Raw genomic sequence first — 57,671 nt, 5'->3', positions numbered from 1 at the left:
TATAATACATATATTGCCAACAGCACGGTTAAAAATGGCTTTGTAGCAAACCGGAACGTGTGCTTACCCATCGCAATGAATAACATATCTGCCAGTAATACAAGGAAGTATATGATAATAAGGATTCTAGGACGCAGCATAAGAAATGACTTGTGATCCTAATTTAGCGATTATTCTTTAAGTATTTAACAGGATATAAAACGTAGTGCCGTTTCCGTTAATGCCAGGGCTGATTACTTTCAGCTGTCCGCCATGCATTTGTATGATTTGTTGTGATAAGCTCAGGCCAATACCAGATCCTTTCTTTTTAGTGGTAAAGAAAGGGATGAATATTTTATTCATGGCGTCTGTATCAATACCAGGGCCGTTATCGGTCACTTCAATGGAGATCTGTTGTGCGTTGTTCAGGTATAGTTTCAGTTGAATGGTGGCATCGGGTGTTTGTTCCAGTGCATCCATGGCGTTTTTTACCAGGTTAATCAATACCATTTGCAGTTGCGACACATCAGCGTGGATCTCCATATTCTCGGCATCTATTTCAACTATAAACCGGATGCCTGCCTGTTTCATATCTGCCTGGAAAAGGCTGCTAACGGAAGTTACCAGTGTTTTAACATTTACGCTGGTGAATTGTGGTTGTGGCAGGGTGGTATAATCGCGGTAGGCGTTTACAAAGTTCATAATGCCTTTGCTGCGGCTTTCTACGGTTTGCAATGCTTCGCGTAGGTCGGAAATGCCTTCCTGGTGCTGGGCGCCGGGTGCAATGTCAAAATCAACAATTTCCTGCATGGTACCAATCAGTGATACAATGGGCGTAACAGAATTCATGATTTCATGGCGTAGAATCTTAGTCAGGTTCTGCCATGCTTCCAGTTCTTTTTTCTGTAGTTCGGAGTGAATATTTTGTATGGAGATAAGTTTGATCAGTCGCCCCTGTAAGCGCACTGTAGCCGCATGTATAGAGAGTTGTTGTTCCTGCCGGGTAGCATACAGTGTTTTGCTGCCGGAAGATAATTCCATCAACAGCTCTGCCAGTCCGGGATGTACGGTTTTTAGTTCGTGGATATTACGCAACCGGTAAATCCCCATGAGGCGAAATGCAGCGGGGTTGATCAGCTCTATTTTTCCTTCTGTATCAAACGACAACACGCCAATGCTGATGTGTTGTACAATGGTGTCAATGTATTTCAGGTTAGCTTCTTTCTCTGCCCGGGTTTGACGGAAGGCTTCCAGTACTTCATTGAACTGATGATTCAGCATACTGAAGCTTTTCCCCAGTTTATTATCTGCGCTGAAGCGGATGGAGAAATCTTCATACCGGATCGACTCCAGGAATAGGGTAAGTTTCCGGTTAATGCGATTTAGGTAATAGTAGATACCGTACAGTTGTAGCAATACCAGTGGCGATAACAGGAATGCCAACGGCTGCATGCTATGCATGTACAACCAGATGGCTGCTGTGAGTGTAATTGCCAGCAGGAGTACCCGCAGACCGATATTGATGCTGAAGCGGTTCATGATAGAAAAGCTGAAAGCAGAAGGCAGAAAGCAAAAAGCCATTGAAGCGAGTCAGAGGAGCGAGTCATATGCGTTCGCTTCAATGGCTTTTTGCTTTCTGCCTTCTGCTTTTAGCTTTATGCTAGATGTTATATTTTTCCAATCTTCTGTAAAGTGCGGCTCTGCTGAGGCCCAGTTCTTTCGCGGCTTCGGTGATGTTGCCGTTACATTTTTTCATGGCCTGTGAAATGATGTTGCGTTCCATTTCTTCCAGGTTGTAACCGGTGTCCATAGTCTGGTCCGTGTTATTGTTATTTTTTACAAACACATCTTTGGGCTGTAATGTTTTCCCTTGTGAAAGGATGACGGCTCTTTCAATAGCGTGTTGTAGTTCGCGGATATTGCCGGGCCATTCGTACCGTTGCAGTTGCGTGATCAATGACTCATGCATACTGTTTACCGGGCGTTTGTATTTATCGCGATACAATTGCATGAAATGTTCTGCGAGCGGAATGATATCTTCCACCCGGTCGCGTAGCGGAGGCAGTTGTATTTCGATGGTGTTGATGCGATAGAGCAAATCCTGTCTGAACAGGTGTTGTGCCGCCATGTGCTGGATGTTTCTGTTGGTGGCGCAGATGAGTCTTACATCAATGGGAATGCTTTTATTGGAACCTACTTTGGTGACCGATCTGTTTTGCAGTACGGTGAGTAGTTTGGCCTGAAAGGGGATAGAAATATTGCCTATTTCATCCAGGAAGATGGTGCCGCCATTGGCTTCTTCAAAGCGGCCGGCGCGATCTTCGCGGGCATCGGTGAAGGCGCCTTTTACGTGACCAAACAGTTCGCTTTCGAAGAGGGTTTCGCTGATAGCGCCCAGGTCCACACTTACAAAAGGCTTATTACTGCGATTCGATTGTGCATGTATTTGCCGGGCCAGCATATCTTTACCGGTACCATTTTCACCGAGGATGAGGATATTGGCATCTGTAGCAGCTACCCTGGATACGGTGTCAAATACGGATAACATGCCCGGGCTTTTGCCGATTACCTGGTTGCCGGGATGATGAATAGCGGCGGGTGGTTTATCTTGCTGGGCGGCCCGCTTGTTATAAGCTGTTTGAATGGTAGCCAACAGCTTTTCATTTTCCCAGGGTTTGAGTACAAAGTCTACCGCTCCTGCTTTGATGGCTCTTACCGCCATTTCCACATCGCCATAGGCCGTGAATAACACCACAGCCGTTTCCGGCTTAATATCGAGGATGCGATCCAGCCACTCAAATCCTTCTTTTCCGCTACTCAGGTCGCGGGTGAAGTTCATATCCAGCAGGATTACATCGTAATCAAAGTTGGATACGAGGTAGGGGATTTTTTGTGGATTCTTCTCAAAATCAACCTGTTCAAAATGGCGTTTTAACAACAGGCGTGCAGCACGTAAAACGTCCACATCATCATCAACAATTAAAATCTTAGCGGGTTGCATGTTAGTCATATGCGAATGGGTGAATAGGCAACAATATTAAACAAAGATTCTTTCAAACCCACAGCTAAATTCAGGAACTTTTAAAAGTGTCCGATTCTGGACACTCCATGTCCGGCAAAGGACGTTTTTTTTGTCGTAAATTCAATGAAATCAATGCTGGTAAAGCGTTTTGCGCTTTGGCATGTGGATTGACTTTCTACCGGCAGCAAACTTTTCGCTAATACACATGGACAGAAAAATAGAAAAGAAGTTTTGGAATAAGAAACGCATCATGATGATAGGTGGTGGCGCAGCAGTAGCCATGCTGTTGCTGTACACCCTGATCTTTGCGGACCACCGCGCTACCCTCAATGTAGAAAAAGATAAGATTACTATTTCTACCGTCAAGAAAGGTACCTTCGATGTATACATTGCTGTTACAGCTGTTGTAATGCCCCTGAAAACCATTCGCCTGGACGCCATTGAAGGCGGATATGTAAGCCGTAAATACCTGGAAGGAGGTAGCATGGTAAAAGCCGGCGACTCCATTCTCCGGCTGGATAACCAGCATATGATGATGGACTTCGTAAATCATGAAACAGAGATCTACCGGTTGCGCAACGAATTGCAGAACACCCGCCTGAATATCCGTCAGCAGGACTTTAATATGCAACAAACTATTTCTGATATAGATGCTAAAATTGAGGCCGCACAAGACCTGTACGACCGCAATAAGCAATTGGTAGAAGAAAAGATAGTGGCCCGCCAGGATTTCAATAAGAATAAATTTGAACTGGAAGGACTCCTGCGTCAGAAAGATATCCAGTTGCAATCTCAGCGCTACCAGCAGGAAAACGCCAAAACGCAGATTACACAACTGGAAGGAACGCTGGCCCGCACGCAGCATAACCTGGAACTGATGCGGGAAAACCTGAACAGTCTGATTGTACGGGCCCCGGTTTCCGGACAACTTTCGTCAATAGATGTGGAAGTTGGGTCCAGCATTACCGCCGGACAAAACATCGGCCAGATTGATGACCTGAATGGATTTAAATTGCGTGCTGATATTGATGAACATTACGTTTCCCAGGTATTCGCCGGATTGAAAGCATCCTTCGAATTTGACGGGAAAACCTATGATATGGTGGTCACCAAAGTGTATCCGGAAGTAAAAAGTGGTCGTTTCCAGGCCGACATGACCTTTGAGAAAAACACGCCCGAAGGTATCCGCCGTGGACAATCTTCTCCTATCCGCCTGGTGCTGGGTAAGTCTGCAGAAGCGATCCTTTTACCACTCGGCGGCTTTTTCTCAGATACCGGTGGTAACTGGGTATATGTAGTAGATAAAAACGGTAACCGTGCCGTAAAACGTAACATTTCGCTGGGCCGTAAAAATCCTTTATATTTTGAAGTACTGGAAGGCTTACAGCCAGGAGACCAGGTCATTACTTCTTCTTATGAGAACTTCGGTAACAAAGATGTTTTATCCTTTTAGTAATCATCCATTTTTTTATATAAACTAGCATTTTAAAATTATAAACACTTATGATACGCACTGTTAACTTACAGAAGCTGTTTACAACAGAAGAGGTGGAAACCACTGCTCTCAACGGTATTAACATGGAAGTGCAGGATGGTGAATTCGTGGCGATCATGGGTCCTTCCGGTTGCGGCAAATCTACTTTGCTAAACATTTTGGGGCTGCTTGATAATCCAAGCGATGGAGAGTATCACTTCTGGGATAAGGAAGTAGCGCGTATGAGTGAAAGACAAAGAGCGCAGCTTCGTAAAGGCTCTATCGGGTTTGTATTCCAGAGCTTTAACCTCATAGATGAGCTGACGGTTTTCGAAAACGTAGAATTGCCTTTACTGTACCTGAAAGTACCTGCTGCTGAAAGAAAAGTAAAGGTGGAAGAAGTGCTGGAACGCATGAATATTATGCATCGCCGGAATCACTTCCCGCAGCAGTTATCTGGTGGTCAGCAACAAAGGGTGGCTATTGCCCGTGCTGTAGTAGCTAAACCTAACCTGATACTGGCGGATGAGCCTACCGGTAACCTGGATTCCACCAATGGGGAAGAAGTAATGAAATTATTGCAGGAGCTTAACAATGCGGGTACTACCCTGATCATGGTAACCCACTCGCCCTATGATGCTGGTTTCGCCCACCGCATTATCAACCTGTTTGATGGACGGGTAGTAACTGAGAATATCAAGGAGCAATTCCATGTGTGATTTTTTTCCGCCATTCTAAAACCACATCATCATGCTTCGGAATTATTTCAAAATTGCTATCCGTCATCTGCAGCGGCATAAACTGATTACGGTCATTAATGTGGCCGGACTGGCAGTGGGTATGGCCTGCTGTATCCTGATTGTGCTGTATGTAAGTGATGAATTGAGTTTTGACAAATTCCACCGCGATACAGATAATATTTACCGGCTTACTACCATTACCCGGACGGCCGGAGGAGAAACAGAATATGGCGCCGGCACCCAGTTTGCCCTGGCCCCGAACCTGAAGAAGGAGATTAGCCACATTACTGACGCCGTACGTATCTGGGCGCCAGGTAAAACACTTTTTACTACAGGTGAAAAGAAAATATGGGAAGAAAATGTTGCTTTTGCAGATCAGTCCTTCTTTCAATTTTTCAGCTTCCCACTACTGGAAGGAAATCCGGCTTCCGTATTAAAAGACCCTTATTCTATTGTACTAACCGAAAGCGCTGCCAGGAAGTTTTTTGGCAGTGAATCAGCTATTGGTAAGCTGATAAAAGTAGGTAACGGTTTCAGCTGTACGGTAACAGGTATTGCAAAAGACCTCCCCGCTAATACAGATCTGCGTATGAGTATGGTCATGTCTTTTTCTACCATGATCCAACAATCCCTCAAAACAGATAATAAACTGGAAGAACAATGGTTCATGTTTGCCAACAATGTAACCTATGTACGACTGACGGATCATACTGATCCTGCTACGCTTACTAAAGAGTTACAGTCTTTTGTTACCACCCATATAGGGGGCATATTAAAGAAGCATAATATAACTTTCTCGCTGGAGTTGCAGCCTAACAGGAATGTGCATCTATACCCCCAGGGAGATAAGGGCGTTAATAATTCCGCTATGATCTGGATGTATATTGCCATTGCAGCCTTCCTGATCCTGATAGCCTGCATCAACTTTATGAATCTCACCACTGCACGGGCACATGAAAGAGCGAAAGAGGTAGGGTTACGTAAAGTGTTAGGTGCAGAAAGGAAAAGCCTGATTCTGCAGTTCCTGACAGAATCATTGGTGATTAGTATCCTATCATTTGTGTTGGCATTTGTATTGGCAATGGCGCTGATGCCTTCCTTTAATGCTATTACCGGGAAAGAGTTATCGCTGTTTGTGGCTAACAAATGGCCGTTATATGTGAGTGGCTTACTCCTGGTAGTAATCGTAGGATTGATTGCCGGCAGTTATCCTGCATTATACCTATCCGGATTGATACCTGTGCGGGTATTGAAGGGGAATTTTGTTACATCTGGTACCCGGGTGTTGGTGCGCCGTGGTTTGGTGGTAGCACAGTTTGCCGTGGCAGTAGCATTGATAATAGCCACTGTAGTGGTGTTTTCGCAATTACGCTATTGGCAGAAAAAGAACCTGGGTTTTGATAAAGAACACCTGGTAAATGTGTACTTGTCGGGCATAGACGGGAGCGCTAAAACAGCCTTGCTGAAAGCATCTTTCCAAAACCTGTCAGGTGTACAACGGGTTACCATGCACAATTTTTTAATGGGAAGTGGGGTATTCAATAACAACCCCATTGTACGCGAAGGCGGAGAGGATAAAGAGGGGTTTGTAGCCGGGATTATCCAATCGGACTTTGACCTGCTGAAAACGACGGGTATTAAGCTGGTGGCTGGCCGCGACTTTAACCCCGCGTTGTCAACAGATTCTTCCGATGCTTTCATTGTTAATCAAACGGCCGCCAGGCTATTAGGGTATAAAGACAATGCTGTAGGCAAACGTATTGAATGGCGCCCCGGATATATGAGCCGGCATGGTACCATTGTAGGTGTGATGGAGGATTTTAATCTCCAGTCATTACAACAACCCATAGCGCCGTTGATCTATATGGTGAAACAAGACGCGGCAGAGGTGCTGATGCTACGGTTGGCTGCCGGTGATCAAAAAGCCGTGCTAAAACGTGTAGAAGCAGCATGGAACAGCATCATACCCGATACGCCTTTTAATTATACGTTCGTAGAAAGCGATATCAGGGCTCAATACCTGGCTGAGCGCACACTTGGTAAGTTGTTCGGCGTTTTCTCCGGCCTGGCTATTTTTATTGCCTGCATTGGGTTGCTGGGCTTGTCTATGCTCATTTCCCGGCAGCGTACAAAAGAAATTGGCATCCGGAAAGTATTGGGCGCTTCTATCATCAGTATATCCTTATTGTTATCCAAAGACTTCCTCAAGCTGGTTTTGATTGGTATCTGCGTCGCCTCTCCGATAGCCTGGTATGGCATGGAAAAATGGTTGCAGCATTTTGCATTCAGGATACACATAGAATGGTGGGTGTTTGCACTCACCGCGGTGCTGGTAGTATTAATTGCGTTGTGTACCATCAGTCTGCAGTCTGTAAGATCGGCATTAATGAACCCGGTTAAGTCACTTAGATCTGAATAGACATGATTAAAAATTATTTTCGTATTGCCTGGAGGAATCTGCAAAGAAGCCGCTTCTTTGCTGCACTGAACATTGCCGGTCTTGCTTTCGGCATGGCAGTATGCTTGTTTATTCTATGCTGGGTGGCAGATGAATACAGCGTAGATAAATTTCATGCAAATGGTGCCAACATATACCGGTTGCATGTAAATGCCGACTGGGGCGGCTTGCGTACGTTGAGCGTTACGCCAGTAGTATTGGGAGACGAAGTGAAAAGAAGTTTTCCTGAAATAACCGCCAACGTACAGGTGCGCCCCCTGGAAAATAATATGTTGTTCAAAACTAACGGAAAAACATCCATTGAAAAGAAGGCAATTTATGTTTCGCCTAACTTCCTCGAAGAGATGGATTTTCCATTGGTAGCGGGCGACAAACGTACTGCGCTCACACAACTCAACTCCATTGTATTAACAGAAGCGTTGGCAAAAAAATATTACGGGGATAAAGATCCCATTGGGCAAATGGTGAAACTGGATGATGGAAACACTTTACAGGTAACAGGTGTAGTGAAGCAGTCACCGGCTAATTCATCCATTTCGTTTGATTTTATGATCCCCATTGCCGTGAGTATAAAGGAAGATCCATGGCTCCTGAAGCCCGGTAGTTATAGCGTGTTTAACTACATGGTGATCCGGCCCGGCACTGATATAAAACAGCTGACAGCCAAAATACAGCAGAATTATCAGCGGCTGAACCCTACCATGAAGAACGAATTATGGTTGCAACCTTTTGAAGACATCTACCTATATGAAAAATACGAGAATGGAAAAATTGCCGGAGGAAGGATAGAGTATGTACGTTTGTTTTTTATTACTGCGCTGATCGTATTGGCGATTGCTTGTATCAACTTCATGAATCTCTCTACTGCGCAGGCTTCCAGGCGTGCACGGGAGGTAGGCGTACGTAAGTCTTTAGGAGCCACCCGTTCTTCCCTGATGTTGCAGTTTACAGGCGAAGCGATGCTGATGGCCGCTATTGCAGCAGTTTTGGCCGGTGTTGTTGTTTGGTTACTAATGCCGCTATTCAATAATTTTACCGGTAAGCAGATTGTTTTCACCCTGCCGGTGATTGGTAAATACTTCCTTGGTTTGCTGCTGGTTACTTTAGTAACAGGCTTGCTGGCAGGCAGTTACCCTGCTTTTGTATTGTCCCGTTTTTTGCCGGCAAAGGTGCTGAAAGGAGATCTGAGTAGCAGTGGTGGCGCTTCCCTGTTGAGGAAAAACCTGGTAATCATACAATTTGTACTCTCTTTCGTGTTCATAGTTGGTAGCGTGGTGATCTATAGCCAGATGAAATATATCTATCACCGTAACCTTGGGGTAGACCGGGAAAATGTGATGTATATGCCACTGGATAAAGGAATGGTGTCTAACGAAACAGCAATAGAGCAGTCGTTGGCGCAATTACCCCAGGTTAAATCTTTCACCTACTCTAATTTCATTCCATTGTCCGTTAGCGGATCCAGCGCTGACCTTTCCTGGGACGGCAAGCCAGCTCAGATGGTACTCAATACCGCGCCCTTGACAATAGGATACGATTACACGAAAACATTGGGCATGACCATGAAAGCGGGACGCGAATTTTCACCCAACTTCGCCTCGGATTCAGGTGCTTATATTATCAATGAAACGGCAGCACGTATTATGGGTATGACCAACCCGATAGGAAAAGACATTGAATTTTGGAGAGGCAAAGGAAAAATAATTGGTGTGGTGAAGGATTTCCACTTTACTTCCCTGCGTGAAAATATCAACCCGGTAGTGATGATGCTGCAACGCCACGATAATAACTATATGCTGCTGCGCCTGGCAAAAGGAGATATTGCAGCAGAAGTGGCTGCCGTGGAAAAAGTGTTTAAGCAATTGAACCCCGAATACCCGTTAGAGTATCATTTCCTGGATGAAACTTTTGATAACATGTACAGATCGGAAACAATGCTCAAAAAGTTGGCAGAAGTATTCGCCATCGTAGCGGTACTAATTTCCTGCCTGGGCTTATTTGGGTTGTCTGTTTTCACTGCAGAACAGCGGAAAAAGGAAATTGGTATCCGGAAGATATTGGGCGCATCCGTACTAAACGTAACTACGCTGCTATCCAAAGAGTTTCTGCTATTGGTATTGGTGGGCATATTGGTGGCTACACCCCTGAGCTGGTACCTGATGCACAACTGGCTGGAAGGGTTTGCCTACCACGTGAATTTATCAGCAGGGATTTTTATAGTTGCAGGAACATTGGCGATGATCATTGCGCTCACCACTGTGAGTTTTCAGTCCATTAAAGCGGCATTGGCGAACCCGGTACAATCTTTAAAGTCAGAATAAATATTGCGTATATGTTTAAACGTTATATTATTATCACTCTCAGAAATCTGCACCGGCAAAGGTTATTTACCTTTATCAATATTGCCGGTCTGGCAGTAAGTATGGCAGTGTGCCTGATCGTGTTGATTTCTAACCGTAAAAATTTTACTTACGATAATTTTCATCCTGATATTGCGCATACCTGGAGAGCTACATTTAAGGTGCAAACACCGGATGGGCGGAAGTATCACGTGGCCAGTACACCAGTGCCGCTGGGAGAGATGCTGAAAAATAATTACAGCGCCATTAAACAGGCGGTAACTTTTTATGGGGCGCTATCTGATCAGGGAAAAATTAATAAGAAGAAGATAAATGTAAGAGGTGCCTTTACTACGCCCTCTTTTTTCGATGTTTTTGGATTTAAACTGGCAGCAGGAAATCCGAAAACGGCGTTAACAGACCCCAACAGCATTGTATTAACTGATGAAACGGCGAAGCGGTTTTTTGGTACCGTAGATCCTATGGGCAAAGTTATACAGTTTGACCGGTTGGGCAGTTTCGTGGTGAGTGGGGTGTTGGCGCCGGCTCCTTCAGAAACCCATATCGATTATGAGGCATTCGCTTCTATGTCGTCTGTGCCGGCGCTGGAGCAGAGCCATGCTTTACCGGATCGGATCCAGAACTGGGATCTGAACCTGGATTCCTATACTTATGTGGTGATGCGCCCTGGTGAAGGGAAAGCGGCGTTTGCTGCCGCCCTGGATGATATTGCTCATCGTTATGATGATTTGCCAAAGAAAGGGCAGGGGGTTATTAGTTTTGAACCTCAGGCCCTGAGTAAAATTACACCGTCGCAGCAGTTATATAATGACATCTCTGGTACACCACCCTGGACAAAAATGCTGGTGGAAGGAGGTGTAGCACTGGGCTTACTGATTTGTGCCTGCTTTAACTACACTAATTTATCCATTGTCCGTTCTATGCAGCGTGCCAAAGAGGTGGGCGTACGTAAAGTCAATGGGGCACAGCGCTGGCAGGTATTTATGCAGTTTATCACCGAGTCGGTGTTTATGTGCATGCTTTCATTGATCATGGCGATGATGCTATTGCTGCTGGCGAGATCAACGCACTTTAATGCCTTGCCCATACCAGATGTTAACCTGTTTGAGCCGAAGATACTGGCCATGTTCCTGCTGTTTAGCGTGATTACCGGCGTGGTGGCCGGTGCTATTCCTGCATGGGCATTGTCTTCTTTCCAGCCAGCAAAAGTATTAAAGAACCTCATTGATATAAAGCTGTTCGGCGGATTAGGTTTGCGGAAAACACTGATTGTGATTCAGTTTTCCCTGTCTCTGACTGCTATCATTTTCCTGGTAACCGTATACCGGCAGTTTAGCTACAAGGCAGTAAAAGACATGGGCTTTTACCGTAAAGATGTATTGAATGTTCCATTAGCGGATGTGGATTTTCAGTTGATGAAAGGACGTATGTTGTCATTGAATGGAGTATCAGCAGTATCCGCCAGCTCTGGCACTTTGGGCATGCCGCGTGATGCCAGCTTTTGTATGATCAAGCCAGGTGAAGGTAAGGATGCGATGGAGTTTGGGTATTATGCGGGAGATGCGGACTTCATCAAAGTCATGCATCTTAAATTACTGGCAGGTAGCACCTTTCCTGCCGCGGCTTCTACCCAGAAAGAGCAGTATGTGATCGTAAATGAAAAGGCCCTGAATGTAATGGGGATTAAAACACCCGCCGATGCCATCGGTAAAACCTTATGGCTGGCAGCAGATTCATCGGCAGTAAATATTGTCGGCGTAATACAGGACTTCAACTTTCAGCCCATAGAAGTAAACATTCGTCCAATGGCGATCCGTTATAAAACCAGTGAGTTCAGGCAACTGCAACTGGCTATGACAAATGGAAATAAAGACCAGCAAATCGCCTCGGTAAAAAAGATCTGGATGGAATTACATCCTGGTGAAATATTTTCCTCGGAATGGATGGATGAACAATTGTTGAGTCGTGCCGGAGGGGAGGTTATTTCCATGCTGGGATTTTTGGTGTTTATTTCTACCCTGATTGCAGCATTGGGCCTGTTGGGAGTAGTAGCTTATACCTCCTTTACCCGCAGAAAGGAAATCAGTATCCGGAAAGTATTAGGGGCCGCGCCGGCAGGGCTACTATACCTGTTGTCCAAAAACTATATCCGCCTGATTATGATAGCGAGCATTATTGCTTTGCCATTGGGCTACCTGGGCAGTATGTTCTTCCTGCAGATTTTTGCTTACCGGGTTAGTATAGGCATTATCCCGATGTTAGGTGCGGTGTTGTTTCTCCTGCTGCTGGCGATGGTAACTATTTTGTCGCAAACATGGAGAGCAATTGAAGTGAATCCGGTTGACAACCTGAGAAACGATTAACAATGTTATTATTTCAACATACTAAAAAATGAATAACAAGTGAACAGCAAATCAGAGTGTGTGTCTACACGCCCTGCTTCTTTTTTTCACTTTAACTATATATCGCTATGTTTAAAAGTTATTTAAAAATTGCCTGGAGAAATTTGCGGAAGCAGAAAGTGTTTGCAGTAGTGAATATTGTAGGCATGAGTACGGCGTTGTGCGCAGCGTTACTGCTATCGCTTACTGCCTACCGGGAATGGACGTACGATAATTTTCATGAAAATGGGAAGGATATTTACCAGTTACTGGGTAAAGAGAATATTGGAGCCAGTATTAAAACAGGTTCCAGCATGGCGTTGCCACTGGCGGATGCGATAAGAAAAGAAATACCCGGTGTAAAGTACAGCTCTTTCATTGCCGATGATCATTTACCGGTAAGATATGGCGCCAACCATTTCTACCTGGGCAGCCAGATGGTAGATAAAGATTACCTGCAAATGTTCACGTTCCCACTGCAGAAGGGAAATAAGCAACTAGTGTTGCAACAACTGAACCAGGTGGTGCTCACCAATAAAGCAGCTACCAGTTTGTTCAAAGACGAAGAACCGGTGGGTAAAACCATAGAAGTGAACCTGGGAGGCAAATGGCAGCCTTTTATAGTAAGTGGCGTTGCTGCTGATATTCCGGATAACTCCACCATCAGTTTTGAGCTGTTGATGCGGTTAGAAAATGTACCGGAATATGCAGGCACGAAGAATGAATGGAATGCATCTAATTTCCCCTTATTTGTACAATTGGAACCAGGCGTTAATCCAGCTTCTTTCGAAAAGAATATTGTTCCGTTATTAAAGAAATACTATAAAGGGAAAATCGAAGACCTGGAAAAAGCATCAGGACCGGCTGACAAAGGAAATGCTTTGTTCTGGCTGAAAGCATTGCCATTGAAAGATTTCCACCTTGACCCGGAAAGTCAGTATAACAGTGGTCTAAATAAATTTTATCCCTGGTTGATGCTCATTTTGGCGACGCTGATCACCAGTATTGCCTGCATTAATTTTATCAATCTGTCTATTGCCAGGTCTTTTGGTCGTAGTGGTGAAATAGGATTGAGAAAATCGCTGGGCGCGCAGGACAGGCAGTTGTTAATACAGTTTTGGGCCGAAGCATTTCTCTTATGCTGCTTTGCGCTTTTCCTCGCCGCTTTCCTCCTGGTATTGCTCTTGCCGTATTATAACCAGACCTTTGGGCATAATGTGGCGCTGAGCATACTGCGTAATGTAAAAGTAGTAGTGGTGGGAGTGTCTGTATTTTTTGTGATCACGCTGTTGGCGGGTGGTTATCCGGCATGGAAGGTAGCCCGGTTAAATATTGTACAGGTGTTGAAAGGAAAACTGAAATTGAGTAAAAGCAGTGGTGTACGCAACAGCCTGATCATCGTACAATTTATTGTAGCCGTTGTGTTGATCAGCTGCACCTTTATCATCTGGCAGCAACTTCGTTTCATACAAACCGCGCCGCTTGGCTATAATGCCACGCAGGTGATCAGCATACCATTGGATAATGCACCACCATCGGCCATCGCCGCCATGCGCAACCGGCTGTCCAACTTCCCGGAAGTAAAGCATGTAACAGGTAGTATGCTCAACCTGGGACTGGGGAAAGATGGTTCATCCGGTAACTGGACCCGCGGATTTAGCTACAAGGACGGACATATTACTACGCAGTGCCTGGTGGTGGATTATGACTATGCGTCTACCCTGGATCTGAAGCTGGTAGCAGGCCGCGATTTCTCCCGGGAATATGGTACAGATAGTTCCGCGGTGGTGATCAATGAAAGCATGGCCAAACAGCTGGCGGTGGCCGATCCTGTCGGAACAACATTTAAAATGGGTGATGATGGACCGGTACACGTTATTGGTGTGGTGAAAGATTATCATTATGAGTCGCTCCGCAGGAAAATTGATCCATTGGTGATGTTAATGAATGAGCCATCTGCCTTATATTATATATTCGTAAAAGTAGAGACCAGGAATCCCATTGCTACGCTCCAGCGTATTACCGCAGTGTGGAAAGGATTGAACCCGCTGGCGGAACATGATGCCTCTTTCCTGGATGAAAACACACAACGCCTCTATGTGCAGGAACGACGTTTCTCAAAAATATTTTTGACAGGGGCTATCCTCGCTGTCATTATTTCCGCAATGGGATTATTTGCTATTGCTGTATTAGTAACCGCGCACCGGGAGAAAGAAGTGGGAATTCGTAAAGTATTGGGCGCCTCTATTGGCGGATTGGTGATATTGTTATCGAAAGACTTTCTGCGCCTGGTACTGGTGGCCATTGTAGTAGCTACACCGGCGGCCTGGTATTTTATGCATCGATGGCTGCAGAATTTCGTGTTTCATGTGGAAATACATTGGTGGATATTTGTAGTAACAGGGCTGCTGGCAGTAGTTATTGCTTTTGCAACAGTAAGTTTACAATCCGTGAAAGCGGCATTGGTAAACCCGGTAAAAAGTTTAAAAAGAGACTAAAATATAGGTGGCGTAATTATTAAAAAACGACAATAAGCGACCTCGTAACGGGGACATGGCATTAACAACTGGATCAACGGAGGCCATTAGTTTTAATTATATTGCTATGCCGTTATGCAGTAATACCATAATTATCAAAAAAACAAATTAACTGATCATGATACAATTGCAGAAAATTTCAAGGCATTTCCCGGTTGGATTCGGAAAAAATTATATTCTGAAAGATATTGACCTCACTATTAATGAAGGAGAATTTGTATCCATCATGGGGCCTTCCGGTTCCGGGAAATCTACCTTACTGCACATTATGGGGCTGCTGGAAGAACCTTCTGAAGGGCAATACCTGTTTGAAGGAGAACGGGTAGATAAAATGAATGAAAAAAAACGTACCCAGTTACACCGGGGCTCTATTGGATTTGTGTTCCAGGCTTATCACCTGATTGACGAATTAACGGTGTACGAAAATATTGAAACCCCTTTACTGTATAAGAATATACCTGCTTCAGAAAGAAAAAGCCGGGTGGCAGATGTATTGGACCGTTTTAATATGGTGGCCAAAAAAGACCTCTTTCCCAACCAGTTATCGGGTGGGCAGCAGCAGCTGGTGGGTATTGCCCGTGCTATAGTGGCGGAACCACGCGTTATCCTCGCAGATGAGCCTACTGGTAATCTGCACTCTGATCAGGCGAAAGTTATCATGCAGCTGTTCAAACACCTCAACGAGCAGGATAAGATCACCATTATCCAGGTAACCCACTCAGATGTGAATGCCACCTATGGCAATCGCGTTATCCAGATCCGTGACGGTCAAATACAACCATAAGGGCAGCTCACTTTTAGAATTTGTAAAAAAAAGATTATGTTGTACACTCAATTAATGAGGTATACTGCCATACCTGTTAAATTTTTGCCTTTTATCAAGAAAGGTGAAAAACAATCATCACAATTACTATATTTTTGGTATGTTATGAGAATATCCCAATTAGCAGGAATACTCCTGATTTTATTGTTTGCTAACATATCATCCGCTGTAGCACAGGATACGTGGAGTTTGCAACGTTGTGTGGACTATGCTTTGCAAAATAACCTGACTGTTAAGCAGCAAGTGGTGCAGAAACGCCTCGCCGATCTCGTATTACAGCAAAGCCGGCTGCAAATGATTCCAGGCTTCAGCGGAAACGCTAGTGCAGGGTATTCTGATGGTAGGGCTCCTTCATTAGGTGATAACCAGTATGTAAATCAAAGCATATTTAATGCTAGTGGTGCGATCAATATGCAGGCAAACCTGTTTAGCTGGTTTTACCAGCAAAGGACCATCGCTGCTAATAAGCTCGATGCACAGTCCAACAGCTTCCTGTTAGAAAAGGCAAGAAATGACCTCGCTTTTAATGTAGCCACTGCTTTTCTGCAGACTTTACTCAATATCCAGACGGTAAATGTAAATGAGGAAAATGTAAGGCTCACCAACTCTAACCTGGATAATACCAAAAAACTGGTAATTGCAGGCTCTGTACCGGAAAGTAACCAGGCCGACCTGGAGGCACAACTGGCACAAGACAGTACCAATCTGGTAACAGCCCAGAATAATGTGATCCTTTCCATACTTCAGTTGAAAGCATATCTCAATCTCGGATTTGAAATTCCATTTAAACCGGAAGTGCCGGAAAATATCGGAACTCTGCCCCTGGCTCCTTTACAGGAAATGGCGCCAGAAATGGTATACAGCGCCGCTTTAACGAATTATCCATTGGTGAAGTCGGATGAGTTAAAAATAAAAAGCGCCACCAAAGCCTACCAGGCAGCGAAAGCACAACTATATCCCAACCTAAGTATTGGCGGAAACATCAATACTTACTATGCTAATAACTATATTGAAAATGGTAAACTATTATCATTCCATGATCAGATCAATAATACCTATAAGAAGTCTATAGGGTTGACCCTGAATGTACCAATTTTCAATGGCTGGCAACAACGTACTGCTGTAGCTAAGGCAAAGATAAATGTATATAGCCAGGAGCTGGTTCGGGATATCGATAACCAGAAACTGAAACAGGATATCTATACCGCACATGCCAACGCAGTGGCGGCATTGCAGAAATATAATTCATCATCAACCGGGGTAATGGCGGCTCAAAAGGCGTATGATTTTGCCACCAAACGTTTCAATCTCGGGTTAATGAATACCATTGATTACATCACAACCCAAAGTAAGTTATTCAAGGCGCAGGTAGACAAGGTATCAGCGCAATACGATTACATATTTAAAATGAAATTGCTGGAATTCTACAGAGATCAGAAAATATCGCTGTAGCGACGCCGGGAAACTAATTGCTTTATGAAGAAAAAGACACTTTATTGGCTCATAGGCATACTTTGTTCACTCGTTATTTTACTCCTCGTACTGAAAGCGTCCGGGGTTATTGGTAAGGAAGAAGGGATTAAAGTTGCTATAGATAAGGCTGCCAACAGAAACATCATTGAAGTGGTAACCGCCAGCGGGAAAATTTATCCCGAAATAGAAGTAAAAGTAAGTTCCGATGTATCCGGGGAAATCACCGACCTGCTCGTGCTGGAAGGCGACTCCGTGAAAAAAGGACAAATACTGGCACGGATATACGCTGATATCTATGGATCCATGGTAGACAAAGCCGCGGCCTCTGTAAGCCAGAGCCAGGCCCAGCTTGCCAATTCCGCCGCTGCACTCAACTCCTTCAAAGCCCGCCTGGAACAAAACAAGGCAGCCTATAACAGGAACAAGGAACTCCTCGGCCAGAAAGTGATCTCCAAATCAGAATTCGAAACAGCAGAAGCTACCTATCTCGCCTCACTGGCAGATTACAACGCCGCTGTACAACAAATTAACGGGAACAAATTTGCCGTTCAAAGCGCACAAGCCAACCTGAACGAAGCCAATAAAAATCTCGGTCGTACTACTATCTCCGCACCGATGGGGGGGATTATTTCCCTGCTGTCTGTAAAGAAAGGGGAGCGCGTGGTAGGTACCGCACAAATGACCGGTACTGAAATGCTCCGCATTGCCGACATGAATACCATGGAAGTACAGGTAGATGTAGGAGAAAACGACATTCCGAAAGTTAAATATGGCGACACGGCTATCATCGAAGTAGACGCCTATAATAACCGGCAGTTTAAAGGTACCGTAACACAGATTGCCAGCTCCAGCAAAGGCGCTGCCACAGCCACAGCTGTTACAGCTTCCTCTGCCGAACAAGTAACCAGCTATATTGTACATATCCGCATTCTGCCATCCAGCTACCAGGACCTGCTCGACAAGGGAGGTAAAAAAACCTTTCCATTCCGTCCGGGTATGAGCGCCAGTGTAGACATTCAAACACGTCACGTGAATGATATCCTGGCCATTCCTATTAACTCCGTGACAACCCGCGATGCTGATTCTACCAAACACGGAGATAAGAAGAAACCAGTACAGGACGATACTACCCCCAGCTCCTCTGCCAGTACAAAGCCTGATATGAATGAAGTAGTATTTGTTTTACAAAAAGATGGTACGGTTAAAATGGTATCTGTGAAAACAGGTGTACAAGATGATGCCTGGATCCAGGTTACTTCCGGTATTAACCCCGGTGACCAGGTGATCAGCGCACCATACACCGCGATATCCCGTTTACTGGATAATGGTAAAAAAGTAAAAGTAGTCCCTAAAGCAGATCTGTTCGAAGGACAAGCGAAATAAAGCAGTTAGGCATTAGCTTTTAGCTTTTAGCAAAAATGCAGCGGAGATAGCGGTATAGTTAAATGATAACTACGCTTATATCTCCGCTGCATTTTTGCTAAAAGCTAAAAGCTAATGGCTAACTGCTTTTTTAGTTACCTTGCGTAAAAAAATTGCACTGTGAGCACGAGCATTGGTATAATTGGGAGTGGTAGCTGGGCTACTGCCCTGGCGAAAATCCTGACAGACAACGGTCATCATATACACTGGTGGATCAGAAACGAGGACACCATTCGTCATATGCAGCAGCGTCATCATAATAAGCATTATCTCACCTCTGTATATTTTGATACCAGTTTGTTATCATTAAGCAGTGATGTAAGCACCGTGGTAGCTGCTTGTGATGAAATAGTGCTGGCAGTGCCTTCTGCCTTTCTGGAAGATGTATTACACCAGCTGCCTGCAGATGCACTAAATAATAAGAAGATTATTTCTGCAATTAAAGGGCTGGTTCCCAGCAATAATACCCTGATCGGAGAATACCTGCATACACAGTTTAATTTGTCGGCCAGTCAGTATTTTACCATTACAGGTCCCTGCCATGCGGAGGAAGTGGCCAATGAAAAGCTGTCTTATCTCACTTTTTCCGGTACACATGTGGCCACCACGCAGGCTATTGCCGATAAGTTTACCGGCAGTTACCTGCAAACTATTGTCAATACAGACGTAATCGGCGTACAGCTGGCGGCAGTACTGAAAAATATTTATGCCATGGGCGCCGGTATTGCCCATGGTCAGGAATACGGCGACAATTTCATCAGCGTATTTATCACCAATTGTTTCCGGGAAATGCAGACGTTCCTGGAGAAATATGAAGAGCAGAAAGCAGCAGTGGCAGGAACAGCGCCTATGGTACATAATTACAGTGCCAGTGCTTACCTGGGCGATTTGCTGGTTACCTGTTACTCTTTACATAGCCGTAACCGTACTTTCGGTAACATGATCGGAAAGGGCTATAGTGTAAAGGCAGCACAACTGGAACTGAATATGATTGCGGAGGGTTATTATGCCAGCAAGTGCATGCATGAAATGAACAGGAATATTGGCGCTTATATGCCGGTAGCACAGGCAGTATATGCTATTTTATGGCAACAGGTACATCCTTCAGAGGCTTTCCTCGCGCTGGAAAAAGGTTTCATATAAAGTGAATTCGCGCGAAATCTTTTAAATAGTAAATGGAATCGCCGGATGGCCACGCCAATGTCTTCTCCATTGATTCCATATTACTATTTAAAAGATTTTGCAGGAATGTAGATTTTAAAAATCATCATAATCCTCATAGTTATCCTCCCCAATCTTCATAATAGCCCGCACATTCGGAAAATATTGTTTTATCAGTGTAGCAATGCGGGTAAAAAGATAATCGCTTAAAACGGGTCCTTCGTAGTACTCAATCTCATTGGTTTCATCGGAGATGATATACTCTGTGATGTTTCGGTCAATAATGGCCTGAAATCTTCTCTGACGCGGTAGCTTCCGCAGGTTGATTTTGGTAGGTATTCCATCCACATTGAAAGTACATGCAATGTTACGCATAACAACGATTTTGGGTTTAAATGAGAAAACGGAATGGTTAGTTGTGTTTCACATGGTAAGCTTGGTGCCCTTGATGCAGCTAAAATAAGCTGAAATGGACAAGTGGGCAATATTGTAGCGTTTTTTTGAATAAATACTGTCGTTTGTACCTCTATTTGCTACAAATACCAGCGAAATACGATACAAGTATAAATTTTTATGTTTACATGGACCGTTAATAGAATGTAAATAGGGAAAATAAAAATCTGTTCCGGTGTTTGTGGATAGGGGAAAATAGGTGTGGAAAATATTCCACAGTTTTTGCCGGCCCAATCCGCTACAATCCGGCAGCACCCGTATTGGATTGATATTTGAAACATCCAAGATCCATTCCCGGAAAGAATAATAAGAGGAACAGGTTACCTGTTTTTAACAGAATTGCATAAAAATTTTGCCATGAAGATCAGCACCCTGCTTTTTGTTACTTCTTACCCCCCACGCGAATGTGGTATCGCCACCTTCGCTCAGGACCTGGTAAACGCGATGAATAAAAATTTTGCCGGCAATCTGAATATTGAAATAGCGGCATTGGAAGAAAGAGGAAAACCAGCGAACCCTCAGGAACCTCCGGTTACCTATTCCGTTAATCCATTCGATATTGATAACTGCATTGAATTTGCCCAGCAGATAAATGAGAACAGTAAAATAGACCTGGTGTGTTTTGAACACGAGTTTGGCCTGTACGGCGGCGAATACGGCTATAACTTGCTGGCCATGCTGTCGCTGCTCGATAAACCATTTGTAGTACGCTTTCACACGGTATTACCTTACCCGGATCTGAAATGCACCAAAGTAGTAAGCCTGATTAGTGCGCTGGCGGCAAAAGTATTGGTAATGACCCGCTCTTCCGCAGAAATACTGGAGCATGTTTACAATGTACCAGCTGATAAAATTGTACACATTCCTCATGGTACACATGCCCACATTGCCGGGGATTTGCCTGCATTGAAAAAACAATACAACCTGGAAGGAAAAAAGGTGCTCAGCACTTTTGGCCTGCTCAGTGAAAATAAAGGCATAGAAACCGCTATCAGGGCCATGAAGGATATTGTTAAGCAATACCCGGACGTAGTGTACCTGGTGTTGGGGAAAACCCACCCGGTAGTGTATTCCAGGGAAGGGGAACAATACAGGAACTCGCTGGAAACACTGGTGGCTACCCTGGGACTGCAACAACATGTCAGGTTTGTAAATAGCTATCTTTCCCTCAATACCTTACTCGATTATTTATCATTAACAGATATCTATCTCTTTACCTCTAAAGATCCGCATCAGGCAGTAAGCGGAACTTTCGTGTACGCGATGAGTGCAGGTTGCGCGGTGATCTCTACCTCCTTTGTACAGGCCCGCGAAATGCTGGAAGATGGCGCCGGCTGCCTCATCGACTTTAATAATGCAGCGCAGCTGGCCGCCAGCGCCCTGAAGTTACTCGGAGATCCAGCCTTGCGCCGGCAAATGAGTAGTGCCGCCATTGAGAAAACACGCAGCTTTATCTGGGAAAATGTGGCCATTGCCCATATGGGCGTGATTAGCGAAGTCCTGGCCGCCGATAAGATACTGCCCAATTTGCCGCCTCCATACCTCGATCATATCGACCGTATGACCGACGAATTTGGCATGCTGCAATTTTCCAAACATGATATACCTGATCCTGAATTCGGCTACACACTGGACGATAACGCCCGCGCCCTGATTGCCATGTGCATGTACAGCAATGAGCTGAAAGCCACTAGCTTCGTCCATACATTATGTCGTAAATACATCAGTTTCATTGGTTATTGTCAGCAACCTTCCGGCAAATTCCTTAACTACGTGGATATCGATGGAGAGTTTTCCACCATGAACGAGGACGTGAACCTGGAAGATGCCAATGGACGCACTATATGGGCACTGGGCTACGCGTTGTACTCCCACAGGAACCTGCCTTTTGATGTTGTACAGGATGCTTTGTCGCTGTTCAGACAAAGCTTTAACTGGATGGAATCGTTGTCTTCACCAAGGGCTATCGCCTTTACCATAAAAGGACTGTATTACTTCCTCCAATATAAGCAGGGAGAAAGAGCAGCAGAGATTTTACAAATTTTGGCGGCAAAATTGTATAACAACTACAAAGACGAGGCAGATGAAAACTGGCATTGGTACGAACCCTATCTCACCTACGGTAATGCTGTATTACCAGAAGCTATGATGATAGCCTACCAGGTAACCGGTGAAGAGGCATACCGGAAAGTAGCAGAAGATAGCCTGTTATTTCTCTGTAGTAAAACGTTTACAGACAGCCATATGAAGGTGATTAGCAATAAAACCTGGTATCACCGGGATGCTACCCAGCCTTTGGAGGATGGAGGCGAGCAATCCATAGAAGTGGCCTATACTATGCTGGCAATGAATATGTTTTATAATATCACAAAAAATAAATCATACCTGGAAAAAATGCGTTTGGCATTTAGCTGGTACCTCGGTAATAATCACCTGAAACAGCTGGTATATAACCCGTTGACTTACGGCTGTTATGATGGTCTGGAAAAAAATAATATTAACCAGAACCAGGGCGCCGAATCTACCGTGTGTTACCTGATAGCCAGATTATTAATGGAACAATGGAACAAACACAAGTATGTTGCAACGAAACAAAATAGCCTGGAGCCAATCCGGCTCGGCTTCAACTGATAGCAAAATGAAGTATCCCAACATTCTTATCATCGATGATGAACCAGATATTTGCAGACTACTGCAACTAACGCTCGTTCGTCATGGATACACTGTAAAGTATGTACATGAACTGGGAGAAGGTATGCAAGCTATCTTCAAACATCAGCCAGACCTGCTTTTTCTGGACATTCACCTGCCAGATGGCTCTGGATTGGATGCCTTACCGATGATCAAAGAACGATGTCCAACTTTACCCGTCGTCACGATCAGTGCATATGACAATGCGATGGAAAAACAAACCGCATTGAAAGCAGGAGCCGCATTTTTCCTCGCTAAACCTTTTAGTGTGAAACATGTTGATGAACTTATGGGCACGATTAAAAGCTAGCGTCTCTTATTTATAATTAGTAATTTTAACTAGCATTGTTGTTGCCAATTACCACATATTAAAGAAGTATGAAAAATATTCTGATCATAGACGATGAAATTAATATCTGTACGCTCCTGAGTAAATTTCTCGGGAAACATGGATTTGAGGTGGATACTACCATGACAGGTAATGCCGCGTTGAAAATGATGAAAGAGAAAACCTATGACCTGGTACTTTGTGATTACCGGCTGAAAGATACAGATGGCGCGCAGTTGCTAAGGGATATTCATCAGATCAATCCCGCTACTATCGTGATTATTATCACGGGTTATACAGACGTGCGGGTGGCCGTGGAAATGGTGAAAAATGGTGCATATGACTATCTCTCCAAACCACTGTATCCGGATGAAATACTCAACCTCGTACATAAGGCTTTTTCCCATAAGGAATCCGAACAGGAAAGAAAAGCCGTAAGGCCAATAGAATCGGGTAGTGAACCGGAAGTAAGGGAAACCTTATTGTCGCGCAGTCAGAACGATAAAAACGACAAATATGTATACGGCGAAAGTGAAGGCGCCAAAGAATTGATCCGGCAAATTAAACTGGTGGCACCCACTGATTACAGTGTGATCATTTTCGGTGAAACCGGTACTGGTAAAGAATCCGTAGCTCATTTAATACATCATCACAGTAAAAGAAATCAGCAGCCTTTTGTGGCACTGGATTGTGGTAGCCTGTCAAAAGAACTGGCTGCCAGCGAATTATTCGGCCACGAGAAAGGATCTTTCACCGGTGCTATTAACACTAAAATTGGCGCTTTTGAACAGGCACAGGGCGGTACACTGTTCCTGGACGAAATTTCAAATTTATCTTACGATATACAAGTAGCCTTATTAAGGGTACTGCAGGAAAAAGTAATCCGTAAAGTAGGTAGCTTAAAAGAAGTGCCAATTGATGTACGCATCATTGTTGCTTCCAACGAAAAACTATCAGAGTCCGTACAACGCGGCAGATTCAGGGAAGATCTCTTTCATCGCCTGAATGAATTTACCATTTATATTCCACCGCTGAGAGAACGCCGTGATGATTTACCTTTGTTTACTACTGCCTTTGTAAACCAGGTAGAACGCGAACTGGATAAATCCTGTGGGAAAATCTCTGCAGAGGTATGGGATTGTTTCAAACAGTACAACTGGCCCGGTAATATCCGTGAACTGAAAAATGTAATCCGGAGAGCATGCTTACTCACCCCGGAAATGGAAGATATTACCATGATTGCCCTGCCCCTGGAAATGAAAGAATCATTTGCACAGGCACCGGAAGAAGTATTTGTATCCGGTGAACTGGCTATGTTGTCTAATGATAACGACTTGAAAACAGTAGCATTGCAGGCAGAGTATAATAAAATTATTAATGTGCTGAAAGAAGTGAAATACAATAAAACAAAAGCAGCACAAGTATTGAATATCGACCGTAAAACGTTGTATAATAAACTACGACTACTGAATATTAACTACTAAACCAGTCACCTTTTATAAAAAATGCAGCGAAGATCATATCAGGTGGTCTTCGCTGCATTTTTATAAAAGCTAACTCACCGCCGGAAGAGCGATAGTAAATACAGTTCCGTGCCCCGGATCACTATCAACATGTATACTGCCTTTATGATTTAAGAGAATGTTTTGTGTACTGGTTAGCCCAAGTCCGGTACCTTTTGCCTTGCTGGTATAAAAAGGGTCAAACAGCCTGGACAGCTTATCTTCCGGGATCCCCATTCCATTATCACCAATCATTAGTTTTGCTTTATCATTACTGCGTGTAGTAGTTATTGTTAGTATTCCTTTGCCCGGTACCATTGCTTCAATAGCATTGATAATGATATTGAGAAAAGCAATGACTACTTTTTCTTCATCAGCACTTACGGATATATCTGGAGACACCAGGGTTCTGACTACCTGTATCTCATTGAGTTGTATCCGGTCTTGAGCCAGTAACAACGCTTTTTCAATTAATTCGTTGATACCGTAATTATCTACATGCAACTCTATCATGCGGGTGCTGTGTAGTAACTCGGTAATCAGCTGGTTGATACGGGTACAGTTGCGCTCAACGATGTCCGTATACAGAACAGCGTCCTCACTGATGACTATTTCGTCCGTATCTTTAAACTGGCTTACCGCCAATAGAATATTGGTCAATGGATTTCTTACTTCATGGGCAATGACCCTGGCAATACGACCAGTGATCACAAACTTTTCCTGGTGTTGCTTCTCCTGTTCTTCTCTTTTTTTATCAGTAATGTCCTGTATTACATACAAATATATCTGGGCGGCTTCATCCAGTGTTACGGTATTGATAAGTACCACCAGTTTTTTATTCCGGGCGGTTTTAAATTCATACTCCTGGCTTCCTGCCAGGGTACTATCCATGAATTTATCGGCCTGCTCTTTCGAAATGAATAGATCCCGGAGGTGCAATTGCAGTATTTGTTCGCGGGTATAGTTCAGTGTGCGGAGGGCCATGGGATTGGCATCTACAATGTGATGGTCTTTATCGGCCAGTATAATGAGATCATGCGCTTTTTCGAAGATGCCGTAATATTTTTTTTCACTTTCTTCAATAGACCGGCGATGGTTATATTCATCTACAGCATACCGGATGGATCTTTCTAACAGATCAGCGGTCATTTCTCCTTTTACCAGGTAATCGTATGCCCCTGCCAGCATGGCTTCCCGGTCAATGTTATAATCGCCTTTACCAGTGAGCATAATCACGGGCGGTTGATTCGTCATTAGCTGTATACGATGCAGAATATCTATACCCGTATTAGGCCCCAGGCGATAGTCTACCAGGAATACATCATGTGTATTGTTTTCAATGGCAGCAATGCCTTTCTGGTAAGTAGCCGCCCATTCCAGTACATATTGCCCGGGCGATATATCTTCCAGTAATGATGTTACCAGGAAAAAATCATCTTCGTCATCATCTATCATCAAAATGTGTATGGCGCGCTCGCTCATTGCTTATATTGGTTTGGCGATAAAAGGTAAGGCTCATCTTACAGCAATAACGGTGCTAGGCTTAACCAGCCTCATGGTCCTCTTTTTTAAGCGATTGTTTAAGCGGCAATACAACTACGAAGGATGCCCCTTTTCCTGGCTCTCCATAAGCCTGTATATAGCCATTATGGCTATCCACAATTTTTTTGCAGATGGCCAACCCAATACCGGTACCTGTATATTCACTGATGCCATGAAGTCGTTGGAAAATAAGGAAGATGCGTTCCGCATAAGCCTGCTCAAATCCAATTCCATTATCATCTACACTAATGCGACAAAAAATTTCTTTGGCGCGACTTTCCTTCAATATCCCCAGTTCAATTCCAGATAGGATTTGATGGTGAATGTCTATTTGCAGTGGCCGCCCAGGGCTGGCAAATTTAATGGAGTTAGCCAATAGGTTTTGAAAGAGTTGATGGAAAGAGGTGTCACTGCCTTCAATTACTGGCAATTGATCATACTTAATCTGCACGTTCTTTTCTTCCAGTGTTACTTCAAGATCGCTGAGCACCTCCTGTAACAATTTATTCATATCTACCGGCGTAATAATTTCCGGCGTAATACGGCCTGCCCGGGAGAAAATCAGCAAATCGTTAATAAGTACCCGCATACGGGACACTGCAGACACCATGCGATCTATCAGTTGCGAAGCATCCGGTGGCAACTGCTCTTTATATTTCATCTGCAGGCGGTCACTGAACGTAGAAATTTTCCGCAAAGGCTCTTGCAAATCATGGGAAGCTACATAAGCAAACTGCTCCAACTCCTGGTTGGTTTTATTTAGCAGGGAGATGTTTTGTTGAAGGTCCCGTTGGTACGACTTCATCCTGCTTTCAATATGTAGCTGTAGTTTAAATTCCCTGGTGAGCGTGATATAAGAATAGATACCGATCAAAATAGCTACCAGCGAGGATATTAAGATCATTGGTACCCACATCACGGCAAAGAAATGAAATAACTCTGATTTTTCCTGTACCAGGTTTTCTTCAATGCGAATCATATCACGGACTTTATTGTCGATAAGGTCCATCGATTTTTCCCCTTCTTTTACGGACGATTGTTGCTTTAGCTGTGTGGAGTTTTCACTTCCTACTTTCAGTTGTTGATACTTGATAGCAAGTAGCTGTCGTAAGGTATCCAGGTGTTTTTGTTGTACGGGGTTATCAGCGGTGATTTTTCGTAGCAACAGATATTCTTCTTCAATACGGTTGCTTCTTTCCTGCATACTGGGATCGAGGAAAGAGCTGTCCTGGGTGAGCGAATATCCCCTGATGGCGGCTTCAGCTTCCTTCAGCTGCCGGGTAATCACCTCCAGCCGCTTAGATACCTCTATGGCATGATTAAGCCTGCCGGCATTGTCTAACAAATTTTTAGCGACGAGATAAGAAAACACCGAAGCGGCCACAATCACCGTAAAGGCTATGAAAAATCCGAGTCGTATTTTCTTGTGTATTGAAAAGTGCATCTGATTGTACGGGATGGTAAGTAAGCATTTCAATTTACTATTTATGTGTGAGATATGCGATTAAAAATTGTTGTTCCCCCGGCTGTCTCGCGCTGAGCAACATATTCCACAGAATGCTAATTAATTCTACGTGGATTGCGACCCCTGCGGCATGAACAATTAGTTATCATTGCGGCAGAGGTACGCATTATATGTAACCATTGTCTGTATTGGTTTTAGAGAGATGTGGTACACATAGAAGTGCGCCGTTCACCATGTCTGGAATGAACTTTGGATCGCTAACCATAGTTTTCACCCATAAAAAAACGAATCATGAATAACCCGGATAAAAATAAAGAACCCATTCCTGCCACTCCCGATAAACAACAACCTGGAAAAGAGAATCCTCCTCCGGTGCAACCACCTCCGGTTAAACCAGAAAACGAACCTATTCCGGAAGAATTGCCAGAAAGGGAGACGCCCAGGACACCCGCCGATCCACAGGCGGGAGAAGAAAGAGAAGAGGCATTCAAAAGAAAATCACCTGATCATCGCTGATGAGAGAAGGTAAGTATCTATAATTGTTAAATGGAAAAACTGCAAGGGTTCCCTGCGAAACGCAGGGGACCTTTTTTTAATCTCCGGAACACTGTGGCGGGCAAATTGGGGAACAGTTGTATACTAAACGCAGCAGCCCGCCCCACAATACGCGGGGCGGGCTGCGCTTACAAAACGCCTGACAATTGCGTTGCTATTGGAATAATAACTGTTCTTCTCTGTCTTCTACCTTGATTTTCTGGATAAATTCATCAAATCCAGAGCCCTCATGCGAGCTATACGCACCATAAGTGTCCAGTACATAGCTTTTTTGCCCATCCTGGTCTTCCAGCACATACAGCACAGAGGAATCTGAAGGATCCGACTCACCCTCAAAACGATAGGTTTTAATGATAGTCAGGTCTTCCGGATTATAAATTTTCTGCGCATCTTTATTCTGCATTCTGCCATGATCACTCATACTTAATTCATGATCAAAGTCTCTCTCATGCAGTCTTTCAAGTACTCTTGTCAGTGTGGTCATTTCACCTGGCTTTTCCATAAAAAATGGTTTTAGTCTAAATACGAAAAACCAAAAGTTATGCCGCGATGTTTTATCATAGTGGTACTATTTATGTTAACATTTTACTAAACCAAAACCCATTTCATCATGCGTGCAATATGGTCAGGGTCTATTGGATTTGGACTCGTAAATATTCCAGTGAAATTATTCAGCGCCACCCAGGACAGCCGTCTGGACCTGGATATGCTTGATAGCAAAGATCTGGCGCATATAAAATTTAAAAGGGTCAATGAAAACTCCGGCAAAGAAGTGCCCTGGGAGCAAATCGTGAAAGGATACCTGTATAAGGATGAATACGTGGTACTGGAAGACGAGGATTTTGAAGCCGCCAGCCCGAAAAAAAGTAAGATCATTGAAATAGAATCCTTTGTGGAAGAGACCGATATAGATGACATTTACTTTGAATCTGCCTACTTTGTAGAACCCGCAAAAGGGGGAGAAAAGGCCTATTCGCTGTTGCTGCAAACGCTGCAGAAAACCGGAAAAGCGGGACTCAGCCGCTTTGTACTGCGATCCCAGGAACACCTGTCTGTAATACGCCCCCGGGAAAATTACCTGTTATTACAACAGCTCCGTTTTGAAGAGGAAGTGAGGTCATCCGCAGACCTGACACTGCCGGACGATATAAAATTTGCCAAGAGAGAGCTGGATATGGCCATGGAGTTGGTAAAACAGTATACTACCGAATTTGATATTACACAATATAAAGATGAATATAAAGCAGAGCTGCTTAAAATCATCAAAGCGAAAGCCAGTGGAAAGAAAACTGTCGTGAAAAAAATGCGCGTGGTACATACCAAGAGCGACGAATTGTTTGATCAGCTGAAAGCCAGTCTTGGTAAGCCCACCACTAAAAAACGTGCGTCATGAGCCTGTCGCAGTACAAACAAAAAAGAAACTTTACCCAAACTACCGAACCCACGGCAGGCAAGCCGGTGGCGGGGAAACACATTTTCGTTATTCAGCGGCATCACGCTACCCGGTTACACTACGACTTCCGGCTGGAAATAGCCGGTGTACTTAAAAGCTGGGCAGTGCCTAAAGGTCCTTCCATGAACCCGGCCGACAAACGGCTGGCCATGCAGGTAGAAGATCATCCCTATAATTATAAAGATTTTGAAGGCACTATTCCTGCGGGAAACTACGGCGCGGGTACCGTTTACATCTGGGATAAAGGCACCTTTGAATTGATGAATCCCAATGGCAGCAGCTTCGATAAAGAAGCACTCAAAGAACTGAAATCCGGCGACCTGAAAATAGTAATGAAAGGAAAGAAGTTGAAGGGTGAATTCGCACTGGTAAAAATGAAGGCCGCTGAAGGTAATGCCTGGTTGCTCATTAAACACAAAGATAAATACGCCGTGAGCGAATATAACAGTGAAGACTATACGCCGGCGCGCGTAAAAGCAAAAGGGATAAACGAAAAAGCTGCTGCAAAGAAAGGTGCAAAAAAAAAGCCGGTAGCCTCCCCCGAAACAACTCCGTCTCCCCCAAAAAAAACTAAAAAAGATGCCATCAAAAAAGTCTATAAACCCATGCTGGCAACACTCGTAGGCGATGCCTTTGATGGAGATGAATGGCTTTTCGAAACCAAATGGGACGGCTATCGCGCCATTGCCACGGTAAAAGACCATAAAGTAGCACTCTATTCCCGGAACGAGCTATCCTTCCTGGAAACCTATTCTCCCATAGCGGATGCCCTGAAAAAAATAGACCATGATGTAGTGCTGGATGGGGAAATTGTAGTACTGGACAAAAAAGGGACATCCAACTTTCAGGCGTTACAGCAATATAAAACCACGGGTAAAGGACAATTGGTATACGTCATATTTGACCTGCTCTACCTGGATAGGTATGATCTTCTGCAGATGAAACTACTGGATCGGAAAAGCCTGTTGAAAGTGTTGTTGGCAGGTGTGAAAGATAAAACACTTCGCTTTTCCACACATGTATTGAAAAACGGACAACGCTTTTTTGAGAAAGCCAGGGAAAAGCAATGGGAAGGTATCATTGCTAAAAAAACAGACAGTATTTATGAAGAAGGAAGAAGAGGCATGAACTGGCTTAAAATCAAAAATATCAACGAGCAGGAAGCAGTCATCTGTGGTTATACAGCGCCACGTGGCAGCAGGAAGAAAATCGGCGCGCTGGTGCTGGGGGTATATGAAGAAAAGAAACTACGCTACATCGGGCATTGTGGCGGCGGACTCAATGAGGCCACCATCGGCGAACTATATAACAAACTACAACCTTTGATTACAGATATAAACCCATTTGGGGAAAAGATAGCCACTAACATGCCGGTAACCTGGGTAAAGCCCCAACTGGTATGCCAGGTGAAATTCCAGGAATGGACCAGCGACGACCATCTCAGACAGCCCATCTTCCTCGGATTACGGGAAGATAAGCCAGCGAAAAAGGTATACCGGGAAACCGCAAAATAATGTACTATGGCCACACCCGAAACATCACGCATCCTCACCCTGAACAGCAAAAAGGTTACCTTGAGTAACCAGTCCAAGCTGTATTGGCAGAAGGAAAAGATTACGAAAGGACAGTTGATTGATTATTACCTGTCTGTAGCCACGTTTGTTTTACCTCATCTGAAAGACCGTCCGTTGTCCTTGCATCGGTTTCCCAATGGCATTGCCGGGCCTTCGTTTTATCAGAAAGACCTCGACCTCACACAAACGCCTGCCTGGATTAAAAGTGTGCCGTTGGTGGCCGATTCCACCGGGAAGAACGTAGACTACCTGGTATGCAACAACGAAGCTACCCTGGCCTATATGGTAAACCTGGGCTGTATTGAAATAAATCCCTGGCTGTCGAGGTTGAAAACACTGGACATACCAGACTTTATTGTGCTGGACCTGGATCCGGAAAATATCGACTTTAAATATGTGGTGGAAACGGCGCTACATATCAAAGCACTACTGGATAATTTCAATATTATTTCTTTCTGTAAAACCTCCGGTTCTACTGGCCTGCATATTTATATTCCAACAGGTACATCAAAGATCAGCTATGATAACAGCCGTTTATTTGCCGGCTATATTGCGCAGCGGGTAAATGAAGAGCTGCCTGATACAACCAGCGTGATCCGGGCAAAAGCTGCGAGGAATAAAAAGGTATACATTGATTTTTTGCAGAACAGTCGCGGGCAAACGGTGGCGGCTCCTTATTCTGTTCGGCCCAAACCCGGTGCCACAGTGTCTATGCCGTTGTTATGGAAAGAAGTAACCCCCAAATTACGCATCAGCGATTTTGATATCTTTAATTCACTGGAACGGCTAAACGAACAAGGTGATTTATGGGAAGATATCAGAAGTGTAAAAAATGATCTGCAGAAAGCGGTACGTGAAATAACGCAACACATAAAAGTATAGTCCTTTTATTTCAGCTAACGAGCCATTGGAACTATTATCTTTGCAGGGCTATGTCTAAAGGCCATATTTTAATTATCGATGATGAGGACCAGCTCCGCAAGCTGCTAAGCCGCCTGCTGGCCCTGGAAGGATATACCCTTTATGAAGCAGCCAATATACGGGCAGCCATGAGGATCCTTGAAAAAGAGGAAATACATATCGTACTCTCTGATGTAAAGCTACCGGACGGTAATGGGGTAGAATTAGTACGCGATATACGCACTAAATACCCCGAAATTGAAACCATCGTGCTCACCGCATATGGTAACATCGCCGATGGCGTACAAGCCATTAAAAACGGCGCTTTCGATTATATTACCAAAGGAGATGATAATAACCGCATCCTGCCGCTGGTGAGCAAGGCAATGGACAAAGCCCACCTGCAATTCCGTATCCGTGAGCTGGAGAAGAAAATAGGAGGGAAATATAACTTTGGTAATATTTTGGGAGAATCCCCTGAAATACGTGCTGCTATTGCTTTGGCTGAAAAAGTAGCGCCTTCAGATATGACGGTATTGCTATTAGGTGAAACCGGCGCCGGCAAAGAAGTGTTTGCACAAGCCATTCACCAGGGTAGCCAGCGTAAGCAACAGCCTTTTGTAGCCGTTAACTGCAGCGCCTTTGGCAAGGATATCCTCGAAAGTGAATTGTTTGGACATGTGGCGGGGGCTTTTACCGGCGCCTTAAAAGATAAAAAAGGCTTCTTCGAAGAAGCCCGTGGCGGCACCATTTTCCTGGATGAAATAGGAGAAATGGCCATAGAACTACAGGCAAAAATGCTGCGGGTACTGGAAACACAGGAGTTCTATAAAGTAGGAGAGTCCAAACCCACTAAAACGGATGTACGAATTATTGCCGCTACCAACCGGCTCCTGGAGCAGGAAATAGCAGCCGGACACTTCCGGGCCGACTTGTACTACCGCCTCTCTGCCTTCCAGATATCCCTGCCTTCCCTCAATGAGCGGCGTAAGGATATTCCCTTACTGGCTTCCTGGTTCCTGCAACAAATAGCGCCTAAAATGAATAAACGCACCAGTGGTATGACACCGGCATTTCTTCAGGCATTGCAACAACATAGCTGGAAAGGAAATATCCGGGAACTGCGTAACGTGATTGAAAGAGCCGTTATTTTAACGGATACGGATATATTGGATATCCCTGTGCTGCCATTGGATTTCCAACAGGGCAACGCCGAAGAAGACCATTCATTGCGCCTGGCCGACATGGAAAAGAAGCATATTATACGGGTGCTGGCCCATGCCAAGGGAAATAAAACAAAGGCGGCAGAACTAATGGGAATAGGTCTTACCACCCTTTATAATAAAATCAAAGAATACAATATCGTCACCTCATAACAGCCAGCCCAATAACAGGCACGCCAGTACGATAAAGGGAGAAGGCACCCGGGTAAGCGATAGCAACGCCAGCGTACCGGCCATGATCAGCAGGTTATACCAGGTAGGGGAGATCACAAAAAAGAGGATCAGGGTAGCTGCCCACATAATCCCTACCACTACGGCATTGATGCCTTCCAATGCCCGATAGATGACCACATACTTCTTCAGGTTATTCCAGATGGGAAAGAAAAACAGCACCAGCAACAGGCTGGGCAAAAAAATGGCGATAGGCGCCAGCATACAGCCCAGGAACTGGTAGCCCATGCCCAGGTTGCGCATAGCCATACCACCCACATAAGCAGATATAGAAAAGGTGGGACCCGGTAGCGCCCGCATGATACCGGCACCGGTAAGCAGCTCTTCTGCCGTCATATATTGCGACTTGGAGCGGGTAACATACTGCTCCAGCATCATCGCAATCAGGATATCTCCTCCGCCAAATACAAGGCTGCCGAATCGGTAGAAGTTCTCAAATAAGTTAAAAGGACGCCTGGTAATCCATTCATGAGTACGGGCCAATTCCGACAGGATACCCGCCATAATAAACAGGGAGGCAAACAACCAGATATTGCCCCATTGTATCTTTCGTGGCTTTTCTGCCACATCAGGGATGCGCTTGTTACTAAAATTGGATACAATGCCCCCGAGAATAATCAGCGCCGGGAAGGTCCAGGGTGATTTCAGATAGAAGGCCGTAAACATCGACACCACCATGATAGCAAAGGTGGCCAGGTTATTAATGCTGATACGGAATGCCCGGATGCCACCATAGGCCAGAAAGCCCACTGCCATGGGCTGTACGTATTTAAAAATATCCGTATTCAGTGCGTTTCTGCCGAAATATTGTAACAAAAAACTCAGGGATCCCATGATCAGGCAGGCCGGCGTAATCCATATTAACAGGGTGATAATAGCGAGAATAACGCCACCGCGCTTGTAGCCAATTAAGGTAAGGGTTTGGGAAGAAGATGCGCCGGGTAGCAGCTGACAAAACGCGTTATATTCCATCAGTTCCTGCTCGGTAACATCCTTACGTTGCTGCACAAACGTTTTCATCATCATAGCCAGATGACCTTGCGGTCCTCCGTAGGCGGTGATGCTATGTAATAGCACAGCTTTTAAGAAAGGAATATGACGTAGAAGCACAGTGAATTTTAGTGAATGCCGATTGGACGAATTAATAAGGTAATCAAATATCCGGACAAAATACAACCATGTTGCTAATATTGGTGATCATTCCAGTCAATAAAGGCACAATACTTGTAATATTCGATCCCGTTATAACGAATATGGCCTTTTGTCCGTTGTGATCAGTTAGTTACTTGATAGGTTAATTACCCACCAACATCGAAGAATGTTCGGATCTAAAGAATAACCATATTGAGGGAACCATTAAAGATGACTTGCTTATACGCAGGATATTTACAAAGTCCCGGTAACGGTAGTTGCCGGGACTTCGTTTTGTATAGTCTTATTTCTTTAATCCTATCTCACGTAAACGCTCATCCAGGTATTCACCAGCCGTAATAGGCTCGTAAGCCAGTGGGTTAGCGGCGGTAATGCAGCTGTCCAGGCTATCCAGTTTCATGTTGGATTTTGGATGCAGGAAGAAAGGAATGGAGTAACGGGAAGTATTCCACTTTTCGCGGGGAGGATTCACCACCCGGTGGGTAGTTGACTTCAGGCGATTATTGGTTAAGCGTTGCAACATATCCCCAACATTCACCACAATTTGTTCCGGCAGGGAAGTTACCGGTACCCAGTTGTCCTGTTTGTCCAGGATCTGTAGTCCGTCGGCAGAGGCGCCTACCAGTAAGGTAATTAAGTTGATATCTTCGTGTTGTTCAGCCCTGATAGCTGATTTCGGTTCCTGGGTAATAGGAGGGTAGTGAATGGCTCTCAGGATGGAATTACCGTTATGTATTTTGTCGTCGAAGTAATGTTCGTCCAGGCCCAGGAACAGGGCGATGGCTTGTAACAGGTATCTTCCGGACTGTTCAAATCCACGATAGGCTTTGAAGAAAGTAGGCGTAAAAGCTGGTACTTCCGCTACCTGTACATTGTCGGGGTATTCAGCACCGATAGGATCATTGTCTTCTACCGTTTGTCCAAACTGGAAAAACTCTTTCAGATCCGGGGCTTCATAGCCTTTTGCATGTTCTTTACCAAAAGAGGTATAGCCGCGCTGGCCGGCCAGTTCCGGGATTTCATATAAATGTTTGGTATCAAAAGGTAGCTGGAAGAATTGTTGTACATAATTGTAGAGGTCCGCAATCAGCTCATCAGGAATTCCATGATTCTTTACCGCTACAAAACCAACTTCTTCGTAAGCCTTACCTAACTGCTGCACAAAGGCAGCTTTTCGTCCTGCATCGCCCGATGTGAAATCTGCCAGATCCACAGAGGGGATAGAGTGGGTGGTTGCCATATCTTGATATTATTGTTTTGGAGCGATAAAGGTAGGGATTTTTTAGCGGTTAGTTTTTTAGCGATTAGCAGTTAGCAAATGCGGCGGAGCGTGTAGTTGACATAGCTAACTCCGCTGCATTTGCTAACTGCTAATCGCTAAAAAACTAACCGCTTACCGGAAGTACTGTTCCTCCGCCGGAGTGATGTCTACCACTGCGTACCTGTCTACCTGGTTGATCAGCATTTCATCCATAATATCCACCACATTTTTATAGTTCGAACGCCTATCTGCTTTGATAAGTACCATCAGTTGATTTTTCTGAAAAGCTTGCTGTACGGTATTCTTTTTATCGATAATAACATCCCGTATACCGGCATGGTTGGCGTAGCTGGTATAATGTATTTGTGGCGGCATAGCAGGATCGTTGCCGATGCCTTCGTACCAGGCAATCTTGTTATCAGGTCCCAGCACTACGGTGAGTGCTTTCTTTGCCGGCAGTGGCATGGGAGGGCCGTCTTGTTTGGGCATCACCAGGTCCATGGTTTTAGGCTGCGCCATAGTGGTGGTGAGCATAAAAAAGGTGATCAGTAAAAAGCCCAGATCTACCATAGGTGTCATGTCTACACGGGTCGATTTTTTACTGCTGCGGGTGCCGCGGCCACCGCTTTTTTCGGAGGTATTTATTTCAGCCATCATTAACGGTTTTGGATAAACGAAAAATGGTTGAAAGCGCTTTCATGTATTAGATGCAGCAGTGAATAGATTCCATACGCGGTTATTGTCTGGTTCAGGACTATGCTGATTAAACTGATTTTTATTTTTTGATTTTGTGAGATAAATACCGGCTGGAGAGCCCTGCTGATAGGTTTTGCCAGACAGAGTCTCAAAAAAAAGAAGAGCAAAAACTGATGTTGTTATTACATCAATTTTCGCTCTTCTTTTTATCTAATTAAATCAAAAAATAAAAATCAGTTTAATCAGTATAATCCTGACTAAGACAAACTCCGCTTAGAACTCTGCGCTCTTCGGTGTTCTTGGGAAAGCAATCACGTCGCGGATGTTGGTCATACCGGTTACAAACAGCATCAGGCGCTCAAATCCAAGACCGAAGCCAGCGTGCGGTGCCGTACCAAAACGGCGGGTATCCAGGTACCAGCTCAGTTCATCCACTGGTACATGCATTTCGTTCATACGGTTTACCAGCTTGTCGTAGTTCTCTTCACGCTGAGATCCTCCCACCATTTCGCCAATGCCCGGGAACAGGATATCCATTGCCCGTACGGTTTTGCCGTCGTCATTGAGCTTCATGTAGAACGACTTGATTTCTTTAGGATAATCGGTCAGGATCACCGGTTTCTTAAAGTGTTTTTCAACCAGGTAGCGTTCGTGCTCGCTCTGCAGATCAGCGCCCCAGTCTTCAATCAGGTATTGGAACTTTTTGTTTTTGTTATGTTTGCTGTTCTTCAGAATGTCGATGGCTTCAGTATAAGTGATACGTACAAACTCGTTGTGCAGTACAAATTCCAGTTTTTCGATCAGGCCCATTTCAGCGCGTTCCTGCTGCGGCTTTTGCTTGTCTTCTTCTACCAGGCGGCTAGCCAGGAAGTCGAGATCATCACGGTTGTTATCCAGGATGTATTGAATAACAGATTTGATGAATGCTTCGGCCAGGTCCATGTTATCTTCCAGTTCATAGAACGCCATTTCTGGTTCAATCATCCAGAATTCAGCCAGGTGGCGGGCGGTGTTGGAATTTTCTGCGCGGAAAGTAGGTCCGAAGGTGTAAATATCTCCAAACGCCATAGCACCCAGTTCCCCTTCCAGTTGCCCGGAAACCGTGAGGTTGGTGGATTTACCGAAGAAATCTTCCTTGTAATCAATCTCTCCGTTTTCGGTGCGAGGTGGGTTTTTCATGTCCAGCGTGGTTACACGGAACATTTCACCAGCGCCTTCTGCATCGGAAGCGGTGATAATAGGCGTATGCAGGTACACAAATCCACGCTCGTTAAAGAAGCGGTGTACGGCAAATGCGAGGGCATGACGTACGCGGAAAATAGCACCAAAAGTATTGGTACGGAAACGCAGATGCGCTATTTCACGCAGGTATTCCAGGCTAGGCTTGTTTTTCAGCTGCAGCGGATATTTTTCCGGATCGCAGTCGCCCAGTATTTCCAGGGTAGCGGCTTTCAATTCTACTTTCTGACCTTTACCCAGTGATGGAATAATTTCACCGGTGGCGCTGATCGCAGCCCCGGTGGTAATGCGTTTTACCAGCGCCGGATCTATATTTTCACTATTAATAACTACTTGTAAATTATTATTGGTAGAGCCATCGTTCAAAGCTATAAACTGATTGTTGCGGAATGAACGCACCCAACCCTTAACTGTTACTTCGTAATGCGCCTTGTCGTCGGACAAGATTTGCTTGACTTTTACCCTTTGGCTCATAATATATTGTATTTTAGGACTGCAAAAATAAGTGGAAAACTTCATAGTATATAGCCCGGAATATTGCCTTTTCCAACCAGCCATTGCCAATAAAATGTTAAAAATGGCCGGAAATTTGTGGCAGAAATCAATATACACGGGGTTTTAAGGCTCCCGCTACCACTCCCTTACAGCCCGGGAAAGGATTGGATTACAGGCCACTTAGGGGCAATTCAGGGGTAAATATTTTTGGATAATAGTAAAACTTGTTTTAATCTTGCGGTATATTCTGCCTGATTAAGTTCAAATTTCCATCTTCATCGGCAGTTCCTGAACTCAATCATTCCCTATCAAATTTAATAAGCTAATTAAATTTATTGACTCAAAAACAATTATTTGTAATTGGTGTATGTTGGTATGCAGTGGTACCCGCCTCACAACACTTCTAAAATTTGACAACACAGATGATGTACGACATCTTACAACTGAACGACATGCTCGTTCCTGAGCTGCTTGATATTGCAGAGAAACTGGACGTTCCCAACGCGAAAAAACTGAACAAACAGGACCTTATCTACAAAATTCTTGATAAACAAGCAGTATTAGCCTCAGAAGATAACCAAGCCAACGGAGACGAAAAGAAAGCACGTAAACGCAAACCTGTAAAGAAAGAAGACGGTAACCACGGTGCTGAAGAACCTGCTCACGCTGACGAAAAACCAGCTGCTAAAAAAGCAGTTGCTAAAAAAACAACCGGTACAAAAACGAAAGAAAATGAAGCAGAGAACACACCGGTAAACTCCGCCAAACCTAAGATTAAAGACTTTGAAATAGATCTCGATAGTATTCCTTCTCTCACCTTCGACGATGATGATGACATCATTATCCCTTCCTTCACAGAAGATGAAGAACCAGAAGAAGAGGAAGAAGAAGTAGTAACGATCCCGGCTGCAGAAGACGAGGATGAGCAAGACGATGATGACTTTGTGGTACCAGGAGAAATTCCTGTTGTACCAGCTGCACAGAAAAATCGCTTCCCTAATAAGAAAGAACCAGTTTTCAATATAGAATTTGATGGTGTAATAGTAAGCGAAGGCGTACTGGAAATGATGCCCGATGGCTACGGTTTCCTCCGCTCTTCCGATTATAACTACCTCAGTTCACCGGATGATATTTATGTATCTCCTTCGCAGATAAAACTCTTTGGTCTTAAAACCGGTGATACCGTGAAAGGCTCTGTACGCCCGCCGAAAGAAGGGGAGAAGTACTTTGCTTTGCTGAAGGTAGAAACCATCAATAATAAGTCGCCGGAAGAAGTACGCGACCGTGTACCTTTCGACTACCTGACACCACTGTTTCCTTTCGAGAAACTGAGATTAACTACTACTTCCAATAACTACTCTACGCGTATCATGGATATGTTTACGCCTATCGGTAAAGGCCAGCGCGGACTGATTGTTGCGCAACCTAAGGTGGGTAAAACCATGTTGCTGAAAGAAGTAGCTAACGCTATCGCTACTAACCATCCGGAAATTTACCTGATGGTAGTATTGATCGATGAGCGTCCGGAAGAGGTAACAGATATGGAACGTAGCGTAAAAGCAGAAGTAATTGCTTCTACTTTCGATGAACCGGCTGAAAAACACGTAAAAGTATCTGCTATTGCACTGCAGAAAGCAAAACGCCTGGTAGAGTGCGGCCACGATGTGGTAATTCTGCTGGACTCCATCACCCGTTTGGCAAGAGCGCACAATACTGTAGCTCCTGCTTCTGGTAAAGTGTTGAGCGGTGGTGTGGAAGCAAACGCCATGCAGAAGCCTAAACAATTCTTCGGTGCGGCACGTAAAATAGAACATGGTGGTTCCTTAACCATCCTGGCTACTGCCCTGATCGATACCGGTTCTAAAATGGATGAGGTAATCTTTGAAGAGTTCAAAGGTACCGGTAACATGGAACTGTTGCTGGATCGTAAACTGGCTAACAAACGTATCTTCCCGGCGATCGATGTTTCTGCATCGTCTACCCGTCGTGATGATCTGTTGCTGGATAAAGATTCACTGAAACGTATCCACATCCTGCGTAATCACCTCGCTGATATGAACACAGATGAGTCTATGCACTTCATGCTGCAACATATGCGTGGAACTAAAAACAACGAAGAGTTCCTGATCTCTATGAATAGCTAAGATCAGGTTATCTTATAGAATAAAAACCCGTTACGATGTCGTAACGGGTTTTTTTATGTTAGTAATTGTTATTCTTCTTCTGTTGGCCTGGTGCAAATGGTTTGGCCGATTGTGTTCCATATATTTTTTTCTGCTGACCGGGTGGTAATCCATGAGGATTACCTGCTGGTTGCTGTGTGGTAACACAACTGCTGTAAATGATCATCAGGGAAAGCGATAACAGTAACAGTGCTGGTTTTTTCATGACAGATATATTTTAGTGCTGATAACCATTAAAAGCAAAAATCCCGCCACAGTACTACTGAGGCGGGATTATCCAATCTATCTAACCTTATAACTATCTTACATAAAACATCATCAGATGCTTAGAATATCCAGTTAACTCCCAGAGAGAATTCTTTAGGGAAGTTAAAATCAAATTTGCTGGTGTTTGCTTTAGCACCATTTGCTTCCAGTTTGGTTTGGTCGTAGCTGTAGCTCAAACCACCAAATGCACCTTCCACCATGAAGTGTTTGGTAACGAAGTAAGTGATACCTGGCAGTACATTTACTTTAAAGCCATTTACAGTGCTGAATTTGTTGTCGTCAACTTTAGTGTTACCGAAGTGGTAGCCAGCATTCGCTTCTGCGAAGAATGCAAATTTGCTCTGACCAATCATGTGGTAGTTACGAACAAATACACCTGGAGTGATTTCGAAGGTTTTGGTTTTAGTGTCCGTAATGGTTTTGTGGGAACCAAATTTAGTGTCAGCAAAAACACCAATTACCCAGTTAGGATTCAGTGCTACGCCTACTTTCGGGCTGATACCAAATTTGGTTTCTGTATCCTTTTTGTCTGCGTCTTTTGCTTTGTTTGTAGTGGTAGAAACATTCAGATTACCGCCTAAAATTACATCGCCTTTCGAAAACTGTGCCTTTGCTACTTGAGTGCCGAACAGTGCTACTGCGGCCAATACAATCAACTTTTTCATCTGTCGTTAAATTTAAATATTCATTAAAACTATTCCTGTGTTCTTGATTCTTCTACATACTTACTAGCAATCCTGGTTGATGTTTGGTCGATATCTTAATCCATTAAAAAAAATGGTCAATACGTGTTTTTCACGTGCCATAAAGCATTTCAGCGCTTCCCGGTCGTGAGGATCAAAACCTGCTGCCTGCCATTTGCACCATATTACCCATAAACCGAATAATACATTTACTAACAGCTGTGCAGTGAGCTCCGTATCCGTGTCCTTGTTCAATTCACCACTCGCTATCCCTTTATGGATCGTGGTGGAGAGGAATGAAATTTCTACCTGCTGCAGTAACTCGATGGTTTGCCGCATCAGGCTGGAAGGAACATCTTTTATCCATTCGTTTACACCAAACAGAAAATGGTATTCCAGCAACATTTTTTCTTTCAATTCCAGGTAACGATCCATGATAGCTGTGGTAGATGGTGCCGTTTCCACATATGCCGACATGTCTATAAAACATTCTGCAATCATACTCTCCACTACCGCTACATAGATGGATTCTTTATCCGAAAAATAATAATACAAAGAGCCTTTCGAAATCTCCAGATCCCTGGCTATTTCCTCCATGGTAGTTTTAGACAAGCCAAACCGCTTGAAGCGCTTCAATGCCGCTTCCAGAATCATAGTTCGTTTCTGGTCCTGTTCTGCCATAGCGTATAAGTGAAAACAAAATCTGACTGTTTGACTATTTTGTTTTGCGGGTCAAATGTACAACCAAAAGTTATTCCACCAAATTTTTTTGTTAAGAAATTGTTACGTACCCTTCGCGCAAAAGATTAAAAAGCAGGAAATGAAAGAGAAGTATACATCTTGCTAAAAAAGATGGGACAAACATTAAACAAATCATTAACAGTACCCCGGAAAATTTGAAAATATATAATTACCGGAAAAGGATATACGTAGTGAGGTGTTTTATTTATGGGTCATTTTAAGTAATAAATCGCGTTGTCTTCTTTCCGTAATATCCAGTACCACACCGCTTTTTAGCACTACTTTTCCACCAGCATTATCCAGGTGGCTGATATTAGAAAGTTGTACCATCTGGCTGTTATTGATCTGGTAAAAGCGAAGGGTGCTGAAAAGATCTACATAATAGCGGAAGGATTGTACACCTGTGATCATTACACCAGTGTTTAACCGGAACAGGCAATTTTCTCCCACTGCTTCGAGATATTCAATGGCAGGTATGTTAATAGTATATTCTTCTCCGTTAGTGGCCGGTATAAGCAGCTTCCAGGAGGCTGGCTTACTGTGGTTGAAATTTTCCAGGAGTACATGGTAACGCTCCTTGTTGTTACCGGCGTCAATACGCGAAGTTACTAATGCTACTGCCTGCAGCAGGCTTTCTTTGTCGATCGGCTTCAGTATCAATTCCACGTCACTGAACCGGATTACATGCAGGAATTTTTTCTCAAAAGCAGTAACAAATACAGCTTCAAACGGGATGTTGGGCATGGTGCCCGCTAATACATCAAATCCGGTTCCATCGGGCATTTCAAGATCAAGAAACACCAGTTCCGGCCGGTGCGTTTTTATTTTCTCAATACCATCTGAACAATCCGAAGCGGTTGCAGCAATGGTAATCTGCGGGCAATATTTCTCCAGCATCAACGCAATAATATCCCGGCTGTTTCGCTCATCATCTATAATAATAGCCTTTATCATAAAGTAACATTAACGGATATACTAATTATAACTGGGGGATCAGTATTTTAACCACCGTACCGCTATCCGACTCATCTTCTGACGACTTGTCTATAATTTCTATATGAATTTCTGTGTTATACATCTTGTTCAGCAACTCCGCACGGTTCTGGCTTATTTCCATGCCAGACGACTGGTGATGCTTGGGCAACATCCGCAATGATTTGGAACGGGCAATACCAATACCATTGTCGGTAATCACGCATTCCAGCATGTCTGCCGCCACCTGGTTAAAGTTGATTGAAAGCAGTCCTGTAGGCTGTTTGGGATTAGTCATCCCATGTTTTACCGCATTTTCTACGTAGGGCTGCAACAGCATGGCCGGAATTTCCAGTTCTGCAGTGGCAATCACCGGGTCTACCACTATCTCATACTCCATCCTGTTTTCAAAGCGCATTTTTTCCAGCCCCAGGTAAGTATTCAGGTAAGTGATTTCATCTGCCAACGATATAAAATTGCGCCGGGAGAAATCCAGCGTTTTACGGATCAGGTAGGAGAAGTCCGAAAGATACTTCTGCGCATACTCGTAATCCCGCTGCATTACGAACAACTGAATAGAATTAAGACAGTTGAAAATGAAGTGGGGATTGATTTGTGCGCGTATTGCTTTCAGTTCAATCTCTGTCAGCTTCTTATCGTATTCTGTTTCCAGTTGTTTTTTACGCTGTTCTTCCAACTCCTGTTTTTTACGCAGGATTTCCGTGGTTTGTTCCTTTACCAGTTCTTCCAGTTGCTCGTTCAGCTTGCGTTGCAACTCCTTGTTTTTATTGAGTTGTTTGATCAGTAGTTCCTGTGTCCGGGTTCTTTCAAGGTGTACCAGCTTATTACGGTAGCTTAGCCCGGCCAGGAAAAACATGGCTTGCAGCAATACACCACCAATCAGTAACATGGTAGGAGCTGCCAGTTCACCTAAAGCACTAAGAAGTCCCAGGGGGCGAACATGCATTAAGAAGGAGCCGAAGCAGGCCAGGTATAAACATACAGATCCGTACAGGAAAAATCTGACCAGCGGATGATGCCTGGAACGCCTTGCCAATGCTACAAATACGGCCAGCAGTGGCACCAGGGTAATAAAATATACATAGCTGTATATAATGGTCGGTAAATGATATTGTTCTTCCGCAATACAGTACATGCAGAGGATGATGAGTCCGCCCACTACTGCCGCTACCCAGGTAAACACCCTTTCCATAAAGGGATAGCGTTCGGTGAGATTGAGGAAGGTATTGCCAAACAGGAGGTACATCAGGTAAAAGCAAAACAGCAGGCCCGGAATATCCCAGTAGTATTTCAACATAGGCCACCGGTGAAAAAACGATAACTGGTAAGGTTTGCTTTCCAGTCTTAATGCAAAGAAGAGAATGAGTCCCAGTACATAAGCTGCAAAGTAAATGTAAGACCGGTCCGGTAACTGGATATAATTAATCACGGAGATGCTGAAAAACACCATCAACATGCCGAGCAATACCTGTATGATCACGGCTTCTTTACGGTATGTATCCAGTTGGGTGTCGCGGAAAGCAGCATAGGTAACCGTATTGAACAGCGCCGGCATCAGCGCATTTTCGTTGTATGATTTATTGATGATGTGGAGGTAGAAGGTACGGAGTTCGCCGGCGGGTACGTTTACGTTGAAAAAATAGTGATTCCATCGTTCCACGCCGCCATTATCCAGCATCAGTCCTGTTTGCATAAGGAGTTGAGGGGTGCCTCCGGGGGCCTGTGCGTACCAGTACATATAGTCGTGCCAACCAGAGAACAGCTGGCAGAACAGTGGCTTGTTGGAGGGGTTTTTAATGGTCAGGCGTAGCCAGCAATCATTTACCCGCCCATTATTTTTTGGGTTGTTATGAAATATATTGGCCTGGTGTACAAATGTTTGTTCGCTCACCTGTGCCACTGTAAAAGATTGATGGTGGCTGGTCAGTGTGCTGATATAAGGACGCAGATCCATATTCGCTGGTGCGAATGAACTATCTGTTATCAGTGTATCTACTGGGGGACGATCCGCGTTGGCAAAGGATTCTGCAGTGTAACAGTACAACAGCAGCATTAAAATAATGCGCTTCACAAAATGTTTTATAAGTTTGGTTATAACAAATTGTCAATAGCTTTTGCCATTGCCTCATCCTTAGTGGTCACAATATTTCCTGCATCATGTGTGCTGAGAAATATTTCTACTTTATTGTAAACGTTGGTCCAATAAGGGTGGTGATCCATTTTTTCCGCAACCATGGCAACTTTGGTCATAAACGCAAATGCCTCCCGAAAATCCTTAAATTCAAAAGCCCGGTAAAGCTGTTTGTTTTTTTCTTCCCACATAAAACAGGGATTTTAAAAATGTGAAATAGGGGTCTGTCACGGAATATGGTCAAATTATTAAGTGTTGGAGCCTCGTGCCTGCCTTAGAAAATAAGGTTCATCTTATTTTTAATCTCTCTGATGTCCAGTAAAGATACTAATTGTACCAGCGGAACAACGCGTAATTCCTCTAATAATTTTTTTACATCATTAGGTTGGTAATAGTCTCCTTTGATCATCCACAGAAAATCAATCTGTTTGAGCTCTGGCAACAGGAATTCGGCTTGGCAGTGATTGTTGTAAATATAGTGGGCTACTGAATTGGTAGCTTCATGAAACTCAAATATGGGGAAATGAAAAGACCGGGTTCTTTTGGCGATCGTGATTTCAAGGTGATTATTCACCCGGAAATTGGTGTGGAGCTGACGGTTAATATGCCAGCATAACTGGTAATCACGAGAAGTGGAAGCGATGCCAATCAGGTGGGCGTTCTCAAAGAAGTCCTCTACTAATTGGTCCTGGTCCAGCTTTAACTTGAGTATTGTCATATAGAAAAGTAACGCTACACCGCTGAAAAAAATAATTATCCCTTCTTTTTACTGTCCTTTTTGGGAGAAGGTTGTCCCGGGTCCCAAAATACGGCTTTAAAATTTGCTATTTTATCTTCTTTTACCACCACACCTTCCTGTTCCAGTAATTCTTTCATCAGGGTGGGGGTAGCAAAATGATGGCGGCCACTCAGTTCGCCTTTGCTGTTAACCACGCGATGAGCGGGTACAGCCGGTTTGGCGTTTCCGGCGGCATTCATGGCCCAGCCTACCATACGGCCGGTGAGTTTTAAGCCGGAAGCGTCTGCAATGGCACCATACGAAGTGACTCGTCCGCGTGGTACAGTGCGGGCTATCTTAAATACCGTTTCGAAAAAGGAAACCTTTTCACCGGTCTCCTTTTTCGTTTTCCCTGCGCTGGGCGAGGAGGGTAGTTCTTTTGGGTTCAGGTACTTTTTCATAATCAAAAGGACAGTGTCTGCAGCCATTACCACAACAGAAGCCCCGGTCGAGGTGAAATTTTTCGGTAAATACCATATAGCCCTGGGCGTTATAGTAGAAATCAATCTTCTCCACCAACGGTTGCTTCATCTGAAGGCAGTTTAATGCTTTGCCAGTTCAGGGGAGCGGCAGGCAATTGAAATTTGAGATAACGGATTGTTCTGCCATCGGCCAGGTGCATACCTTCATAGTAGGTCTGGATTTTTAATAATGGTGGAACTTCCGGTAACGCATATACGTCTGGAATATCTTCTATCAGGGTACATCCCGCCGCGCTGATTACTTCCTGTGTGAAAGCGTAGAGCTGGGGGGAGTCTGTTTTCAGGTTAATAGTGGCGCCCGGTGCCAGCAATGGTTGAAATAATTGCAGGAATTTCGGATGGGTCAGCCTTTTCTTTGACTTGGAGTTGCGCAGGAAGGGATCTGGAAAGGTGATCCAGATGTCCTTTATTTCTCCGGGTGCAAAGTAGTTGTTGAGTTTGTCTATCTGTGTACGTAAAAAAGCAGCATTAGGTAATGGCTCTTCCAGGGCGGTTTTAGCGCCTCTCCAGATGCGATTGCCTTTCAGATCTACGCCTAAAAAGTTTTGATCAGGGAATAGCCGGGCCATACCCAGGGTATAATCTCCTTTCCCACAAGCCAGTTCTAATGTAACAGGATGGCTGTTTTTGAAGAATTCATTCCATTTTCCCTGCATACCTTCCGGGTATATTAATACGTTGGGGAAGGTTTCGATTTCAGCAAATCGTTCTAATTTTTTTTGTCCCATTTGGGGCAAAAATACTGGGAATTTTTGAATGAGCGAGGGGTTTGGGGAGATGGAGCAGGCGGTAGGGTGGCAAATGCGCCGGTTGCCAGTTCGAAGGGCAGGGCTGAAAAGAAACTGCCACCGGGATAAGCGGCGGCAGTTTCACTTTAGTTTAATCTAAAAATTAGTAGGCGCCTTGCAGCATCAGGTATCCGTCTGGATTGGCGTCGATGATTTTTTTAGCGTTTTTGCCATCAAGGTCGCAGGTGTATATACCTCCATCTCCCCAGTTGTTGGGAGCGGCTACGGTATTTTGTACAGCGCTGAATACAATTTTTTTACCATCTGGTGTCAGGGATGCTTCATCGCTTACCCGTACATTATCAGGCAGTGTTACTTTTATTTCATGATTGTCTGTACCATCCAGTTTGGATATCCAGAGTTCATTTTTCTTGGTGCTGCCATTAAAGGATTTGGTGTAAATAACCAGGTCCAGCTGTTTCAGGGCAGTAGTGCCGGGAGCAGGAGTGTCGGCATGGGCTTCTTTTTTACAGCTCATCTGGGTCAAAATAACGGCTGCATTAAATGCCAGCAAAACAAGGGTTCCGAGTAGTAATCTCTTCATGATAATAATATAGGTTTATTAATTCAAATGTATAACATATTGAATTAAAATATATAAAGACTATAATCATGATAATTTATGGAATGGGTTAAGCATCCGGAACGCAGGAAAGAGGGAGAGGAGCGGACATAAAAAAAGCCCGTAAGCATGATAACTTACGAGCTCTTTAAACCAATTAAGCTGTAGGAGGAGGAGTCGAACCTCCACGGGGCAGTTAGCTATAGCACAAGTAAGATTAGTGGTCAACCCAATTATACTACGTTTATCCTGTGATCCCCACCCCCGAGACAAGAGGGCATGTCTGCCAATTTCATCATCCCACAATATGTGAAACCGTTACCTGTTATTGCTTTTCGTTAACCTGTTTGGTAATGATTATAATGCAAATCTAAAGAGATGGGTTGTTTCTTGCAAATTTTTTAAGGAAAATTTTGGAATTTTCGATATTTTTTAAATATTTGCATGTAACTTTAAAACATTCAAAAACAAATTGTAAAAATGAGCCACAATTTGAATATTGACAAACTCGATTTGCAGATTATCAGTGAGATGATGTCTAATGCGGAGATCTCTTACGCCGACCTTGGGAAGAAATTATTCGTTTCCGGGGGGACTATCCACGTGAGAATGAAGAAATTGCAAGAACTGGGTGTAGTTAAAGGTACTAAATTACATGTAGATTTAAAAATGATTGGCTATGATGTAATTGCATTTATTGGTATTTACCTGGAAAAAAGCTCCATGTATGATACGGTAGCCAAGGAGTTAAGAAAGATACCGGAAATGGTACGCCTCAATTATACGACTGGCAGCTATAGCATGTTTGCGGAAATCATCTGTAAAGATATTACGCAGCTTCGTCGTATTCTTCATGATGAACTACAGAAAATTAAAGGTATTGAAAGGACTGAAACCCTGATCTCTCTCGAAGAAAGCTTTTACAGAACAATCAACGTGGTGGAGTAAAATGATTTTTAGGGATGAGAAAGTGGGTCCATTTGCTTTTTTATTCTTAAAGATAAATTTTCACCATGGTTACCACGGAAATTGCCGAAAAAATTCAGCGGCTGGAAGAAAAGTATGCCGCCATGGGCCAGAACCTGTCATCCTACCTGGATGGTCTTCTGTACGCGGACTACCTCACTTATTGGGACTATATTCAGTTGGATGTGTTGCTGAACCTGCAACACCCGCGCACGCCGATTCCTGATGAAAGAATATTCATCATTTATCACCAGATCACGGAACTGTATTTTAAATTATCACTGCAGGCTATTGAGCAAATCAGCTTTGCACCCGTACTGTCAGCGGAAGTTTTTATTACCCAGCTAAAGAGAATTAACAACTATTTCCGCAGTCTCATTAACTCATTTGAAATAATGGTGGATGGGATGGATAAGGAACAGTTCCTGCAATTCCGCATGGCACTGCTCCCTGCCAGCGGCTTCCAGAGCGGACAATTCCGCATGATCGAAATCTGCTCTACCCGGTTGAATAACCTGGTATACGAACCCATGCGCCCGGATGTTGCCCACCTGGATTTAAAAGGTGTGCTGGATAACATCTATTGGAGAAGCGGTGCTACTGAACTGGCTACGGGTAAAAAAACACTGACCCTGCGCCAGTTTGAGCTGAAATATATGGACACCTTCCTGCAATTGGCTACCAGTTATAAAGATGCTAATCTACAAGCCTGCTACCAGCGCCTTTCCCCGGAAGATCAGGCAACAGTGGCGCCATTTTTAAGGGAATATGACGGAAACATCAATGTACGCTGGCCATTGATGCACTATAAATCAGCGGTAAGATACCTGCATAAAAGCCCGGAAGATATTGCCGCTACCGGTGGTACCAACTGGCAACAGTTCCTTCCCCCAAAGAACAAACGGATTGTCTTTTTCCCCGAACTGTGGACAGCCGACGAGTTGGATAGCTGGGGGAAAATCGCCATGGGCGAATAATACACTAGATCTGCTGGGTAGTAAATCTTTTAATGTAATAAGCCAGTAACGGCACATCTGCTTTTTCCAGCGGATGCGGGGTATCCGGCATAATAGTCAGTTGGGCCAGGGGCAAGGCTTTGTATACTTCAATGGTTTCCTGGAAGGATACCATGTTGTCGTGATCTCCCATCATCAGCATACAGGGACTTGCCACCTGCGCATAGTCCGGATGTTTCAGCAGCGACTGATGCCCCAGTTCTTCAATAAGCTGGGCAGTGCGGGTTACTACTGTTTTCCAGTCGTTGGCAGTATGCCGGGCTTCCAGGATCCGCGCAAATGCCGGCACCTTTTCTTCAATTAGTATTGGATTGAGTTGTCTTACTTCCTTGCCTGCGGTGGCCTCATTCCAGTTGTATTTGGTGGCGAGGGTAATCACCCGGCCAATCTTTTCCGGGTAGTGCCGGGCCAGGTACATGGCAACGTAGCCGCCCATGCTATATCCGAAAATGTGTACAAAGTCCAGCTGTCGGCTTTCTAAATAGGATAACACTTCTGCTGCAAATACCTGTATGCTGAATCCCTGTTCTGAAAAAGGAGCATCGCCATGGCCGCTGAAATTAAGCAGATGCACATCGTAATGTTCGGCTAATGCGTCTGCCAGTGGCTGAAATTGAGAGGTGGCACCTAATGCGCCATGTAAAAAAAGTATGGGGAGTTTATTTGTTTGCATTGACTAAAACTAGTATAAAAAAGCGGAAAGCCGAAGGCAGAAAGCAAAAAGCTATTTTAGCGAATGATGAACTACTAAAATAGCTTTTTGCTTTCTGCCTTCGGCTTTCCGCTCCATATCAAATTGTTCCCATATTTTTTTATTATGTTTGCATAGATGTTGCCGATTAATTTTCTTCACTAAGATGTCCCATCATCAAATAATGTTTTTTTAAATACTAATAATGGAATACAATACCACGCGTAATTACCTGATAATGAAGGAATATGGCAGGAATATCCAGAAAATGGTGGAGTACCTGGTAACCATAGAAGACGACGATGAGCGTCAGCGTAATGCCATGGCTGTAATAGAGCTGATGGGTACGCTGAACCCGCATTTACGTAATGTGGAAGACTTCAGGCATAAATTATGGGACCATATTTTTAACATCTCCAATTTTAACCTGAAAGTAGAATCGCCTTATCCGATTCCTACCATCGAAAAGCTGAGAGCCAAACCCGACAGACTTTCTTACCCTAAGAAATATCCCAGGAACCGCCACTTCGGTAAAAACCTGGAAATGATCATAGATAAGGCCGTACATGAAGAAAATCCTGAGAAAAAAGAAGGATTTACTCAATGTATAGGTAACTATATGAAACTGGCCTATACTAACTGGCACAAAGAAAGTGTTCACGATGACGCCATTAAGGCCGAATTGCTGGCTATTTCCGACAACCAGCTGGAATATCACCCAGGTCACACTTCCCACGTAGCCAGCAGCAATCCTGCTAACTTCAATGCCAGTGGTAGTAATGGTAACGTAGCCGGCGCCGGCGATCAGTTCCGTTCTACCAACAAACGCAAAAGCTTCCAGCAAAATAAATTCAAAAGCGGTAGTAACAGCGGCGGTGGCGGCAAAAACAATAACAATAAGCACAATAACAAATACAACAAAAACAGGAACAAGTGAGCAGTGCTTTTGAAGTAAGAGGCGGCAACCGCTTAAAGGGGGAAATTATACCCCAGGGTGCCAAAAACGAAGCTTTACAAATCATCAGTGCAGTGATGTTGACCCCGGAAAAGGTAACCATCACCAATATTCCGGATATAGTAGATGTAAATCTGCTGATAGAGTTGTTAGGAGATGCAGGTGTAAAAATAAATCGTATAAGTCGCGATACATGCGAGTTCCAGGCAGATGCAGTAGACCTGCAATACCTGGAAAGCCCCGAGTTTAAAAAGAAATCAGGCCGTCTCCGTGGGTCTGTAATGATTGCGGGGCCGCTGTTAGCCAGATTTGGCAAGGCATTCATTCCTAAGCCGGGAGGCGATAAAATAGGCAGACGCAGACTGGATACCCATATCATCGGTTTCGAGAAACTGGGTGCCCGCTTTGTATATGATGCCGACGATAACTATTTCCGCCTGGAAACAGCAGGAGGACTCAAAGGCACTTACATGCTGCTGGATGAACCCAGTGTAACCGGTACTGCCAACATTGTGATGGCAGCCGTTCTGGCACAGGGAACCACTACCATTTACAATGCGGCTTGCGAACCTTATCTGCAGCAGCTTTGTAAAATGCTGAACCGCATGGGGGCCCGTATTAGCGGGGTAGGGTCTAATTTATTGACCATTGAAGGCGTAAAAGAACTGGGTGGCTGTGAGCACGCCATGTTGCCGGATATGATTGAAATAGGCTCTTTCATTGGTCTCGCGGCAATGACCCAAAGCGAAATCACAATTAAGAATGCGGGTGTTGAAAACCTGGGTATTATCCCGGAGAAATTCCGCCAGTTAGGAATACAACTGGAAATTCAGGGGAACGATATTTATATTCCTTCCCAGGATTCCTACGAAATACAAACATTCCTCGATGGTTCTATCCTTACTATTTCGGACCACCCATGGCCAGGCTTTACACCGGATCTGCTGAGCATTGTGCTGGTGGTAGCCACACAGGCAAAAGGTAGTGTAATGATTCACCAGAAAATGTTTGAAAGCCGTTTGTTCTTCGTGGATAAACTGATAGATATGGGCGCCCAGATCGTTTTGTGCGATCCGCACCGTGCCGTGGTGATTGGTTTAGGCCGTCAGCACGCGTTACGTGGTATTACCATGTCATCGCCCGATATCCGTGCCGGTGTATCCCTCCTGATTGCCGCCCTTAGCGCAGAAGGAAAGAGCACCATTCAGAACATCGACCAGATAGACCGCGGTTACCAGTACATCGACGAGAGGTTGAGAAAACTGGGCGCAGATATCAAAAGAGTATAAGCGCATGGCGAAATATAAGCCCGCCGCATTTTCTTAAAGCGACAGGCAACAGGCTAAAAGCCCGTACAACCCAAAAACCGGTAAAACATTTTGCCCGTTTTTGGGTTGTGCATTTGAAGTTACCCGCAACATTATTGATTGTATTATTATAGTAATGGAAAAAAAGATCATCATCGTTACTGCACCTTCCGGGGCAGGTAAAACTACCATCGTGAAAAAATTGCTGGCAAATATGCCGGTACTGGCATTTTCTATTTCCGCCAGCACCCGTACACCCAGGCCAACAGAGGTACACGGAAAAGATTATTACTTTTTATCTGCCGACGAATTTCATCAACAAATAGAAGAGAATGCCTTTGCAGAATATGAAATGGTGTATGCAGGTAAATACTATGGTACCCTGAAAAGTGAACTGGAACGTATCTGGAATAACGAGCAGATCCCTATGGTAGACATTGATGTGAAAGGAGCTTTATCGATCAAAGAAAAATATCATCAGAACGCGCTCACTATTTTCATACAGCCTCCATCGTTAGATGCTTTGCGGGTACGGCTCAGTGAAAGAGGAACAGAAACCCAGGCATCGCTGGACGAACGCCTGGCAAAAGCCCGCTACGAGCTGTCTTTCGCGCACGAGTTTGATCAGATTGTTGTCAACGATCAACTGGATAAAGCGTATGAAGAAGTAAAAAAGCTGGTAACAGATTTTTTAAATATAAAGTAGCGGCGTGATCGTTGGTTTTCCTAATTCGTTATTTTTGTTAGGATGGACGGATACACAATCATTATTCTGATTTTCCTGGTATTGCTGGCTGGCTTCTTTGCTGGTATAGAAGCTGCATTTGCCAATGTTAATAAGCTTAGCATTGAGCTCAAAAAGAAGCAAGGCCGGGCCACCGGCAAAATTTTAGCTGGTTTGAATGAAAACCCCAGTCGTTTCCTGGCCACCAGCCTGGTTGGATTCACTATTACGGTAGTCATTTATGGTATCATGGTGGCAGGTGTATTCCAGCCGGCATGGGATGCTTTCATGGGACAATCGGCCGCTACAGGTATGCAGCCCTTTGTTATTTTCCTGGAAGTAATACTGGCTTCCTTCATTATGCTTTTCCTGGGCTTCTTTGTGCCGAGGGCTATTTTCAGGTCCAGGCCGGAAGCATTGCTGGGCTTTTTTGCATTACCTATCTCTATATTGGCAAAGCCGCTGTATGTGATCGGTAATGTACTCGTATCAATATCCGAGTGGATGTTGAAATATCTCTTTAATGTACGGCTGGTAGAGAATGGTGAATCCTTTACCCGCGTGGATGTAGAGCATTTCGTACGGCAGTCGCAACAACACCTGGGAGAAAATAACCAGGAGTTAAATACCGAGTTGTTTGAAAATGCTTTATCACTGGCGCATGTAAAAATCCGTGGCTGTCTCATTCCGCGTAAAGAAATAGAAGCACTGGAGATGCAGCGCCCTATTGAAGATGCAAGGAAGAAGTTCATGGAAACCAAGCTCTCAAAAATTGTAATCTACGAAGGTACTATTGATAATATCCTGGGTTATATCCATCAGCTGGACATGTTCAAGGATCCGAAAAACATTAACAGTATCATTCATCCTATCCTCGCGGTTCCTGAAACCATGAGCGCTATAGACCTGCTCAGCAAGTTCAATAAAGAACGTAAAAGCATTGCGTGGGTAGTAGATGAATTTGGTGGAACAGCTGGTATCGTTACAATTGAAGACGTATTGGAAGAAATTTTCGGTGAAATAAAAGATGAACATGATGAGGAAGAGTTTGTAGAAAAGCAGATTGCCGAAAAAGAATATATTTTTTCTGGAAGATTAGAACTTGATTACTTGAATGAAAGGTATGGTTTGGATTTTCCGGAAGATGAAAGTGAAACATTATCAGGATACATAATCAATCACCATGAGACCATTCCTAAGATCAAGGAACGTATTATAATTGATGATTATGAGTTTGATATTCTGAATGTTACGGACACCAGGATCGAAATGGTGAAGATGAAGATGTTGGTATAGACGTACCCGTTGAATTGGTTGACGTATCCGATATTAATATGATATAATTTTTTTTATAATGTTCGGGTTAACGAGACAATAACAATTTTGCTAAAACGTTTTTAAAAAAAGTAGTAGGAATTTAACACGGATTGTATACATTTGCTTCAGATGATGTAACACAATGATTTGATTTTTGTTAAAAGGTTGTAAAAAAAGTGTTCCAACATTGATAATAAAATAATTCTTGTTATTTTTGTATTACAAATAAAACGCGACCAGGGATTCTTACTTATTCTGAACGCTTGCCATCAATTAGGTAGGTAGTTTAACTGGAAGCTAAAGACATTCTCGAATTCAACTTTTTTGGGGTTAACAAACAATGGATGAAAGGCCGGCTCTTGATTCTTCTCGGGCTGGCTCTTTTTTTTACCCTACTCCATCCATCTCCTTCTCTTTTACGTACGCATTTACAGGCGATCTTTCAACAACTACTTAAAGCAACATTAAAATAGGCTACTTTATAAGTGTGCTACTGTAATTTGTAGTATGCAACAGCTATATTTGTGATCCTTAAGCAGAAACTGTATTCAACATCGTTCGACCGTATAAAGTATGTTAAAGAAATTTTTTTCGAATAATGACGATAAGGCAGAAATGTCTTTCTTTGATCACCTGGAAGATCTCCGGTGGCACCTCGTCAGATCAGCTTTGGCAATTGTTGCATTTAGCATATTTGGCTTTGTATACACACAGGAAATTCTCGACAACGTCATCTTTGGACCCACAAATGCGACCTTTCCTTCTTATATAGCACTGTGCAAAATCAGTCATTGGGTAGGCCTGGGTGATCAGCTCTGTATTACGCCTGTAAAGGTCCAATTTTTGAACTTTAAGATGGTGGGGCAGATCATGCTGCAATTTAAACTGGCCTTCATGATCGGCTTCGTTTGTGCCTTTCCTTACATTTTCTGGGAATTCTGGCGCTTCGTTAAGCCTGCCCTGAAAGAAAGAGAGCTGAAAGGTGCCAGAGGCGTTATTTTCTGGGTATCTTTTCAATTCTTCCTCGGTATCTTTTTCGCCTATTTCCTGATGGCACCTTTTACCATCAACTTCCTGGCATCTTATACCGTAACTACCAAAGCAGTAAACCAGTTTTTTATAGACGATTACTTTGACCTGATGACCCAGATTGTATTGGGTATGGGATTATTGTTTGAATTGCCTATCCTGGTGTTTTTCCTCACCAAACTGGGCATTCTTACACCGGAATTCCTGCGCTCATACAGACGTCACGCTATTGTGGTGATCCTGATCCTGGCTGCCGTTATTACGCCACCGGATATCATCGATCAGCTGATCGTATTCGTACCTTTATACTGTCTTTATGAAATCAGTATCTTTATATCGAAAAAAGCGCTGAAAGATCGCGAAGACAAGCTGGCGAAAACGGAAGTGGAAGAGTGGTCTTAATTATCTCTAACTGAAAACAAGTAACTGAAATGGAAAATACGATATTCAATTTTACGCTGCCTGTAGCTATTGGTTCAGATCATGCAGGGTTTGAGTATAAAGAAGAAGTGATCTCCTTCCTGGAATCAAAAGGCTTGCAGGTAAAGGATTATGGTACACATTCGAAAGATTCTGTTGACTATCCGGACTATGCACATCCGGTGTCTACGGCGGTTGAAAGAGGACAGGCTGCCTTTGGTATCCTGGTTTGCGGCAGCGCCAACGGCGTAGCTATCACTGCCAACAAACACCAGGGTATCCGCGCTGCTATTTGCTGGGGCGCAGAGTTGTCGAGACTGGCCCGTTCCCATAATAACGCCAATGTGCTGTGTATCCCGGCCCGTTTCGTAGATATCCCGGTAGCTACCGAAATGGTGGAAACGTTTATCAATACTCCTTTTGAAGGAGGACGCCACCAGGATAGAGTACGTAAAATGGCCTGCCTGTAAAGGTTTACAGCCACATATCACTTTTTACTGTAACGAATACACGAAAATGTAGTAATATTAAAGAGCCGGCTTTCAACCGGCTCTTTTTTTATTTAAATAATTCGTCAATTAAAAAAATACTCCATGAGAGTTGTACTGGTTGTCATCTGTTTGTTCTTGATTTCTGCTGCACAGGCACAGCTCAATACTGCTGTGGATAACAATACAGTGGCAGCCAGGTATGGTGAAACCATTACAGCCGACGGCCTGAGCAAACAATTACATGTTATTGCCGGACCAGCCATGGAAGGACGGGAAACTGCTACACCCGGCCAGGCAAAAGCAGCCGCTTATATTGTCAGCCAGTTCGCCGCCGCAGGCCTGAAACCAGGTGCCAACGGTAAATGGGAGCAGTACTATCCTTTATACTCAGATAGCCTCCGGCAAAGTACCATCACCGTGCAAAACAAGACCTTTTTGTATGGACATGATTTCCTGTCGGACCTGCGCTCGGGGCAGTCGCAGGACATCCATGCCACACAGGTGATCTATGCTGACCGGGGCATTGTTAGCGGAGACTATGACGATTATGGTACGCT

Annotated in this window: 51 protein-coding genes (2 of these 51 running past the window's edge); 28 read left to right on the top strand and 23 right to left on the bottom strand. The window is 44.1% G+C overall.

Annotated features, from left to right (window positions below; all coding sequences use genetic code 11):
- From AC5ZC7_RS28335 to AC5ZC7_RS28325, 3 genes are all read right to left on the bottom strand, one after another.
- Positions 1–140, bottom strand: the 5' portion of a protein-coding gene (locus AC5ZC7_RS28335; RefSeq protein WP_496160778.1) for a lysoplasmalogenase family protein. 556 nt of this gene lie to the left of the window's left edge; only the first 140 of its 696 coding nucleotides appear in the window; it begins with the start codon at positions 138–140; the stop codon falls past the left edge of the window.
- Positions 141–177: 37 nt separating this feature from the next.
- Positions 178–1,518 (bottom strand): sensor histidine kinase, encoded by a 1,341-nt coding sequence (locus AC5ZC7_RS28330; RefSeq protein ID WP_511911286.1) that lies wholly within the window; start codon positions 1,516–1,518, stop codon positions 178–180.
- Between the two features lie 121 nt (positions 1,519–1,639).
- Complete coding sequence (locus AC5ZC7_RS28325; protein ID WP_496160776.1) at positions 1,640–2,989, bottom strand: sigma 54-interacting transcriptional regulator; 1,350 nt, start codon at positions 2,987–2,989, stop codon at positions 1,640–1,642.
- A gap of 217 nt (positions 2,990–3,206) precedes the next feature.
- Between AC5ZC7_RS28325 and AC5ZC7_RS28320 the strand changes: the two genes are divergently transcribed.
- The 10 genes from AC5ZC7_RS28320 (at position 3,207) to AC5ZC7_RS28275 (ending at position 19,812) form a co-directional block, all read left to right on the top strand.
- The gene (locus AC5ZC7_RS28320) at positions 3,207–4,454 is read left to right on the top strand and encodes an efflux RND transporter periplasmic adaptor subunit (protein ID WP_496160775.1); all 1,248 of its coding nucleotides are present in this window, start codon (positions 3,207–3,209) and stop codon (positions 4,452–4,454) included.
- A 50-nt stretch (positions 4,455–4,504) separates the two neighbouring features.
- Positions 4,505–5,194, top strand: coding sequence for an ABC transporter ATP-binding protein (locus AC5ZC7_RS28315; protein WP_209856524.1), 690 nt, complete (start codon positions 4,505–4,507; stop codon positions 5,192–5,194).
- 31 nt (positions 5,195–5,225) lie between these two features.
- The gene (locus tag AC5ZC7_RS28310) at positions 5,226–7,634 is read left to right on the top strand and encodes an ABC transporter permease (RefSeq protein WP_496160774.1); all 2,409 of its coding nucleotides are present in this window, start codon (positions 5,226–5,228) and stop codon (positions 7,632–7,634) included.
- A 2-nt stretch (positions 7,635–7,636) separates the two neighbouring features.
- Positions 7,637–9,994 (top strand): ABC transporter permease, encoded by a 2,358-nt coding sequence (locus AC5ZC7_RS28305; RefSeq protein ID WP_496160773.1) that lies wholly within the window; start codon positions 7,637–7,639, stop codon positions 9,992–9,994.
- An 11-nt stretch (positions 9,995–10,005) separates the two neighbouring features.
- On the top strand, positions 10,006–12,396 hold the full coding sequence (locus tag AC5ZC7_RS28300) for an ABC transporter permease (RefSeq protein ID WP_496160772.1): 2,391 nt from the start codon (positions 10,006–10,008) through the stop codon (positions 12,394–12,396).
- A 107-nt stretch (positions 12,397–12,503) separates the two neighbouring features.
- Positions 12,504–14,912, top strand: a complete 2,409-nt coding sequence (locus tag AC5ZC7_RS28295; RefSeq protein WP_496160771.1) for an ABC transporter permease — start codon at positions 12,504–12,506, stop codon at positions 14,910–14,912.
- Positions 14,913–15,069: 157 nt separating this feature from the next.
- The gene (locus AC5ZC7_RS28290) at positions 15,070–15,735 is read left to right on the top strand and encodes an ATP-binding cassette domain-containing protein (protein WP_496160770.1); all 666 of its coding nucleotides are present in this window, start codon (positions 15,070–15,072) and stop codon (positions 15,733–15,735) included.
- Positions 15,736–15,879: 144 nt separating this feature from the next.
- Positions 15,880–17,226 carry a TolC family protein gene (locus AC5ZC7_RS28285; RefSeq protein WP_496160769.1) on the top strand — a complete coding sequence of 449 codons (1,347 nt, stop codon included), beginning with the start codon at positions 15,880–15,882 and terminating at the stop codon, positions 17,224–17,226.
- 24 nt (positions 17,227–17,250) lie between these two features.
- Positions 17,251–18,630, top strand: coding sequence for an efflux RND transporter periplasmic adaptor subunit (locus tag AC5ZC7_RS28280; protein WP_496160768.1), 1,380 nt, complete (start codon positions 17,251–17,253; stop codon positions 18,628–18,630).
- A 159-nt stretch (positions 18,631–18,789) separates the two neighbouring features.
- Complete coding sequence (locus AC5ZC7_RS28275; RefSeq protein ID WP_496160767.1) at positions 18,790–19,812, top strand: NAD(P)H-dependent glycerol-3-phosphate dehydrogenase; 1,023 nt, start codon at positions 18,790–18,792, stop codon at positions 19,810–19,812.
- A 114-nt stretch (positions 19,813–19,926) separates the two neighbouring features.
- Here AC5ZC7_RS28275 and AC5ZC7_RS28270 read toward each other — a convergent pair whose 3' ends face one another.
- Positions 19,927–20,205, bottom strand: coding sequence for a hypothetical protein (locus AC5ZC7_RS28270; RefSeq protein WP_496160766.1), 279 nt, complete (start codon positions 20,203–20,205; stop codon positions 19,927–19,929).
- Between the two features lie 435 nt (positions 20,206–20,640).
- Between AC5ZC7_RS28270 and AC5ZC7_RS28265 the strand changes: the two genes are divergently transcribed.
- The 3 genes from AC5ZC7_RS28265 to AC5ZC7_RS28255 all read left to right on the top strand — a co-directional run bounded on the left by AC5ZC7_RS28265 (position 20,641) and on the right by AC5ZC7_RS28255 (position 24,786).
- On the top strand, positions 20,641–22,914 hold the full coding sequence (locus AC5ZC7_RS28265) for a glycosyltransferase (protein WP_496160765.1): 2,274 nt from the start codon (positions 20,641–20,643) through the stop codon (positions 22,912–22,914).
- A 7-nt stretch (positions 22,915–22,921) separates the two neighbouring features.
- Positions 22,922–23,284 (top strand): response regulator, encoded by a 363-nt coding sequence (locus AC5ZC7_RS28260; protein WP_496160764.1) that lies wholly within the window; start codon positions 22,922–22,924, stop codon positions 23,282–23,284.
- Between the two features lie 68 nt (positions 23,285–23,352).
- Positions 23,353–24,786 (top strand): sigma 54-interacting transcriptional regulator, encoded by a 1,434-nt coding sequence (locus AC5ZC7_RS28255; RefSeq protein ID WP_496160763.1) that lies wholly within the window; start codon positions 23,353–23,355, stop codon positions 24,784–24,786.
- 69 nt (positions 24,787–24,855) lie between these two features.
- On the opposite strand, the gene AC5ZC7_RS28250 is transcribed toward AC5ZC7_RS28255, so the two are convergent.
- Positions 24,856–26,286: an ATP-binding protein gene (locus AC5ZC7_RS28250; RefSeq protein WP_496160762.1), complete on the bottom strand. Its 1,431-nt coding sequence runs from the start codon at positions 26,284–26,286 to the stop codon at positions 24,856–24,858.
- 61 nt (positions 26,287–26,347) lie between these two features.
- Positions 26,348–27,790, bottom strand: a complete 1,443-nt coding sequence (locus AC5ZC7_RS28245) for an ATP-binding protein (RefSeq protein ID WP_496160761.1) — start codon at positions 27,788–27,790, stop codon at positions 26,348–26,350.
- A gap of 312 nt (positions 27,791–28,102) precedes the next feature.
- Between AC5ZC7_RS28245 and AC5ZC7_RS28240 the strand changes: the two genes are divergently transcribed.
- Positions 28,103–28,327, top strand: coding sequence for a hypothetical protein (locus AC5ZC7_RS28240; protein WP_496160760.1), 225 nt, complete (start codon positions 28,103–28,105; stop codon positions 28,325–28,327).
- Between the two features lie 193 nt (positions 28,328–28,520).
- On the opposite strand, the gene AC5ZC7_RS28235 is transcribed toward AC5ZC7_RS28240, so the two are convergent.
- Complete coding sequence (locus AC5ZC7_RS28235; protein ID WP_496160759.1) at positions 28,521–28,868, bottom strand: hypothetical protein; 348 nt, start codon at positions 28,866–28,868, stop codon at positions 28,521–28,523.
- A 108-nt stretch (positions 28,869–28,976) separates the two neighbouring features.
- Here AC5ZC7_RS28235 and ku point away from each other — a divergent pair, with 108 nt between their 5' ends.
- From ku to AC5ZC7_RS28215, 4 genes are read left to right on the top strand one after another with little or no spacing between them, the layout of a single operon-like run.
- Complete coding sequence (ku, locus tag AC5ZC7_RS28230; RefSeq protein ID WP_496160758.1) at positions 28,977–29,759, top strand: non-homologous end joining protein Ku; 783 nt, start codon at positions 28,977–28,979, stop codon at positions 29,757–29,759.
- Entirely contained in the window at positions 29,756–31,333 is a 1,578-nt protein-coding gene (ligD, locus tag AC5ZC7_RS28225; RefSeq protein ID WP_496160757.1) for a non-homologous end-joining DNA ligase, read from the top strand. The genes ku and ligD (AC5ZC7_RS28225) overlap by 4 nt, the downstream gene beginning before the upstream one ends.
- A 6-nt stretch (positions 31,334–31,339) precedes the next feature.
- Positions 31,340–32,275, top strand: a complete 936-nt coding sequence (ligD, locus tag AC5ZC7_RS28220) for a non-homologous end-joining DNA ligase (protein WP_496160756.1) — start codon at positions 31,340–31,342, stop codon at positions 32,273–32,275.
- Between the two features lie 50 nt (positions 32,276–32,325).
- Entirely contained in the window at positions 32,326–33,669 is a 1,344-nt protein-coding gene (locus tag AC5ZC7_RS28215; protein ID WP_496160755.1) for a sigma 54-interacting transcriptional regulator, read from the top strand.
- On the opposite strand, the gene chrA is transcribed toward AC5ZC7_RS28215, so the two are convergent.
- From chrA to asnS, 4 genes are all read right to left on the bottom strand, one after another.
- Positions 33,664–34,824, bottom strand: a complete 1,161-nt coding sequence (gene chrA / locus AC5ZC7_RS28210; RefSeq protein ID WP_511911285.1) for a chromate efflux transporter — start codon at positions 34,822–34,824, stop codon at positions 33,664–33,666. The genes AC5ZC7_RS28215 and chrA overlap by 6 nt on opposite strands.
- Before the next feature lie 358 nt (positions 34,825–35,182).
- Complete coding sequence (locus AC5ZC7_RS28205; RefSeq protein WP_496160753.1) at positions 35,183–36,139, bottom strand: 2-oxoglutarate and iron-dependent oxygenase domain-containing protein; 957 nt, start codon at positions 36,137–36,139, stop codon at positions 35,183–35,185.
- Positions 36,140–36,292: 153 nt separating this feature from the next.
- On the bottom strand, positions 36,293–36,814 hold the full coding sequence (locus AC5ZC7_RS28200) for a biopolymer transporter ExbD (protein WP_496160752.1): 522 nt from the start codon (positions 36,812–36,814) through the stop codon (positions 36,293–36,295).
- Positions 36,815–37,129: 315 nt separating this feature from the next.
- On the bottom strand, positions 37,130–38,569 hold the full coding sequence (gene asnS, locus AC5ZC7_RS28195) for an asparagine--tRNA ligase (RefSeq protein WP_496160751.1): 1,440 nt from the start codon (positions 38,567–38,569) through the stop codon (positions 37,130–37,132).
- Positions 38,570–39,015: 446 nt separating this feature from the next.
- Here asnS and rho point away from each other — a divergent pair, with 446 nt between their 5' ends.
- Positions 39,016–40,734 carry a transcription termination factor Rho gene (gene rho, locus AC5ZC7_RS28190; RefSeq protein ID WP_496161207.1) on the top strand — a complete coding sequence of 573 codons (1,719 nt, stop codon included), beginning with the start codon at positions 39,016–39,018 and terminating at the stop codon, positions 40,732–40,734.
- 58 nt (positions 40,735–40,792) lie between these two features.
- Here the strand turns inward: rho and AC5ZC7_RS28185 are convergent, their stop codons facing one another.
- The 11 genes from AC5ZC7_RS28185 to AC5ZC7_RS28135 all read right to left on the bottom strand — a co-directional run bounded on the left by AC5ZC7_RS28185 (position 40,793) and on the right by AC5ZC7_RS28135 (position 48,180).
- Positions 40,793–40,978, bottom strand: a complete 186-nt coding sequence (locus AC5ZC7_RS28185) for a hypothetical protein (RefSeq protein WP_496160750.1) — start codon at positions 40,976–40,978, stop codon at positions 40,793–40,795.
- 121 nt (positions 40,979–41,099) lie between these two features.
- Positions 41,100–41,705 (bottom strand): outer membrane beta-barrel protein, encoded by a 606-nt coding sequence (locus AC5ZC7_RS28180; RefSeq protein ID WP_496160749.1) that lies wholly within the window; start codon positions 41,703–41,705, stop codon positions 41,100–41,102.
- Between the two features lie 63 nt (positions 41,706–41,768).
- A complete protein-coding gene (locus AC5ZC7_RS28175; RefSeq protein WP_496160748.1) occupies positions 41,769–42,404 on the bottom strand; it encodes a TetR family transcriptional regulator in 636 nt (211 codons plus the stop codon).
- Between the two features lie 261 nt (positions 42,405–42,665).
- Entirely contained in the window at positions 42,666–43,418 is a 753-nt protein-coding gene (locus AC5ZC7_RS28170) for a response regulator (protein ID WP_496160747.1), read from the bottom strand.
- 25 nt (positions 43,419–43,443) lie between these two features.
- Positions 43,444–45,528: a histidine kinase gene (locus AC5ZC7_RS28165; RefSeq protein WP_496160746.1), complete on the bottom strand. Its 2,085-nt coding sequence runs from the start codon at positions 45,526–45,528 to the stop codon at positions 43,444–43,446.
- 20 nt (positions 45,529–45,548) lie between these two features.
- Positions 45,549–45,779, bottom strand: a complete 231-nt coding sequence (locus AC5ZC7_RS28160) for a 4a-hydroxytetrahydrobiopterin dehydratase (RefSeq protein ID WP_496160745.1) — start codon at positions 45,777–45,779, stop codon at positions 45,549–45,551.
- Positions 45,780–45,862: 83 nt separating this feature from the next.
- The gene (locus tag AC5ZC7_RS28155; protein ID WP_496160744.1) at positions 45,863–46,306 is read right to left on the bottom strand and encodes an IPExxxVDY family protein; all 444 of its coding nucleotides are present in this window, start codon (positions 46,304–46,306) and stop codon (positions 45,863–45,865) included.
- 35 nt (positions 46,307–46,341) lie between these two features.
- Positions 46,342–46,767, bottom strand: a complete 426-nt coding sequence (locus AC5ZC7_RS28150; protein WP_496160743.1) for an MGMT family protein — start codon at positions 46,765–46,767, stop codon at positions 46,342–46,344.
- Complete coding sequence (locus AC5ZC7_RS28145; protein ID WP_496160742.1) at positions 46,694–46,897, bottom strand: DUF5522 domain-containing protein; 204 nt, start codon at positions 46,895–46,897, stop codon at positions 46,694–46,696. The genes AC5ZC7_RS28150 and AC5ZC7_RS28145 overlap by 74 nt, the downstream gene beginning before the upstream one ends.
- Positions 46,869–47,576, bottom strand: a complete 708-nt coding sequence (gene trmB / locus AC5ZC7_RS28140) for a tRNA (guanosine(46)-N7)-methyltransferase TrmB (RefSeq protein WP_496160741.1) — start codon at positions 47,574–47,576, stop codon at positions 46,869–46,871. The genes AC5ZC7_RS28145 and trmB overlap by 29 nt, the downstream gene beginning before the upstream one ends.
- Before the next feature lie 163 nt (positions 47,577–47,739).
- Complete coding sequence (locus AC5ZC7_RS28135) at positions 47,740–48,180, bottom strand: TolB family protein (protein ID WP_496160740.1); 441 nt, start codon at positions 48,178–48,180, stop codon at positions 47,740–47,742.
- A 498-nt stretch (positions 48,181–48,678) separates the two neighbouring features.
- Between AC5ZC7_RS28135 and AC5ZC7_RS28130 the strand changes: the two genes are divergently transcribed.
- Together AC5ZC7_RS28130 and AC5ZC7_RS28125 are read left to right on the top strand one after the other, a co-directional pair.
- Positions 48,679–49,146, top strand: coding sequence for an Lrp/AsnC ligand binding domain-containing protein (locus AC5ZC7_RS28130; protein WP_079471223.1), 468 nt, complete (start codon positions 48,679–48,681; stop codon positions 49,144–49,146).
- Positions 49,147–49,211: 65 nt separating this feature from the next.
- Positions 49,212–50,141, top strand: coding sequence for a tryptophan 2,3-dioxygenase family protein (locus AC5ZC7_RS28125; protein ID WP_496160739.1), 930 nt, complete (start codon positions 49,212–49,214; stop codon positions 50,139–50,141).
- A 4-nt stretch (positions 50,142–50,145) separates the two neighbouring features.
- Here the strand turns inward: AC5ZC7_RS28125 and AC5ZC7_RS28120 are convergent, their stop codons facing one another.
- Positions 50,146–50,853 (bottom strand): alpha/beta fold hydrolase, encoded by a 708-nt coding sequence (locus tag AC5ZC7_RS28120; RefSeq protein WP_496160738.1) that lies wholly within the window; start codon positions 50,851–50,853, stop codon positions 50,146–50,148.
- 223 nt (positions 50,854–51,076) lie between these two features.
- On the opposite strand from AC5ZC7_RS28120, the gene AC5ZC7_RS28115 reads away from it, so the two are divergent.
- The 7 genes from AC5ZC7_RS28115 to AC5ZC7_RS28085 all read left to right on the top strand — a co-directional run.
- Positions 51,077–51,808 carry a DUF4290 domain-containing protein gene (locus AC5ZC7_RS28115; RefSeq protein ID WP_496160737.1) on the top strand — a complete coding sequence of 244 codons (732 nt, stop codon included), beginning with the start codon at positions 51,077–51,079 and terminating at the stop codon, positions 51,806–51,808.
- On the top strand, positions 51,805–53,115 hold the full coding sequence (murA, locus tag AC5ZC7_RS28110) for a UDP-N-acetylglucosamine 1-carboxyvinyltransferase (RefSeq protein WP_496160736.1): 1,311 nt from the start codon (positions 51,805–51,807) through the stop codon (positions 53,113–53,115). Before AC5ZC7_RS28115 ends, murA begins: the two co-directional genes overlap by 4 nt.
- A 154-nt stretch (positions 53,116–53,269) precedes the next feature.
- Positions 53,270–53,839: a guanylate kinase gene (gene gmk / locus AC5ZC7_RS28105; RefSeq protein WP_496160735.1), complete on the top strand. Its 570-nt coding sequence runs from the start codon at positions 53,270–53,272 to the stop codon at positions 53,837–53,839.
- A gap of 42 nt (positions 53,840–53,881) precedes the next feature.
- Entirely contained in the window at positions 53,882–55,153 is a 1,272-nt protein-coding gene (locus AC5ZC7_RS28100) for a CNNM domain-containing protein (protein WP_496160734.1), read from the top strand.
- Positions 55,154–55,747: 594 nt separating this feature from the next.
- Positions 55,748–56,605, top strand: a complete 858-nt coding sequence (tatC, locus tag AC5ZC7_RS28095) for a twin-arginine translocase subunit TatC (protein ID WP_496160733.1) — start codon at positions 55,748–55,750, stop codon at positions 56,603–56,605.
- A 29-nt stretch (positions 56,606–56,634) separates the two neighbouring features.
- A complete protein-coding gene (gene rpiB / locus AC5ZC7_RS28090; RefSeq protein ID WP_496160732.1) occupies positions 56,635–57,093 on the top strand; it encodes a ribose 5-phosphate isomerase B in 459 nt (152 codons plus the stop codon).
- Between the two features lie 123 nt (positions 57,094–57,216).
- Positions 57,217–57,671, top strand: the 5' portion of a protein-coding gene (locus AC5ZC7_RS28085) for a M28 family peptidase (RefSeq protein WP_496160731.1). 1,072 nt of this gene lie beyond the right edge of the window; only the first 455 of its 1,527 coding nucleotides appear in the window; it begins with the start codon at positions 57,217–57,219; its stop codon lies off the right edge, out of view.

The sequence above is a fragment of the Chitinophaga sp. 9-1-y genome, from assembly GCF_059511905.2.
This window is presented reverse-complemented; position numbering and strand designations above follow the sequence as displayed.

What these genes read in the sequence shown, in the direction of transcription:
- AC5ZC7_RS28135 (WP_496160740.1), bottom strand. Translation starts at nt 48,180, where the DNA reads ATGAAGAGATTACTACTCGGAACCCTTGTTTTGCTGGCATTTAATGCA.
- AC5ZC7_RS28300 (WP_496160772.1), top strand. Translation starts at nt 10,006, where the DNA reads ATGTTTAAACGTTATATTATTATCACTCTCAGAAATCTGCACCGGCAA.
- AC5ZC7_RS28295 (WP_496160771.1), top strand. Translation starts at nt 12,504, where the DNA reads ATGTTTAAAAGTTATTTAAAAATTGCCTGGAGAAATTTGCGGAAGCAG.
- AC5ZC7_RS28205 (WP_496160753.1), bottom strand. Translation starts at nt 36,139, where the DNA reads ATGGCAACCACCCACTCTATCCCCTCTGTGGATCTGGCAGATTTCACA.
- ku (WP_496160758.1), top strand. Translation starts at nt 28,977, where the DNA reads ATGCGTGCAATATGGTCAGGGTCTATTGGATTTGGACTCGTAAATATT.
- AC5ZC7_RS28330 (WP_511911286.1), bottom strand. Translation starts at nt 1,518, where the DNA reads ATGAACCGCTTCAGCATCAATATCGGTCTGCGGGTACTCCTGCTGGCA.
- AC5ZC7_RS28115 (WP_496160737.1), top strand. Translation starts at nt 51,077, where the DNA reads ATGGAATACAATACCACGCGTAATTACCTGATAATGAAGGAATATGGC.
- AC5ZC7_RS28320 (WP_496160775.1), top strand. Translation starts at nt 3,207, where the DNA reads ATGGACAGAAAAATAGAAAAGAAGTTTTGGAATAAGAAACGCATCATG.
- trmB (WP_496160741.1), bottom strand. Translation starts at nt 47,576, where the DNA reads ATGGGACAAAAAAAATTAGAACGATTTGCTGAAATCGAAACCTTCCCC.
- AC5ZC7_RS28120 (WP_496160738.1), bottom strand. Translation starts at nt 50,853, where the DNA reads ATGCAAACAAATAAACTCCCCATACTTTTTTTACATGGCGCATTAGGT.
- gmk (WP_496160735.1), top strand. Translation starts at nt 53,270, where the DNA reads ATGGAAAAAAAGATCATCATCGTTACTGCACCTTCCGGGGCAGGTAAA.
- AC5ZC7_RS28200 (WP_496160752.1), bottom strand. Translation starts at nt 36,814, where the DNA reads ATGGCTGAAATAAATACCTCCGAAAAAAGCGGTGGCCGCGGCACCCGC.
- AC5ZC7_RS28310 (WP_496160774.1), top strand. Translation starts at nt 5,226, where the DNA reads ATGCTTCGGAATTATTTCAAAATTGCTATCCGTCATCTGCAGCGGCAT.
- AC5ZC7_RS28305 (WP_496160773.1), top strand. Translation starts at nt 7,637, where the DNA reads ATGATTAAAAATTATTTTCGTATTGCCTGGAGGAATCTGCAAAGAAGC.
- AC5ZC7_RS28180 (WP_496160749.1), bottom strand. Translation starts at nt 41,705, where the DNA reads ATGAAAAAGTTGATTGTATTGGCCGCAGTAGCACTGTTCGGCACTCAA.
- ligD (WP_496160757.1), top strand. Translation starts at nt 29,756, where the DNA reads ATGAGCCTGTCGCAGTACAAACAAAAAAGAAACTTTACCCAAACTACC.
- AC5ZC7_RS28185 (WP_496160750.1), bottom strand. Translation starts at nt 40,978, where the DNA reads ATGAAAAAACCAGCACTGTTACTGTTATCGCTTTCCCTGATGATCATT.
- rpiB (WP_496160732.1), top strand. Translation starts at nt 56,635, where the DNA reads ATGGAAAATACGATATTCAATTTTACGCTGCCTGTAGCTATTGGTTCA.
- rho (WP_496161207.1), top strand. Translation starts at nt 39,016, where the DNA reads ATGTACGACATCTTACAACTGAACGACATGCTCGTTCCTGAGCTGCTT.
- AC5ZC7_RS28315 (WP_209856524.1), top strand. Translation starts at nt 4,505, where the DNA reads ATGATACGCACTGTTAACTTACAGAAGCTGTTTACAACAGAAGAGGTG.
- tatC (WP_496160733.1), top strand. Translation starts at nt 55,748, where the DNA reads ATGTTAAAGAAATTTTTTTCGAATAATGACGATAAGGCAGAAATGTCT.
- AC5ZC7_RS28265 (WP_496160765.1), top strand. Translation starts at nt 20,641, where the DNA reads ATGAAGATCAGCACCCTGCTTTTTGTTACTTCTTACCCCCCACGCGAA.
- AC5ZC7_RS28270 (WP_496160766.1), bottom strand. Translation starts at nt 20,205, where the DNA reads ATGCGTAACATTGCATGTACTTTCAATGTGGATGGAATACCTACCAAA.
- AC5ZC7_RS28155 (WP_496160744.1), bottom strand. Translation starts at nt 46,306, where the DNA reads ATGACAATACTCAAGTTAAAGCTGGACCAGGACCAATTAGTAGAGGAC.
- AC5ZC7_RS28145 (WP_496160742.1), bottom strand. Translation starts at nt 46,897, where the DNA reads ATGAAGCAACCGTTGGTGGAGAAGATTGATTTCTACTATAACGCCCAG.
- AC5ZC7_RS28250 (WP_496160762.1), bottom strand. Translation starts at nt 26,286, where the DNA reads ATGAGCGAGCGCGCCATACACATTTTGATGATAGATGATGACGAAGAT.
- AC5ZC7_RS28235 (WP_496160759.1), bottom strand. Translation starts at nt 28,868, where the DNA reads ATGGAAAAGCCAGGTGAAATGACCACACTGACAAGAGTACTTGAAAGA.
- AC5ZC7_RS28125 (WP_496160739.1), top strand. Translation starts at nt 49,212, where the DNA reads ATGGTTACCACGGAAATTGCCGAAAAAATTCAGCGGCTGGAAGAAAAG.
- AC5ZC7_RS28280 (WP_496160768.1), top strand. Translation starts at nt 17,251, where the DNA reads ATGAAGAAAAAGACACTTTATTGGCTCATAGGCATACTTTGTTCACTC.
- AC5ZC7_RS28100 (WP_496160734.1), top strand. Translation starts at nt 53,882, where the DNA reads ATGGACGGATACACAATCATTATTCTGATTTTCCTGGTATTGCTGGCT.
- AC5ZC7_RS28240 (WP_496160760.1), top strand. Translation starts at nt 28,103, where the DNA reads ATGAATAACCCGGATAAAAATAAAGAACCCATTCCTGCCACTCCCGAT.
- AC5ZC7_RS28150 (WP_496160743.1), bottom strand. Translation starts at nt 46,767, where the DNA reads ATGAAAAAGTACCTGAACCCAAAAGAACTACCCTCCTCGCCCAGCGCA.
- AC5ZC7_RS28245 (WP_496160761.1), bottom strand. Translation starts at nt 27,790, where the DNA reads ATGCACTTTTCAATACACAAGAAAATACGACTCGGATTTTTCATAGCC.
- AC5ZC7_RS28255 (WP_496160763.1), top strand. Translation starts at nt 23,353, where the DNA reads ATGAAAAATATTCTGATCATAGACGATGAAATTAATATCTGTACGCTC.
- AC5ZC7_RS28325 (WP_496160776.1), bottom strand. Translation starts at nt 2,989, where the DNA reads ATGACTAACATGCAACCCGCTAAGATTTTAATTGTTGATGATGATGTG.
- AC5ZC7_RS28160 (WP_496160745.1), bottom strand. Translation starts at nt 45,779, where the DNA reads ATGTGGGAAGAAAAAAACAAACAGCTTTACCGGGCTTTTGAATTTAAG.
- AC5ZC7_RS28290 (WP_496160770.1), top strand. Translation starts at nt 15,070, where the DNA reads ATGATACAATTGCAGAAAATTTCAAGGCATTTCCCGGTTGGATTCGGA.
- asnS (WP_496160751.1), bottom strand. Translation starts at nt 38,569, where the DNA reads ATGAGCCAAAGGGTAAAAGTCAAGCAAATCTTGTCCGACGACAAGGCG.
- AC5ZC7_RS28175 (WP_496160748.1), bottom strand. Translation starts at nt 42,404, where the DNA reads ATGGCAGAACAGGACCAGAAACGAACTATGATTCTGGAAGCGGCATTG.
- AC5ZC7_RS28285 (WP_496160769.1), top strand. Translation starts at nt 15,880, where the DNA reads ATGAGAATATCCCAATTAGCAGGAATACTCCTGATTTTATTGTTTGCT.
- AC5ZC7_RS28260 (WP_496160764.1), top strand. Translation starts at nt 22,922, where the DNA reads ATGAAGTATCCCAACATTCTTATCATCGATGATGAACCAGATATTTGC.
- AC5ZC7_RS28130 (WP_079471223.1), top strand. Translation starts at nt 48,679, where the DNA reads ATGAGCCACAATTTGAATATTGACAAACTCGATTTGCAGATTATCAGT.
- AC5ZC7_RS28215 (WP_496160755.1), top strand. Translation starts at nt 32,326, where the DNA reads ATGTCTAAAGGCCATATTTTAATTATCGATGATGAGGACCAGCTCCGC.
- ligD (WP_496160756.1), top strand. Translation starts at nt 31,340, where the DNA reads ATGGCCACACCCGAAACATCACGCATCCTCACCCTGAACAGCAAAAAG.
- AC5ZC7_RS28170 (WP_496160747.1), bottom strand. Translation starts at nt 43,418, where the DNA reads ATGATAAAGGCTATTATTATAGATGATGAGCGAAACAGCCGGGATATT.